Source organism: Aeromonas tecta (genome assembly GCF_000820185.1).
In the GTDB taxonomy this organism is placed as follows: Bacteria; Pseudomonadota; Gammaproteobacteria; order Enterobacterales; family Aeromonadaceae; genus Aeromonas; species Aeromonas tecta.
Genome location: NZ_CDCA01000005.1, coordinates 1 through 50,480, shown reverse-complemented (window position 1 = coordinate 50,480; position 50,480 = coordinate 1). Strand labels below are relative to the sequence as shown.

54 protein-coding genes are annotated in these 50,480 nt (G+C 56.4%); 27 read left to right on the top strand and 27 right to left on the bottom strand.

What is annotated here, in order from left to right:
- The coding region (locus BN1137_RS00380) for an insulinase family protein (RefSeq protein ID WP_198150564.1) at window positions 1-1,244 on the bottom strand (1,244 nt) is incomplete at its 3' end.
- Window positions 1,245-1,405: 161 nt separating this feature from the next.
- On the opposite strand from BN1137_RS00380, the gene sixA reads away from it, so the two are divergent.
- The 3 genes from sixA to BN1137_RS00365 all read left to right on the top strand — a co-directional run bounded on the left by sixA (window position 1,406) and on the right by BN1137_RS00365 (window position 3,323).
- Window positions 1,406-1,873, top strand: a complete 468-nt coding sequence (sixA, locus tag BN1137_RS00375; RefSeq protein ID WP_050716703.1) for a phosphohistidine phosphatase SixA — start codon at window positions 1,406-1,408, stop codon at window positions 1,871-1,873.
- A gap of 133 nt (window positions 1,874-2,006) precedes the next feature.
- Entirely contained in the window at window positions 2,007-2,213 is a 207-nt protein-coding gene (locus BN1137_RS00370; RefSeq protein ID WP_042653763.1) for a DUF1107 domain-containing protein, read from the top strand.
- Between the two features lie 189 nt (window positions 2,214-2,402).
- Entirely contained in the window at window positions 2,403-3,323 is a 921-nt protein-coding gene (locus tag BN1137_RS00365) for a DMT family transporter (RefSeq protein WP_050716702.1), read from the top strand.
- Window positions 3,324-3,411: 88 nt separating this feature from the next.
- Here the strand turns inward: BN1137_RS00365 and BN1137_RS00360 are convergent, their stop codons facing one another.
- The gene (locus tag BN1137_RS00360) at window positions 3,412-5,028 is read right to left on the bottom strand and encodes a peptide ABC transporter substrate-binding protein (protein ID WP_050716701.1); all 1,617 of its coding nucleotides are present in this window, start codon (window positions 5,026-5,028) and stop codon (window positions 3,412-3,414) included.
- 370 nt (window positions 5,029-5,398) lie between these two features.
- Here BN1137_RS00360 and fbp point away from each other — a divergent pair, with 370 nt between their 5' ends.
- The gene (fbp, locus tag BN1137_RS00355; protein WP_050716700.1) at window positions 5,399-6,433 is read left to right on the top strand and encodes a class 1 fructose-bisphosphatase; all 1,035 of its coding nucleotides are present in this window, start codon (window positions 5,399-5,401) and stop codon (window positions 6,431-6,433) included.
- Between the two features lie 132 nt (window positions 6,434-6,565).
- On the opposite strand, the gene mfd is transcribed toward fbp, so the two are convergent.
- Both mfd and BN1137_RS00345 read right to left on the bottom strand, forming a co-directional pair.
- Entirely contained in the window at window positions 6,566-10,018 is a 3,453-nt protein-coding gene (gene mfd, locus BN1137_RS00350) for a transcription-repair coupling factor (protein WP_050716699.1), read from the bottom strand.
- Window positions 10,019-10,052: 34 nt separating this feature from the next.
- Window positions 10,053-10,628, bottom strand: coding sequence for a hypothetical protein (locus BN1137_RS00345; RefSeq protein ID WP_050716698.1), 576 nt, complete (start codon window positions 10,626-10,628; stop codon window positions 10,053-10,055).
- Between the two features lie 76 nt (window positions 10,629-10,704).
- Between BN1137_RS00345 and BN1137_RS00340 the strand changes: the two genes are divergently transcribed.
- The 3 genes from BN1137_RS00340 to lolE are packed head-to-tail and all read left to right on the top strand — an operon-like array spanning window position 10,705 to window position 13,938.
- On the top strand, window positions 10,705-11,940 hold the full coding sequence (locus BN1137_RS00340) for a lipoprotein-releasing ABC transporter permease subunit (RefSeq protein WP_050716697.1): 1,236 nt from the start codon (window positions 10,705-10,707) through the stop codon (window positions 11,938-11,940).
- A 43-nt stretch (window positions 11,941-11,983) separates the two neighbouring features.
- A complete protein-coding gene (lolD, locus tag BN1137_RS00335) occupies window positions 11,984-12,697 on the top strand; it encodes a lipoprotein-releasing ABC transporter ATP-binding protein LolD (RefSeq protein WP_050716696.1) in 714 nt (237 codons plus the stop codon).
- Window positions 12,697-13,938 (top strand): lipoprotein-releasing ABC transporter permease subunit LolE, encoded by a 1,242-nt coding sequence (gene lolE / locus BN1137_RS00330; RefSeq protein WP_050716695.1) that lies wholly within the window; start codon window positions 12,697-12,699, stop codon window positions 13,936-13,938. Before lolD ends, lolE begins: the two co-directional genes overlap by 1 nt.
- Window positions 13,939-14,077: 139 nt before the next feature.
- Here the strand turns inward: lolE and yfbR are convergent, their stop codons facing one another.
- Window positions 14,078-14,668 carry a 5'-deoxynucleotidase gene (gene yfbR, locus BN1137_RS00325; protein WP_050716694.1) on the bottom strand — a complete coding sequence of 197 codons (591 nt, stop codon included), beginning with the start codon at window positions 14,666-14,668 and terminating at the stop codon, window positions 14,078-14,080.
- Window positions 14,669-14,757: 89 nt separating this feature from the next.
- Entirely contained in the window at window positions 14,758-15,192 is a 435-nt protein-coding gene (locus tag BN1137_RS00320; protein ID WP_050716693.1) for a YccF domain-containing protein, read from the bottom strand.
- Between the two features lie 430 nt (window positions 15,193-15,622).
- On the opposite strand from BN1137_RS00320, the gene tig reads away from it, so the two are divergent.
- The 6 genes from tig to ppiD all read left to right on the top strand — a co-directional run bounded on the left by tig (window position 15,623) and on the right by ppiD (window position 24,061).
- Window positions 15,623-16,933, top strand: a complete 1,311-nt coding sequence (tig, locus tag BN1137_RS00315; RefSeq protein WP_050716692.1) for a trigger factor — start codon at window positions 15,623-15,625, stop codon at window positions 16,931-16,933.
- Between the two features lie 86 nt (window positions 16,934-17,019).
- Window positions 17,020-17,643, top strand: coding sequence for an ATP-dependent Clp endopeptidase proteolytic subunit ClpP (gene clpP / locus BN1137_RS00310; RefSeq protein WP_005324106.1), 624 nt, complete (start codon window positions 17,020-17,022; stop codon window positions 17,641-17,643).
- Between the two features lie 70 nt (window positions 17,644-17,713).
- Window positions 17,714-18,988, top strand: coding sequence for an ATP-dependent protease ATP-binding subunit ClpX (gene clpX, locus BN1137_RS00305; RefSeq protein WP_042653669.1), 1,275 nt, complete (start codon window positions 17,714-17,716; stop codon window positions 18,986-18,988).
- Between the two features lie 140 nt (window positions 18,989-19,128).
- Entirely contained in the window at window positions 19,129-21,483 is a 2,355-nt protein-coding gene (lon, locus tag BN1137_RS00300) for an endopeptidase La (RefSeq protein ID WP_050716691.1), read from the top strand.
- A 240-nt stretch (window positions 21,484-21,723) separates the two neighbouring features.
- Window positions 21,724-21,996, top strand: coding sequence for a nucleoid-associated protein HU-beta (gene hupB, locus BN1137_RS00295; protein WP_005315375.1), 273 nt, complete (start codon window positions 21,724-21,726; stop codon window positions 21,994-21,996).
- 151 nt (window positions 21,997-22,147) lie between these two features.
- Window positions 22,148-24,061 (top strand): peptidylprolyl isomerase, encoded by a 1,914-nt coding sequence (gene ppiD / locus BN1137_RS00290; protein ID WP_050716690.1) that lies wholly within the window; start codon window positions 22,148-22,150, stop codon window positions 24,059-24,061.
- Between the two features lie 522 nt (window positions 24,062-24,583).
- Here the strand turns inward: ppiD and BN1137_RS00285 are convergent.
- From BN1137_RS00285 to BN1137_RS00205, 17 genes are all read right to left on the bottom strand, one after another.
- The gene (locus BN1137_RS00285) at window positions 24,584-26,176 is read right to left on the bottom strand and encodes an ABC-F family ATPase (protein ID WP_050716689.1); all 1,593 of its coding nucleotides are present in this window, start codon (window positions 26,174-26,176) and stop codon (window positions 24,584-24,586) included.
- Window positions 26,177-26,238: 62 nt separating this feature from the next.
- Window positions 26,239-27,492: a site-specific integrase gene (locus BN1137_RS00280; RefSeq protein ID WP_050716688.1), complete on the bottom strand. Its 1,254-nt coding sequence runs from the start codon at window positions 27,490-27,492 to the stop codon at window positions 26,239-26,241.
- Window positions 27,493-27,634: 142 nt separating this feature from the next.
- Complete coding sequence (locus tag BN1137_RS00275; RefSeq protein ID WP_050716687.1) at window positions 27,635-28,045, bottom strand: hypothetical protein; 411 nt, start codon at window positions 28,043-28,045, stop codon at window positions 27,635-27,637.
- Window positions 28,046-28,616: 571 nt separating this feature from the next.
- Complete coding sequence (locus tag BN1137_RS00270; RefSeq protein WP_050716686.1) at window positions 28,617-29,195, bottom strand: phage N-6-adenine-methyltransferase; 579 nt, start codon at window positions 29,193-29,195, stop codon at window positions 28,617-28,619.
- Window positions 29,195-29,800 carry a hypothetical protein gene (locus BN1137_RS00265; protein ID WP_050716685.1) on the bottom strand — a complete coding sequence of 202 codons (606 nt, stop codon included), beginning with the start codon at window positions 29,798-29,800 and terminating at the stop codon, window positions 29,195-29,197. The genes BN1137_RS00270 and BN1137_RS00265 overlap by 1 nt, the downstream gene beginning before the upstream one ends.
- 46 nt (window positions 29,801-29,846) lie before the next feature.
- Entirely contained in the window at window positions 29,847-30,935 is a 1,089-nt protein-coding gene (locus tag BN1137_RS00260; RefSeq protein ID WP_050716684.1) for a coiled-coil domain-containing protein, read from the bottom strand.
- 48 nt (window positions 30,936-30,983) lie between these two features.
- Complete coding sequence (bet, locus tag BN1137_RS22660) at window positions 30,984-31,964, bottom strand: phage recombination protein Bet (protein WP_050716683.1); 981 nt, start codon at window positions 31,962-31,964, stop codon at window positions 30,984-30,986.
- Window positions 31,961-32,806, bottom strand: coding sequence for a PD-(D/E)XK nuclease-like domain-containing protein (locus BN1137_RS00250; protein ID WP_050716682.1), 846 nt, complete (start codon window positions 32,804-32,806; stop codon window positions 31,961-31,963). The genes bet and BN1137_RS00250 overlap by 4 nt, the downstream gene beginning before the upstream one ends.
- Complete coding sequence (locus tag BN1137_RS00245; RefSeq protein WP_050716681.1) at window positions 32,803-33,729, bottom strand: hypothetical protein; 927 nt, start codon at window positions 33,727-33,729, stop codon at window positions 32,803-32,805. The genes BN1137_RS00250 and BN1137_RS00245 overlap by 4 nt, the downstream gene beginning before the upstream one ends.
- Window positions 33,726-34,091: a hypothetical protein gene (locus BN1137_RS00240; RefSeq protein WP_050716680.1), complete on the bottom strand. Its 366-nt coding sequence runs from the start codon at window positions 34,089-34,091 to the stop codon at window positions 33,726-33,728. Before BN1137_RS00240 ends, BN1137_RS00245 begins: the two co-directional genes overlap by 4 nt.
- A 2-nt stretch (window positions 34,092-34,093) precedes the next feature.
- Window positions 34,094-34,285, bottom strand: coding sequence for a PA3496 family putative envelope integrity protein (locus BN1137_RS00235; RefSeq protein WP_050716679.1), 192 nt, complete (start codon window positions 34,283-34,285; stop codon window positions 34,094-34,096).
- Between the two features lie 300 nt (window positions 34,286-34,585).
- Window positions 34,586-35,083: a hypothetical protein gene (locus BN1137_RS00230; RefSeq protein ID WP_050716678.1), complete on the bottom strand. Its 498-nt coding sequence runs from the start codon at window positions 35,081-35,083 to the stop codon at window positions 34,586-34,588.
- A complete protein-coding gene (locus tag BN1137_RS00225; RefSeq protein ID WP_050716677.1) occupies window positions 35,080-35,364 on the bottom strand; it encodes a helix-turn-helix domain-containing protein in 285 nt (94 codons plus the stop codon). Before BN1137_RS00225 ends, BN1137_RS00230 begins: the two co-directional genes overlap by 4 nt.
- Before the next feature lie 465 nt (window positions 35,365-35,829).
- Complete coding sequence (locus BN1137_RS00220; protein ID WP_050716676.1) at window positions 35,830-36,030, bottom strand: hypothetical protein; 201 nt, start codon at window positions 36,028-36,030, stop codon at window positions 35,830-35,832.
- A gap of 376 nt (window positions 36,031-36,406) precedes the next feature.
- The gene (locus tag BN1137_RS00215) at window positions 36,407-36,652 is read right to left on the bottom strand and encodes a hypothetical protein (protein ID WP_050716675.1); all 246 of its coding nucleotides are present in this window, start codon (window positions 36,650-36,652) and stop codon (window positions 36,407-36,409) included.
- Between the two features lie 300 nt (window positions 36,653-36,952).
- Window positions 36,953-37,132 (bottom strand): hypothetical protein, encoded by a 180-nt coding sequence (locus BN1137_RS00210; RefSeq protein WP_050716674.1) that lies wholly within the window; start codon window positions 37,130-37,132, stop codon window positions 36,953-36,955.
- A 237-nt stretch (window positions 37,133-37,369) separates the two neighbouring features.
- Window positions 37,370-37,981, bottom strand: coding sequence for a helix-turn-helix domain-containing protein (locus BN1137_RS00205; protein WP_075384243.1), 612 nt, complete (start codon window positions 37,979-37,981; stop codon window positions 37,370-37,372).
- A 132-nt stretch (window positions 37,982-38,113) separates the two neighbouring features.
- Between BN1137_RS00205 and BN1137_RS00200 the strand changes: the two genes are divergently transcribed.
- The 7 genes from BN1137_RS00200 (at window position 38,114) to BN1137_RS21655 (ending at window position 42,581) form a co-directional block, all read left to right on the top strand.
- Window positions 38,114-38,329 carry a Cro/CI family transcriptional regulator gene (locus BN1137_RS00200; RefSeq protein WP_050716673.1) on the top strand — a complete coding sequence of 72 codons (216 nt, stop codon included), beginning with the start codon at window positions 38,114-38,116 and terminating at the stop codon, window positions 38,327-38,329.
- A gap of 38 nt (window positions 38,330-38,367) precedes the next feature.
- Complete coding sequence (locus BN1137_RS00195) at window positions 38,368-38,757, top strand: hypothetical protein (RefSeq protein WP_050716672.1); 390 nt, start codon at window positions 38,368-38,370, stop codon at window positions 38,755-38,757.
- A gap of 4 nt (window positions 38,758-38,761) precedes the next feature.
- A complete protein-coding gene (locus BN1137_RS00190) occupies window positions 38,762-38,980 on the top strand; it encodes a hypothetical protein (RefSeq protein ID WP_050716671.1) in 219 nt (72 codons plus the stop codon).
- Between the two features lie 130 nt (window positions 38,981-39,110).
- Window positions 39,111-39,482, top strand: coding sequence for an HNH endonuclease (locus BN1137_RS00185; protein ID WP_050716670.1), 372 nt, complete (start codon window positions 39,111-39,113; stop codon window positions 39,480-39,482).
- A complete protein-coding gene (locus tag BN1137_RS22655; protein ID WP_198150560.1) occupies window positions 39,479-40,294 on the top strand; it encodes a helix-turn-helix domain-containing protein in 816 nt (271 codons plus the stop codon). The genes BN1137_RS00185 and BN1137_RS22655 overlap by 4 nt, the downstream gene beginning before the upstream one ends.
- Window positions 40,295-40,824: 530 nt before the next feature.
- Complete coding sequence (locus tag BN1137_RS22180) at window positions 40,825-41,478, top strand: hypothetical protein (RefSeq protein ID WP_157433554.1); 654 nt, start codon at window positions 40,825-40,827, stop codon at window positions 41,476-41,478.
- A gap of 2 nt (window positions 41,479-41,480) precedes the next feature.
- The gene (locus BN1137_RS21655; protein WP_083443317.1) at window positions 41,481-42,581 is read left to right on the top strand and encodes an XRE family transcriptional regulator; all 1,101 of its coding nucleotides are present in this window, start codon (window positions 41,481-41,483) and stop codon (window positions 42,579-42,581) included.
- Window positions 42,582-42,660: 79 nt separating this feature from the next.
- Here the strand turns inward: BN1137_RS21655 and BN1137_RS00170 are convergent, their stop codons facing one another.
- The 4 genes from BN1137_RS00170 to BN1137_RS00160 form a co-directional block, all read right to left on the bottom strand.
- Complete coding sequence (locus BN1137_RS00170; RefSeq protein ID WP_050716669.1) at window positions 42,661-43,524, bottom strand: bacteriophage abortive infection AbiH family protein; 864 nt, start codon at window positions 43,522-43,524, stop codon at window positions 42,661-42,663.
- 94 nt (window positions 43,525-43,618) lie between these two features.
- Window positions 43,619-44,284 carry a hypothetical protein gene (locus BN1137_RS22175; protein ID WP_157433553.1) on the bottom strand — a complete coding sequence of 222 codons (666 nt, stop codon included), beginning with the start codon at window positions 44,282-44,284 and terminating at the stop codon, window positions 43,619-43,621.
- Window positions 44,285-44,753: 469 nt separating this feature from the next.
- Window positions 44,754-45,536 (bottom strand): HNH endonuclease, encoded by a 783-nt coding sequence (locus tag BN1137_RS00165; RefSeq protein ID WP_050716668.1) that lies wholly within the window; start codon window positions 45,534-45,536, stop codon window positions 44,754-44,756.
- Between the two features lie 191 nt (window positions 45,537-45,727).
- Window positions 45,728-46,348 (bottom strand): hypothetical protein, encoded by a 621-nt coding sequence (locus tag BN1137_RS00160; protein ID WP_050716667.1) that lies wholly within the window; start codon window positions 46,346-46,348, stop codon window positions 45,728-45,730.
- 166 nt (window positions 46,349-46,514) lie between these two features.
- Between BN1137_RS00160 and BN1137_RS00155 the strand changes: the two genes are divergently transcribed.
- The 7 genes from BN1137_RS00155 to BN1137_RS00125 all read left to right on the top strand — a co-directional run bounded on the left by BN1137_RS00155 (window position 46,515) and on the right by BN1137_RS00125 (window position 50,262).
- A complete protein-coding gene (locus tag BN1137_RS00155; RefSeq protein WP_050716666.1) occupies window positions 46,515-47,123 on the top strand; it encodes a Rha family transcriptional regulator in 609 nt (202 codons plus the stop codon).
- Window positions 47,120-47,563, top strand: a complete 444-nt coding sequence (locus BN1137_RS00150; protein WP_050716665.1) for a recombination protein NinB — start codon at window positions 47,120-47,122, stop codon at window positions 47,561-47,563. Before BN1137_RS00155 ends, BN1137_RS00150 begins: the two co-directional genes overlap by 4 nt.
- Window positions 47,560-47,877: a Ref family recombination enhancement nuclease gene (locus BN1137_RS00145; RefSeq protein ID WP_050716664.1), complete on the top strand. Its 318-nt coding sequence runs from the start codon at window positions 47,560-47,562 to the stop codon at window positions 47,875-47,877. The genes BN1137_RS00150 and BN1137_RS00145 overlap by 4 nt, the downstream gene beginning before the upstream one ends.
- Window positions 47,874-48,299, top strand: a complete 426-nt coding sequence (locus tag BN1137_RS00140; protein ID WP_050716663.1) for a hypothetical protein — start codon at window positions 47,874-47,876, stop codon at window positions 48,297-48,299. Before BN1137_RS00145 ends, BN1137_RS00140 begins: the two co-directional genes overlap by 4 nt.
- On the top strand, window positions 48,296-49,063 hold the full coding sequence (locus BN1137_RS00135; RefSeq protein ID WP_050716662.1) for a phage antirepressor KilAC domain-containing protein: 768 nt from the start codon (window positions 48,296-48,298) through the stop codon (window positions 49,061-49,063). Before BN1137_RS00140 ends, BN1137_RS00135 begins: the two co-directional genes overlap by 4 nt.
- 21 nt (window positions 49,064-49,084) lie before the next feature.
- The gene (locus BN1137_RS00130; protein ID WP_050716661.1) at window positions 49,085-49,783 is read left to right on the top strand and encodes a TIGR02642 family protein; all 699 of its coding nucleotides are present in this window, start codon (window positions 49,085-49,087) and stop codon (window positions 49,781-49,783) included.
- A gap of 77 nt (window positions 49,784-49,860) precedes the next feature.
- A complete protein-coding gene (locus BN1137_RS00125) occupies window positions 49,861-50,262 on the top strand; it encodes a hypothetical protein (protein WP_050716660.1) in 402 nt (133 codons plus the stop codon).
- Window positions 50,263-50,480 lie beyond the last annotated feature (218 nt).

The following is a 50,480-nucleotide window of genomic DNA, read 5'->3' as shown; positions in this document are numbered from 1 at the left end:
GCGAGGAAGCGGCGGATCAGCGGCTCATCGTATTCCCGCATCATATAGTCGCCGTGGAGCAGATCGTCCGGGGCATAGCTGAACAGGTTCAGCACCAGGCCGGAGACGGTGTCGAGTGCCCGGCCTCGCTCCTGGAAGCGGAAGGCGGATTCGAGCACGCTGCGCTTCTCGTCATAGCGCCAGGCCTGCAAGCCGTCGCGCTCGATGAGTTTCAGATAGCCAAACAGCGCTGCCACTATCTCGCTCACATGCTCAAGCCCGAGCGGGGTGAGGCCGAAGCTCACGCCAAAATCCTTGAAGTTGGCGCCGCTGATGCCGCCCCCGGCGGCGAGCTGATTGACCCAGCCCTTGCCCTTGAGCAGGGAGAGCAGGCTGCCATCCCCTTCATAGCCGATGAGGTGGCTCAAGAAGGTGAGCGGCTTCTTGTCGTAGTAGGCATCTACGCTTGGCAGCGGGAAGGTCAGCCCCAGCTTGCGGGTCTCCTTGACCGGTTTTATCTGAATACGAATACCGAGATCGTCGAGCCGGTAGAGCGGGACCGACAGGGTCGGGGCGCCCAGATTGCGATCCGGGATGGCACTAAAGAAGCGATCGCACCAGGCCAGCTGGGTTTCAATGGATTCAGGGGAGAGCATCACCAGCGCCATGCGATCCGCGCTGTAGTGTTGTTCGTAGAATGCAATGAGATCGGAGCGCAGATCCCGGCCCGGCAGATCGGCCAGGGTATCGAGGTTGCCGACCGAGAACTTGGAGAAGGGATGGGCCGGGTTGACCGTCTCTTTATGCACCTGATAGCTGCGCCTTACGTCATCTTGCAGCTTGAGGCGATATTCGGAGTCGACCGCGTTGCGCTCCTTGTCGACCCATTTCGAGGCGAAGGTGGGGCAGATGAAGAACTGGGAGAAGCGATCGAGCCCGGCCTCGAAGAAGCCGTTGTCGATATCGAAGAAGAAATTGGTGAATTCGGTGCCGGTCCAGGCGTTGTTGCTGCCACCGTGGCGGCTCATAAACTGCTGATACTCGCCGGGTTTGGGATAGGTACGGGTGCCGAGGAACAGCATATGCTCAAGGAAATGGGCCATGCCCTGGCGGTCGGCAGGATCGTCGAAATGGCCGGTGTTGACCGCCAGGGAGGCGGCAGATTTATCGGTCTCGGGATCGCAGACAAGCAAAACCTTGAGCCGGTTTGCCAGCTCCAGATAGTGATACCGCCGATGGTCATTGGGACTGGCATGTGGGCTCATTTGGGCTGACTCGCGGTGAATTTATTTGAATTTAAACATGATTATCGACCCCGCTATCTCACGAGGCAAACCCTTTTCTGAGAGGTAGCGCAATTGTTTCCCCCTGCATGGCGGGGTAAGATCCCCCCGCTATCTACACAGGCCCGTTGGGCGAGGTTGTAATGAAAATCTACATCATGCGTCATGGCCAGGCTGGCATGAATGCGAAAACTGATGAACAGCGTCCATTGACCGAGCAGGGTATCGAAGAGTCCACCCAGATGGCGCGTTGGCTGGCCCCCCAGCTGGCGGGTTCCTTGAGTCTGGTGATCCACAGCAACTACCTGCGTGCCAGACAGACCTGGCAGGCCATCGCCCCCGAACTGCCCAAGGCGGGCAAGGTCGAGGAGAGCGGTGACATCACCCCCTATGGGGATCCGGCCTTTGTCGCGAGTTATCTCACGGCGCTGGCGAGCCAGCATCAAAACATCCTGATGGTCAGCCACCTGCCGCTGGTGGGGTATCTGGTGCAGAGCCTCTGCCCGGCGGCGGGTGCGCCCATGTTTGCCACCTCGGGCATGGCCTGTATTGAGTGGCAAGATGGTAAAGGGGTATTGCTCTGGCTTGAAGGACCACATACAATACGTTAAAAGTTAATAAAAAGTTAAAGAATGGTTTTTTGGGGATGAAAGAAGCGATTTTTCCGGTTTTTTATACAAATTTAACGGAATTATTTCGCAGAAGCTGCTGTCATACGGATACAACTGCAAGAGGTTGCAAACGATGAGAGTGTTTAAGAAGTACCTGCCACTGATGGTGGCAAAACATGTCAAAACCTTCTTCAAGGGGCGGATTTATATTCACGGCAGGGGGCGCTTTGATTTCCAGTCAGGCTTGTTGATGATGCCCTCGCCAGCGGACATTCCCCACCGCCAGACGGTGCTCGAGGTCAACGAGCTGATCTCGAGACTGCACATGGATGCGGCCTGATCGTTGTGTCAGGACTGCCTCCCATGCCCGCCGCCGTGCGGGCATGATTGTTTTTAATCCTCAGTAATAGACCCTGCTTGAGCCCCATTTCGAGTGAACTTGCGAGCGACCCGTCGCCGTGCTTGCTAATCCTGTTTGCCTCCCTATACTCCCGCCTAAAATACCAGCTGACTTTTTCTGGATATAGCGATGCCGTTTGCTTTTCTGTTCCCCTTCTCCTGCATGGCCATCTGGGCCGGTAACGGCATCGTCAGCAAGCTGGCTGTGGGGGTGCTGTCACCCGCGGCGCTGGCCTGGTCACGCTGGATGGTGGCGGCCATCGTACTGACGCCTTTCCTTGCACGGCGGGCCTGGCGGGTGCGCGCCCAACTGTGGGCCGGCTTCGGTCGGCTGGCCATGCTGGCGCTGCTCGGCATGGTGCTCAACCAGACCTTTGGTTACTACGCGGCCCAGACCCTGGGCGCGACCGAGATTGGTCTGATGATGGGACTGACGCCGCTGATGACAGTGCTGCTCAGTATCTGGCTGCTGCGCGAGCGCCCGACCTGGGGCGCCCTGCTCGGGGGCATCATCTCCATCCTCGGGCTGACGATTTTGCTGGGGCAGGGGGATCCGACCCGGTTATTTACTCAAGGCATCCACATCGGCTCTGTTTTCATGCTGCTGTCGGCGGCGACTTATGCGCTCTACAGCGTGCTGCTCAAGCGCTGGGATCTGGGGCTCGACAACTGGTCCATGCTCTACGGCCAGGTGCTGTGCAGCCTGCTGTTTCTCACCCCCTTCTTCTTGCTGGTGGACGGCCACTGGCCCGATCGCAGCGCGCTCTGGCTCATTCTCTATGCGGGGATCCCAACCTCGGCCCTCTCTCCCTGGCTGTGGATGCAGGGCATTGCGCTGCTCGGGGCCAGTCGCACCGCCATCTACATGAACCTGTTGCCGCTGATGACGGCGGCCCTGGCCATTGGCTTGCTGGGGGAGAAGTTGACCAGTTATCACCTGATCGGTGGCGGCATGACCTTGCTGGGGGTGTTGCTGGCACAGCTGCTGGTCAAGCCCGTGGTGGTACGGCGGCGGGCCAGGCTCGCCATGGCCGGCTGCCAAGAGGATTGAGCTCAGAAGGACGAGACAAAGGAGTGAGATAGACGATTGAGATAAAAAAGACCGCCTCGAAGGCGGTCTTTTTCGATGGTGTCGTGGCCTACTGCGTCGTCAGATAGAGGTCTTTCGAATAGACCAGATCTTGCGGGTTATGGTAGGGATAGCCTTTGACGAAGGGCTTGAGCAGCCGTGACTTGACGTAGAAATAGACAGGTGCGATGGGGGCCTCCTCGTCGATCAGCACCTCGGCTTGCTGATAGAGCTGGTTGCGCTCGGCCGGATCCTTGGAGTCATGGGCCTTGGCCAGCAGCGCATCGTATTGCTTGTTGACCCATTTGCCGCTGTTGGCGCTGCTGCTGGAGGTCAGGATGTCGAGGAAGGTCGAGGCATCGTTGTAATCCCCGTTCCACGAATAGCGACTGACCCCGAAATCCCCCTCGTTGAGCACCGACACCATGGTCTTCCACTCCATGTTGTTGAGCTCCGCCTTGATCCCCAGGTTGTGTTTCCACATGGAGGAGATGGCCAACGCTATCTTCTTGTGCCCCTCGTTGGTGTTGTAGAGGATGTCCACGTCCAGCGGATTTTTCGGTCCGTAACCCGCCTCGGCCAGCAGGGTCTTGGCCTTGGCTATCCGTTCTTCCTTGCTCATCAGCTCGCTGGCGGGCTGCTTGAGCACGAAACCATCGACGCTGGGAGGGGTCAGGCTGAAGGCCGGCAATTGCCCCTGTCCCAGGATTTTGTCGGTGATGGTGCCTCTGTCGATGGCCAAGGAGAGCGCCTTGCGCACCTTGGGATTGTTGAAGGGTTTGCGCTGGGTGTTGAACACGTAGTAATAGGTGGCGAGCATGGGGGCGCTGACCAGCTCATCCGGGCTCTGGCTCTTGAGCTGCTTGTACTGCTCCAGCGGATAGGTGGTGTAGTGCAGTTCGCTCGAGCGGTAGCGGTTGTAGGCGGCGGTGTCGGAGACGATCTCCAGGTAGACCACCTTGTTGATCACCGTGTGGGCATTATCCCAGTAATGGGGATTGCGCTCGGCGATCAGGCGCTCATTGGGGGTCCACTCCTTGAGCGCGAAGGCGCCGTTGGAGACGATATTGCCCGGCTTGACCCACTCATGACCGAACTTCTCGATGGTCGCCCTCGGCGCCGGGAAAGTGGTGTAGTGGGAGAGGGTTTTGAGGAAGAAGGGAACCGGGTTTTTCAGGGTGATCTGCAGGGTGTAGGGGTCGAGCGCCTTGATGCCGAGGGCGTCCGGGCTCTGTTTACCGGAGATAACGTCTCCGGCATTGAGCACCCCGGTCAGCTCGATGAACCAAGCGTAGTTTGACGCATTCTTGGGGTTGGCCGCCCGCTGCCAACCATAGACATAATCCGCCGCCGTCACCGGCTCGCCATTCGACCACTTGGCATCGGATCTCAGCTTGAAGGTGTAGACGGTGCCCGTGGGGTCGAGCTCGTAGCCGAGTGCGCCCGCGGCTTGCAGCTTGCCATTGCCGTCCAGGGTGTAGAGCCCCTCGAACAGATCGTTGACGATGTCGCTGCCCGAACTCTCTTCCACCATCTGGGGATCGATGGAGCCGGGTTCGGTACCGATGTTGCGCACGAAGGTTTGCTGCGCGGCGGGGAGCAGTTTGGTGCCGGCAGGCACCTGGGCCGCCAGGGTGGGGAGGGAGATCAGGGCGGCAACCGTGCCGGCAATGAGAGTCCTTTTCATTGAATATCCTTATGTTTTTTTGCTTCCAAAGCGCAGCCAGTGTGCGGGATTGACGTCGAGATCTCAAGAGGGTGCGCGGCCGGGATGCGGAGGGATAACCGGATGGGGGGCCGCTGGCATGACGGGCCCGGAACGTGAATTATTGTCACGAATTAACATGGCAAAAGACGCCGATTGAAGCCGATTTTTCGGTGAAATATATCGTTTCTATCGCGTGAATTGGCGATTAATACGCCGGCTTAATTCGCTGCAAAAACAAAAAACAGGCGTTACATTAGGTTACAAAATAACGCGCCGAGGATCGGCCCTTTTTTTGCCGGTGCTTGCAAACGTTTTCACAGCCAACGGAAACGATCCTAAAGGAACAAGAATGCGAAACATGATCACCATGGGCGAGTTCATCGTCAAAAAGCAGGCGGACTACCCGACCGCAACCGGCGAGCTGACCTCCTTGCTCAGCTCCATCCGTCTGGCTGCCAAGGTGGTGAACCGGGAGATCAACAAGGCGGGGCTGGCGGACATCATCGGCTCCATGGGCGCCGAGAACGTGCAGGGCGAGGTGCAGCAGAAGCTGGACGTCTACGCCAACGAGCGCTTCAAGGCGGCGCTCGAGGCCCGCGGCGAGGTGTGCGGCATGGCCTCTGAGGAGGAAGAAGACTTCGTATCCTTCGACTCCGAGCTCTCCCGTCACTCCAAATACATCGTGTTGATCGACCCCCTTGATGGCTCCTCCAACATCGACGTCAACGTCTCGGTTGGCACCATCTTCTCCATCTACCGTCGGGTCAGCACCCCGGGCGCCGGCGTCACCCTGGAAGATTTCCTGCAGCCGGGTAACCGCCAGGTCGCCGCCGGTTACGTGGTGTATGGCTCCTCCACCATGCTGGTCTACACCACCGGCTTTGGGGTCAACGGTTTCACCTACGATCCCTCCATCGGCTGCTTCTGCCTCTCCCACGAGAACATCCGCATCCCGGAGGAGGGCAAGATCTACTCCATCAATGAGGGCAACTACATCAAGTTCCCGGACGGGGTGAAGAAGTACCTGAAATATTGCCAGGAGCGGGACGAGGCGACCCACAGACCCTACACCTCTCGCTACATCGGCTCCCTGGTGTCGGATTTTCACCGCAACCTGCTCAAGGGCGGCATCTACATCTATCCGTCCGGCACCAACTCCCCGAATGGCAAGCTGCGCCTGCTGTATGAGTGCAACCCCATGGCCTTCCTGGTAGAGCAGGCCGGTGGCAAGGCGTCAGACGGTTTCGGCCGCATCATGAACGTGCAACCCAAGGCGCTGCACCAGCGCACCCCCTACTTCGTCGGGTCGACCAAGATGGTGGAGCGGGCCGAGGCCTTTATGCGGGAATTCTCCGCCCACGAGGATCCGGCCAATCAGGGCTGATCCCAGGCGAGGTGCAGGGAGCCGCGCATAGCCGCAGCTCCTAAGCCAAACTAAGGCAACCTAAGCCAAGGCAATGCGCAGATAAAAAACGGGAGCCATTACGGCTCCCGTTTTGTTTCGTCCTCGGCGCCACTAGAGGCTGTGGTTGGCGAGATCCGTCAGCAGGGAATCCACCAATTTCAACCGCATGGCCCTGTCCTGATTCGGTACCTGGAAGCGCAATCGGGTTGGTCCATCCATTTTATAGATACGTGGCTGCTCGGAGAGCAGCTTGACCAGATAGGTCGGATTGACCTTGGTGTCCTGATTGAAATCGAGGTAACCGCCACGCTCGCTCATCTCCACCCGACGGATGCCAAGGGCCGTGGCCCGCTGGCGGAAGGCCGCTATTTCCATGAGAGTCTTGGTTGGCTCCGGCAACAGACCGAAGCGGTCTATGAGCTCCACCTTCAATTCCCGCAGCTCCTGCTCGTCCGCCGCGCTGGCGATGCGTTTGTACATGGACAGCCGCATGTTGACATCCGGGATGTAGTCGTCCGGCAACAGGGCGGGCAGGCGCAGCTCCACCTCGGTGTGCTGGCTCATTAGCTGTTCAAGTGACGGCTCCTTGCCATTTTTCAGCGCCTCGACCGCCTGCTCCAGCAGCTCCATGTAGAGGGTGAAGCCGATGGATTCGATCTGGCCGCTCTGATCGTCCCCGAGCAGCTCGCCGGCGCCGCGGATCTCCAGATCGTGGGTGGCGAGCGCGAAGCCCGCGCCGAGATCCTCCAGCGAGGCGATGGCCTCCAGCCGCTTGACCGCATCCTTGCTCATCAGTTTGGGATGGGGGGTGAGCAGGTAGGCGTAAGCCTGGTGGTGGGAGCGACCGACCCGGCCTCGCAACTGGTGCAGCTGGGCCAATCCCAGGTGATCCGCGCGGTCCATGATGATGGTGTTGGCGCTTGGCACGTCGATGCCGGTCTCGATGATGGTGGTACACACCAGCAGGTTGAAGCGCTGGTGGTAGAAGTCTGACATCACCCGCTCGAGCTCCCGCTCGCGCATCTGGCCGTGGGCGACGCCGATGCGCGCCTCCGGCACCAGCGTGGCCAGGTCCGCGGCGCACTGCTCTATGCTCTCCACGTCGTTGTGCAGGTAGTAAACCTGACCGCCGCGTTTCAATTCCCGCAGTACCGCCTCGCGGGTGACCGCCGGATCCTGTTGGCGCACGAAGGTCTTGATGGCGAGGCGCTTGGCGGGCGGGGTGGCGATGATGGAGAGATCCCGCATGCCGGACATCGCCATGTTGAGGGTGCGCGGAATGGGCGTTGCGGTGAGCGTGAGGATGTCCACGTCGGCGCGCAGTGCCTTGATCTTCTCCTTCTGGCGCACCCCGAATCTGTGCTCCTCATCGACGATGAGCAGGCCGAGATCCTTGAAGGTGAGCTCGTTGCCGAGCAGTTTGTGGGTGCCGATGATGATGTCCACCTTGCCCTCTGCCAGCTCCTTGAGCACGGCGGTCTGCTCCTTGGCTGAGCGGAAGCGGCTCAGCACCTCGACCCGCACTGGCCAGTTGGCGAAGCGATCGCGGAAGTTGTCGTAATGCTGCTGGGCCAAGAGGGTTGTGGGCACCAGCACCGCCACCTGCTTGCCGCCGTGCACCGCCACGAAGGCCGCCCGCATCGCCACTTCCGTCTTGCCAAAGCCGACGTCGCCACACACCAGCCGATCCATGCTCTTGGCCTGGCACATGTCGCCCAGCACCGCATTGATGGCGTTGAGCTGATCTTCGGTCTCCTCGAACGGGAAGCCGGCGGCAAACTGGCGATAGGCTTCCTTGTCATGCTTGAAGGCAAAGCCATGGCGGGCCGCCCGCAGCGCGTAGACATCGAGCAGCTCTGCCGCCACGTCGCGAATTTTCTCCGCCGCCTTGCGCCGCGCCTTGGTCCAGGCCTCGCCGCCGAGCTTGTGGCTCGGCGGGTTGTCAGAGCCGGTGTAGCGGCTAATGAGGTGCAAGTTGGTGACCGGCACGAACAGCTTGTCGCCGCCGGCGTATTCCAGGGTCAGGAACTCGGTGGGCAGGCCGCCGGCGTCCAGGGTCTCGAGGCCAAGGTAGCGGCCGACCCCGTGATCCAGATGCACCACAGGCTGACCTTGGGTCAGCTCGCCGAGGTTGCGAATGACCGCATCGGAGCTGAGGTTCTTGCTCTTCTCCCGGGCACGTCGGCTGCGGATCTTGCCGCCGAGCAGCTCGGTCTCGGTGATGAGGGCGAGCTCCTCCTGCCCGGCTTCTTGTAGCAAAAAGCCGCGCTCAAGCGGGGTGACCAGCAGGCCGTGGCGGGCCTTGCTCCCGACGAACGCTTCGAGGGAGGGAAACTCCTTGGGTTGCACGCTGATGCGTGCGAGCAGATCGCCGAGCACCTCGCGCCGCCCCTCGGACTCCACCGCAAACAGGGTGCGGCCGCCAAAGCCTTGCAGGAACTGGTTGAGCGCCAGCAGGGGCTGCTCCTTGCTGTGATCGAGCTGCAAGTCGGGCAGGGGGGCCGTGGCCAGGTTGTGCTGACCGGCGCCACCGTCGGTGGGCTCGGCCTGCAGCCGCACGGCGCCATATTGGCCAAGCGCCGCAAACAGCTGCTCGACCGGCAGATAGATCTGCTGGGGTGGCAGCAGAGGGCGGGTGTTATCCCAACGTCTGTCCTCGTAACGCTGACCGATGTCGTTCCAGAAGCGCTGCGCGGCAGGATAAATCTCTCCCACCGTGATGAGCAGGGTGTTGTCCGGCAGGTAGTCAAACAGGCTGGCGGTCTGCTGGAAGAACAACGGCAGATAGTATTCGATGCCGGCGGGCCAGCGCCCCTTGCTCACCTCCTGATAGACGGAGCCCTCGGCGCGCGACAGCTCAAACTGCTCGCGGAACTGACCACGAAACAGCTCGATGGCCGCTTCGTCGGTGGGAAACTCCCGGGCGGGCAGCAGGCTCACCGACTTGACCGGCTCGCTTGAGCGCTGGGTCTCGGGGTCGAAGGGGCGGATGGAGTCCACCTCGTCATCGAAAAAGTCGATGCGATAGGGGCTGTTGCTGCCCATGGGGAAGAGATCCAGCAAGCCACCACGGGCGGCGAATTCGCCGTGCTCCAGTACCTGCTCCACCGCCACATAACCCGCCTCGGCCAAGCGTCCACGCAGCTGATGCAAGCTGAGGCGCTGGCCGGTTTTGACCATCAGGCTGTATTTGTCGAGATAAACCTGGGGCGCGGTGCGCAGCATCAGGGTGGAGATGGGCACGATCAGCACGCCGCTGCTCATCTGCGGCAGCTTGTAGAGGGTCTCGAGCCGCTGGGAGATGATGTCCTGATGGGGCGAGAAGGTGTCGTAGGGCAGGGTTTCCCAGTCCGGGAACATCAGCACCGGGCAGCCTTTGTCGGCCAGCAGGAACTGTAGCTCCTGTTCGAGGCGCAGGGCACTCGGGGTATCGGCGGTCACCAGCAGGACGGGGCGATCAGCCTCGGCAGTGAGGCGGGCGGCAACCAGTGCCAGGCTGCTGCCGACCAGCTGACCGAGAGTTAACTTGTGGCCCGCTTTGGCGGGCAAGGCGGGGAGTGTCATTGGCATCGTTCGATTCTTTTAACGTTGACTGTTATTAGCGCTGACGCTCTTGGGCACGCAGCTTGAGCTGCTTCGATTGCACATGCAGGCTGGCGCGCACCAGCAGTTCCCTGTCATCCTCGCGGATGCGCACATAGTCGAGCAACACCTGAGTGCCGTGCTCGCTCGGCTCCAGATGTTTGACCTCGGCATAGCAGTAGACGGCGGAGGCCTCTTCCCGCAGGAAGATCTTGAGGCGCACCAGCCGGTGCAGCTGTGGCGTTGCGCCATGGCCCTGGCGTGGATGCAGGTAAGTGAGCTGACCCGCGCCAAAGCGCAGGGTGTGGAAGCGATGTTCCGGGTGATCCTGCACCGCCAGCACGTAGCCCATGATCATGTCGATCTTGCGCGACTGCTGGTTGATGATCTCCACCAGATCGTGCATCGACTCGTTCTGACTGCGCAGCAGGCGACCGCTGGTCAGGTCGATGGAGGTGATGGCGGAGGCGATGCGAAAGGGCTCGGGCAGTTCGGCGTCCAGCGCCTCCAGGGTCGGCAGGTGAAAATCGGCCGGCATGGGGATCACATTGACCGGCGTGGCATGGGTGACGCTGAAGAACTGTTCCTGCATGGAGGCTATCCCTTGTTGTCATAGACTATTTACCATTATTATCCGGTATCTTATTTTGTTGGCAACGTAGATATCCTTGAAGACTGGACTTTTTCAGCCACTGTCGCTGGCTATTGGCCTCCGATATGCAGGCTCACGACGCAGTAACCGCTTCGTTTCATTTATCTCTCTCTTCTCCACCTTCGGCATCGCCATCGGGGTTGCGGCCCTGATGGTGGTCATCTCCGTGATGAACGGCTTCGAGGGGCAGCTCAAGGGCCGCATCCTCGGGGTGATCCCCCATGTGGTGGTGACCAATGCCGCCGGCCGTATGGAGGTGGCGCCGCCGGGCCTGCCCGACTTGGCCAAGCTGCCTCACGTGGTCGCCCATGCCCCCATGCTCGACAGCGAAGGCATGCTGCAGAGTCCGGGTCAGCTCACCGGCGTCAGCGTGCAAGGGATCGATCCCGCGCTCTGGCCCAAGGATGACATCCTGCATGCCCAGATGCTGGGGGGACGCCTCAGTAGTTTGCAGCGCGGCGAGTATCACATCGTGCTGGGGCAGGGGGTGGCCAGTCGCCTCAAGGTGTCAATTGGCGATCAGGTGCGTCTCATCCTGACCGAGGGCACTCGCTTCACGCCCTTTGGCCGAGTGCCGGCCCAGCGGCTGTTCACCGTCTCCGGCATCTTCGGGGTCGGCGCCGACGTGGACAGCCAGGTGGCGCTGATCGCCCTTGGCGATGCCCAGCGCATGCTGCGCCTGCCGGAAGGTACGGTCGGTGGCATTCGCCTCTGGCTGGATGATCCCTTCGCCGCCGATCAAGTGATCAAGACCGCCTTGCCGGACGGACTGGAGTGGCAAGATTGGCGCCGCGAGCGTGGCGAGCTGTTCCAGGCGGTGGCCATGGAGAAACGGATGATGGGGCTGATGCTGGTGCTGATCATCGCGGTCGCCACCTTCAACATCCTCTCTGCCCTGGTGATGGTGGTCAGCGACAAGGAAGGGGAGGTCGCCATCTTGCGCACCATGGGCATGAGCGAGGCAGGCATCGTCAAGATCTTCATGGTGCTGGGGGCGTCAAGCGGCGTCATCGGCGCCCTGTTTGGCGCGCTGGCGGGGCTGGCGCTCTCTTTCGGTCTCAATCCGCTGCTTGATGCGGTCGGCCTCAACCTCTATATGGCCGCCGGCGGCTCGGGCCTGCCGGTCATCGTCGAGCCCGCCCAGGTCACCACCATCTTGCTTGGCGCCGTGTTGCTCAGCTTCAGTGCCACCCTCTATCCGGCGGCCCGTGCGGCCCGGGTGAAACCGGCCGAGGCGCTGCGTTATGAATAATTCATCTTCTATCGTTACATCCAGTGTGAGTGGAACCCCTTTTATGAATGAGCCCTTGTTGCATGACGCCCCGCTGCGTGAACCCCTGCTGCGTTGCGAGGCCCTGAATCATGTCTATAAAGAGGGCAACCTTGAGACCCAAGTGCTCAAGGGGATCGACCTGTCCGTGGCCCCCGGCGAGATGCTGGCGGTGGTGGGCAGCTCGGGCTCGGGCAAGACTACCCTGCTGCACCTGATGGGGGCGCTCGACAACCCCTCCAGCGGCTCCGTGCTGTTCAAGGGCCAGGATATCCACCACTGGGACAGCCGTACCCAGGCGAAGTTTCGCAATCAGGAGCTGGGCTTCGTCTATCAGTTCCACCATCTGCTGTCCGAGTTCACCGCGCTCGAGAACACCGCCATGCCGCTGCTGATCGCCGGGGAATCGGTGGCCAGCGCCACCGACAAGGCGACCAAGATGCTGAGCCGGGTCGGGCTCTCCCATCGCCTGCACCACAGGCCGTCCGAACTCTCCGGTGGCGAACGCCAGCGGGTGGCCATCGCCCGCGCCCTGGTCAACGAGCCGAGCCTGGTGTTGGCGGACGAACCTACCGGTAACCTGGATCACGCCAGTGCCACCGCCGTCTATGAGCTGCTCTGTGAACTGAACAGAGAGCTGGGTACCGCCTTCGTGGTGGTGACCCACGATCTCAGCCTCGCCGCCAAGCTGCATCGAAGGGTCACCCTGGTGAGCGGCATCATGGCGGAGGTCGCCTGATGTTCAAGCCGCTGCCCCTGTTCCTGGGCCTGCGTTACAGCCGCTCCCGCCGTCGCAACGGCTTTATCGCCTTTATTTCGGCGTCCTCTCTCATCGGTATCGCGCTCGGAGTGATGGCGTTGATCCTCGGCCTTTCGGCCATGAACGGCTTCGAGCGAGAGCTCAAAAACCGGGTGCTGTCGGTGGTGCCCCACGGCGAGCTTATTGGCATGGAGGCGCCGCTGCCGAACTGGCCCAAACTGCGGGATTACCTGTTGGCCCAGCCCGGCATCGAAGCCGCGGCGCCGGTGATCCGGCTCGACGGTCTGCTGGAGCATGGCTCCGCCCTCAAGGGGGTGCAGCTGCGCGCCGTGTTACCGGAATTGGAAGCCAATCTGTCGGATGCGGGCAAGTACATGACCGGTCGTGGTCTGCGCGAGCTGCAGCCGGGGGAGAAAGAGGTGATCCTCGGCAAGACCATCGCCGACAAGCTGGGAGTCACCATTGGTGACACCGTCGCCCTGTTGTTGCCGCAAGGGGGCGATGCCAGCGGCATCAAGAACCCCAAGCGCGAGGCGCTCAAGGTGGTGGGGCTGATGGAGATCGGCGGCCAGTTGGATGGGCTATTGGGCTTTATGCACCTGACCGATGCCCAGGCCATCACCGGCATGGGCAAGGACGTGGAGGGCTTCAGCCTCAAGGTCAATGATGTGCTCAAGGCGCAGTCCATCACGGTGGCTGCTGCCCAGAAATTTCCGCACTACGTCTACATCAGCAGCTGGATGAGCCGCCAGGGCTATCTCTATCAGGACATCCAGATGGTGCGCACCGTCATGTACGTGGTGATGCTGATGGTGGTGGCGGTGGCCTGCTTCAACATCGTCTCCACCCTGGTGATGGCGGTGAACGAGAAGCGCAGCGAGATTGCGATCTTGAAGACCATGGGGGCAAGCCCGGGCCAGATCCGGCTCACCTTCGTCATTCAGGGCATGGTGAACGGGGTGCTTGGCGCCTTGCTCGGGGCGCTGCTCGGCGGTCTGCTGTCGAGCAAGTTGACCCAGATCTTGAGCTTCATCGAAGGGGTGATCGGCCACCGGTTCCTCAATCCGGACATCTACTTCATCGACTTCCTGCCAACCGAACTGCACATGCAGGACCTGGTGATAGTGACCAGCGCCGCTATCCTGATGAGCTTCGCGGCGACCCTCTATCCCGCCTGGCGGGCGAGCGGTCTGGTGCCGTCCCGGGAGCTGGGGCACTGATCCCCATGGTGCCATAAGCACAGATGAGATCACCAAAAGGGCCCGTCGGGGCCCTTTGTTTTTGCGCTTAAACAGTGATTTTATTGGTATGGTGATGCATTTCTAGTTCAATTAAATACATGAGTGACATAATGCAGTGTTAATGGGCATTCAATTCATCGAGAGGCAGTGAAAAACTCGCCACGAACACCTCGATAAAGTAGCGCATGGCCGGGTTCATCCGGGCGTCCAGCATCTGCTCGAGCCGTTTGCGGGCGGGTTCAAACTCCCGGTTGCCGGCGTTAATCTCCTCCAGACACTTGGTATAGGCGCAGAGGGTATCGGCATCCTTCACCAGCCGGGTGAGCGTGCTGTCCTGGGCCGCCGAATCGAGCAGGGGGCGAAAGTCCTCGACCAGTTCCGGTGGCAGCATGCTCAGTAGGCGTTGCTCGGCCGCCAGCTCTATCTTCTTGTATTCACGGGCTATCTCGGGATTGAAGTACTTGACCGGGGTGGGCAGATCGCCGGTCAGCACCTCGCTGCTGTCGTGGTAGAGCGCCATCACAGCGGCCTGGTTGGCATCGACCTTGCCCTCAAACAGGCGATTGCTGATGACGCCGAGGGCGTGGGCCACCATGGCGACCTGCAGGCTGTGCTCGGCGATGTTCTCGGGCTGGATGTTGCGCATCAGCGGCCAGCGGTAGATGAGTCGCATGCGGGCGAGATTGGCGAAGAAATGGCTGGGAAGCATGGAGGACCTCGAGTCACGGCAATAAAAAAGGCAGACCTTAGTCTGCCCTTTTTTTACCGCGCAGGCATCGCCTGCTTGGTGATTGTTCATCAACGAATGTAGCGACCGGATTCGGCCTCGTGATTGGTGACGATCATCTGGCCGATGGGGGCCAGCGCTATCAAGGCGAGCTTGAGGTGCTGGATGCCAAACGGAATGCCGATGATGGTCACGAAGCAGGCCAGCGCCGAGGCGATGTGGCCGATGGCGAGCCAGACCCCGATCACCAGGAACCAGAGGATGTTGCCAATCATCCCCAGCGCCCCGGTACCGATGTCACTCTGCCCGGTCATGCTCTTGCGGCTCACCGCCTGCTTGCCGAACGGGAAGAAGGTGAAGGTGCCGATGACGAAGCAGGCGCGTCCCCAGGGGATGCCTATCAGCGACACGAAGCAGAGCAGCCCGGCCAGCCACCAGGCCAGCCCCATGAAGACGCCCCCCAGCACAAACCAGATCAGGTTAAACAAGAAGCGAAAAAAGGACATGTGGGTCACTCCAGACTCATAAATTGGCTGCCACCATAGCGAGCGGCGCTCGGGGACGCAATGGCTGATGCGAGAAGGTCGACAATTTGGGTCGCAACAGCATCAGAACGGGTGCTTTAGGCGACCATTGGGGCGAAAAAAGCGGGTCTTGCCGGGTAAAAAGGTGAGCGAGTGCAAATTATTGTGGATCCGGTGCTTGAACTGGGGCCAGGGTTTCCCCATATAGGGGGCAGTCATGCGCAAATTGTGCCGTCTGTGCCCCGGTTGGGGGATGTGCGGCTCGACGCGACCAATGTGCGCCGTTATAATGTCGCGTCATATTTTCTCATCACAAAGACAGTCGTTGTCTTTATAAACAGGAAGACTCCGGGGATTTACCCAGGGGCAATAAAGGGTCAGCACGCAGTGCTGAGTTGAACGAGGTAAAAGAATGCAAGTTTCTGTAGAGACAACCCAGGGTCTGGAACGCCGTCTTACCATCACCGTACCGGCTGCTACCGTTGACGCCGCCGTGCGTAAAGAATTGAATGGCCTGGCCAAGACTCGTCGTATCGACGGTTTCCGTCCTGGCAAGGCTCCGGTTGCCATCATCAAGAAGATGTTCGGCGCCATGGCCCATGCCCGCGTTGCCGATGAAATGATGCAGAACAACTTCATCAAGGCCATCATCGAAAACAAACTGAGCCCGGCTGGCGCGCCGACCATGGATCCGAAAGAGATCAAGGAAGGCCAGGATTTCGAGTTCACCGCCACTTTCGAAGTGTACCCGGAGTTTGAAGTTGCAGGCCTCGAGACCATCAAGGTCGAGAAGCCGGTTGCGACCGTCAAGGATGAAGATCTGGCTAACATGATCGACACCCTGCGCAAGCAGCACGCGACCTGGACCGATGTTGACGCAGCTGCCGCCAATGGCATGCGTGTCACCCTGGACTTCGTCGGTTCCATCGACGGTGAAGAGTTCGACGGTGGCAAGGCCGAAGGTTTCACTCTGGAACTGGGCGCTGGCCGCATGATCCCTGGCTTCGAAGATGCCATCCTGGGCAAGAAAGCGGGCGACGAGTTCACCATCGAGGTGACTTTCCCGGCTGACTACCACGCCGAAAACCTGAAAGGTAAGGCGGCCAAGTTTGCCTCCAAGCTGACCAAGGTTGAAGAGCAGGTACTGCCTGAGCTGACCGAAGAGTTCGTCAAGCGTTTCGGCATCGAAAGCGGCAACGTGGAAGAGCTGAAAGCCGAAGTGCGCAAGAACATGGAGCGCGAACTGGCCCAAGCCCTGAAAAACAGCGTGAAAGAGCAAGTGCTGAACGGCCTGGTTGAAGCCAACCAGATCGATCTGCCGAAGGCTGCCGTTGCCCAGGAAATCGACACCCTGCGTCAGCAAGCGCTGCAGCGCTTCGGTGGCTTCCAGGGCGGCAACGCTCCTGAGCTGCCGGCCGAGCTGTTCCAGGCTCAGGCTGAGCGTCGTGTACGCGTCGGTCTGCTGCTGGGTGACGTCATCCGCACCAACGAGATCAAGGCTGACGATGCCCGTGTGACCAGCATCATCGAGTCCATGGCCACCGCCTACGAAGATCCGAAGGAAGTGATCGAGTACTACCAGAAGAACGAGCAGATGCTGAATGGCGTCCGCAATCTGGCGGTTGAAGATCAAGCCATCGACCTGATCCTGTCCAAGGCTCAAGTGACCGAGAAAGAAGTGGCCTTTGACGAAGTGATCAACAAGTCCGGTGCCGCTGCCTAAGAACATTTGACTTAAGGTCAAAACTGTTAAGTATAATGGCTCGTGTGATCTCCACTCGGGCCATTTTATTTTAGGGACAATGCCTTATGTACAAGAACTATAACGATGTGACTGAATCCCCACGCAATGCGCTCATCCCTATGGTGGTCGAGCAAACGGCTAAGGGTGAGCGTTCTTACGACATCTATTCCCGTCTGCTCAAGGAGCGGGTGATCTTCCTGACCGGTCAGGTTGAAGATCACATGGCGAATCTGGTGGTGGCTCAGCTGTTGTTCCTCGAATCCGAGAACCCGGATCAGGACATCAGCATCTACATCAATTCACCGGGTGGCGCGGTCACTGCGGGTATGTCCATTTATGACACCATGCAGTTCATCAAGCCGGACGTCAGCACCGTCTGCATGGGGCAGGCCTGCTCCATGGGCGCCTTCCTGCTGGCCGGTGGCGCCAAGGGCAAGCGTTTCTGCCTGCCCAATGCCCGTGTGATGATCCACCAACCCCTTGGTGGTTTCCAGGGCCAGGCATCTGACATCCAGATCCATGCCCAGGAGATCCTGAAGATCAAGAATACCCTGAACGACCGTTTGGCCTTCCATACCGGCCAGGACATGGCGACTATCGAGCGTGACACCGACCGTGACAACTTCATGTCGGCAGAGCAGGCCGTGGCCTATGGTCTGGTGGACGGTATCCTGAGCCAGCGCGGCTGAGCAGGGTATTCCGGACTGTTGTAAACTCAACAGAACGATCCATCCTCTATTGATAAAACGAGGTTGCTGAATGACAGAGAAACGCAAGGGTGAGGGCGACAAGCTGCTTTATTGCTCTTTTTGCGGCAAGAGCCAGCATGAAGTGCGTAAGCTGATCGCTGGCCCTTCCGTCTACGTTTGTGATGAGTGTGTCGAGCTGTGCAACGACATCATCCGCGAGGAGATCCGCGAGATCTCTCCCAAGCGCGATGGTAGCGAGCTGCCGACCCCTCATGAAATTCGTGCTCATCTGGATGACTATGTGATCGGGCAGGAGTACGCCAAGAAGGTGTTGGCCGTCGCCGTCTACAACCACTACAAGCGTCTGCGCAGCGGCAGCGAAGCTGGTGGTGTGGAGCTCGGCAAGTCCAATATCCTGCTGATTGGCCCGACCGGTAGCGGCAAGACCCTGCTGGCCGAAACCCTGGCTCGTTTGCTGGATGTCCCCTTCACCATGGCCGATGCCACCACCTTGACCGAAGCCGGTTACGTGGGCGAGGACGTGGAGAACATCATCCAGAAACTGCTGCAAAAGTGCGACTACGACGTAGAGAAGGCCCAGCGTGGCATCGTCTATATCGACGAGATCGACAAGATCTCCCGCAAGTCGGACAACCCCTCCATCACCCGCGACGTGTCCGGGGAAGGGGTACAGCAGGCGCTGCTCAAGCTGATCGAGGGCACCATAGCGTCGGTCCCGCCGCAAGGCGGCCGCAAGCATCCGCAGCAGGAGTTCTTGCAGGTTGATACCTCCAAGATCCTGTTCATCTGCGGTGGCGCCTTCGCCGGTCTGGACAAGGTCATCGAGCAACGTTCCGTCAAGGGCACCGGCATCGGTTTTGGCGCTGACGTCAAATCCAAGAATGCCAAGGCGACCTTGAGCGAGAACTTTGCCAAGGTGGAGCCGGAAGATCTGATCAAATACGGTCTGATCCCCGAGTTCATCGGCCGTCTGCCGGTGGTGGCGACGCTGACCGAGCTCGATGAAGCGGCCCTCATCCAGATCCTGAAAGAGCCGAAGAATGCGCTGACCAAGCAGTATGCTGCCCTGTTCGCGCTGGAAGAGGTGGAACTGGAGTTCCGTGACGACGCCTTGAACGCCATTGCGCGCAAGGCGATGGAGCGTAAAACCGGTGCCCGTGGTCTGAGATCCATTGTCGAAGCCGTGCTGCTCGACACCATGTATGATTTGCCGTCCCTGGAAGGGGTCAGCAAGGTGGTGATCGACGAGACGGTGATCAAAGGGGACTCCGCGCCCTTGATGATCTACGACAATCCCGAAACTCAGGCCGCCGCCTCAGAGTAACTGGCTGATTTTTAATCACATAAAGGGGCATTTTGCCCCTTTCATGCTTTTTACGGCCAAGGCGATTGAATCTCATCTTCGCGCCCCCATATACTCTGCCAAGCGCTTTGCCAACGGTATAACAAGCCGAGAGGACATATATGAACCTAGAGCGTTCAGAACGCATCGAGATTCCCGTCCTGCCTCTTCGTGACGTGGTGGTTTACCCCCACATGGTCATTCCACTCTTTGTGGGGCGGGAAAAATCCATTCGCTGTCTGGAAGCGGCCATGGAGCAGGACAAAAAAGTCCTGCTGGTGGCCCAGAAGGATGCGTCGACTGACGAGCCTACGGTGGAGGAGATCTTCACCGTCGGGACAGTGGCCAATATTTTACAGATGCTCAAGCTGCCCGATGGCACCGTTAAGGTGCTGGTGGAAGGGGGTCAGCGTGCCCGTCTTGAGCGGATGATCGATGACAAGGACTTCTTCGTCGGTGAGGCGCAGTACATCGCGTCTGCTGCCATCGAGGAGAAGGATCAGGATGTGCTGGTGCGCTCCGCCATCGGTCAGTTTGAAGGCTATATCAAGCTCAACAAGAAGATCCCGCCCGAGGTACTGACCTCGATCTCGGCGATCGACGATGCGGCGCGCCTGGCCGATACCATGGCCGCGCACATGCCGCTCAAGCTCGAAGACAAGCAGAAGGTGCTGGAAATCGCCTCTGTGTCCGAGCGCATCGAGTTTCTGATGGCCATGATGGAGTCGGAGATTGACCTGCTGCAGGTCGAGAAACGCATCCGCTCCCGGGTCAAGAAACAGATGGAGAAGAGCCAGCGCGAGTACTATCTCAACGAGCAGATGAAGGCCATCCAGAAAGAACTGGGTGAGCTGGAAGACAGCCCGGACGAATTCGAAGCCCTCAATCGCAAGATTGAAGAGGCGGGGATGCCGGAAGATGCCCGTGAGAAAGCCCAGGCTGAACTCGCCAAGCTGAAGATGATGTCCCCCATGTCCGCCGAAGCCACCGTGGTGCGCAGCTACGTGGACTGGATGGTGCAGGTGCCGTGGAAGGCCCGCTCCAAGGTCAAGAAGGATCTGGGCAAGGCACAAGAGGTGCTGGACGCGGATCACTATGGCCTGGAGAAGGTCAAGGATCGCATCCTCGAGTACCTGGCGGTGCAGGCGCGGGTCAACAAGCTCAAAGGACCCATCTTGTGTCTGGTTGGGCCTCCCGGTGTGGGCAAGACCTCGCTCGGTCAGTCCATCGCCAGGGCGACCGGTCGCAAATATGTGCGCATGGCGCTCGGCGGCGTGCGTGACGAGGCGGAGATCCGTGGTCACCGTCGGACCTATATCGGCTCCATGCCCGGCAAGCTCATCCAGAAGATGGCGAAAGTCGGCGTGAAGAACCCGCTGTTCCTGCTCGATGAAATCGACAAGATGAGCTCGGACATGCGTGGCGATCCCGCGTCCGCCTTGCTGGAAGTGCTGGATCCGGAGCAGAACAACAGCTTTAACGATCACTATCTGGAAGTGGATTATGACCTGTCGGACGTGATGTTCGTGGCCACTTCCAACTCCATGAACATCCCGGGTCCGTTGCTGGATCGGATGGAAGTGATCCGTCTGTCGGGTTACACCGAGGACGAGAAGCTCAACATTGCCAAGCAGCACCTGGTAGCCAAGCAGATCCAACGTAACGGTCTGAAAGAGTCCGAGATCACCATCGAAGACTCGGCCCTGGTCGGGGTGATCCGCTACTACACCCGCGAGGCGGGGGTGCGTAGCCTGGAGCGTGAGATCTCCAAGATCTGTCGCAAAGCCGTCAAGCGCATTCTGCTGGACAAGAGCATCAAGCATGTTCTGGTCAATCAGGACAACCTCAAGGAGTTCCTCGGGGTGCAGCGTTTCGACTACGGCAAGGCGACCGATCAGAACCAGATTGGTCAGGTCTGTGGTCTGGCGTGGACCGAGGTGGGCGGCGATCTGCTCACCATCGAGACCACCAACATGCCAGGCAAGGGCAAGCTCACCTACACCGGGTCACTCGGTGACGTGATGCAAGAATCCATCCAGGCCGCCATGACGGTGGTACGGGCCCGTGCCGAGAAGCTGCGCATCAACGCGGACTTCTACGAGAAACGTGACATTCACGTGCACGTGCCGGAAGGGGCAACCCCGAAGGATGGTCCGAGCGCCGGTATCGCCATGTGCACCGCGCTGGTCTCCAGCCTGACCGGCAACCCGGTGCGTGCCGACGTGGCCATGACGGGGGAGATTACCCTGCGTGGTGAGGTCTTGCCAATTGGCGGTCTCAAAGAGAAACTGCTGGCTGCACATCGTGGTGGTATCAAGCGGGTGCTTATCCCGAAAGAGAACGAACGTGACCTGGAAGAGATCCCGGCCAACGTCAAACAAGACCTTGAAATTTATCCGGTTCGCTGGATTGATGAGGTGCTTGCACTGGCGTTGCAGGACAATCCACAGGGTTTCGAACGCGTTTCTGTCGTGTAAATGTTGATGTGCCGCAAATTTGGCGCATTCGGGAGGTGGTTAAGGCTTGCATGCGCCGGATAACGGAAGTAGCCTTGACCACCGATCGGGTACTCATGATGAGTCGCAATGCGTGATGTGGCGCGGGTTTGCGCCAGATTGTCACTTGCAACTGATCAGGAGGCTTGCTATAAAACCTCCACTTGTTGTGGCCAGGGAAATCAGCGCCGCAGCGATGTTCGATAAAAGGGGAATATAAGAGTGAATAAATCTCAACTGATTGACAAGATTGCAGACGGTGCTGATATCTCCAAAGCCGCTGCTGGCCGTGCGCTGGATGCCTTCATCGATGCAGTAGGTGAAGCTCTGAAAGAGGGTGACCAGGTTGCTCTGGTTGGTTTCGGTACTTTCGCAGTACGCGAGCGTGCTGCTCGTTCTGGCCGTAACCCGCAAACTGGTGCGACCATCGAAATCGCCGCCGGTAAAGTTCCTGCCTTCAAAGCCGGCAAGGCCCTGAAAGACGCGGTCAACTAAGCCGGGCGCTGATTTCACATCGGCCACCGTCCTTGGTCGCAGACCAGACAAGTGAGAGGGCTCTCCCTCATACTGATTGACCAAGGCGCATCGCAATCGGTGCGCCTTTTCATTATTTACGCCCATCGAGTTCGGGAGCATAAGTACAAACATGATGTTGGATAAACTACGCGAAGGGGCGCAGGGCAAGGTAGCCAAGGTTATCTTGGGCTTGATCATTCTCTCCTTTGCCTTGGCCGGTGTAGGTAGCTACCTCAACGGCCCGGCACGTACCGCCCCCGCTACCGTCAATGGCAATGACATCAGTGCCCCCGCACTGGAGAATGCCTATCGCAACGAGCGGGCCCGCATGGAATCTCAAATGGGTGAGGCCTTCAACCAGATGGCTGCCAACCCGGATTACATGAAACAGTTCCGCCGTGGTGTGCTGGACCGACTCATCGATCAGGCACTGATCGATGGCAAGGCCCGCGAGCTCGGCCTGCGCGTCAGCGACGAGCAGATCAAGCAGGCCATCGTCGCCATGCCGGAGTTTGCCGAAGAGGGCAAATTCAACAACGACCGTTACTTGCAGCTCATCCGCCGCGCGGGCATGACACCGGAAATGTTCCGTGACTCCCTGCGCCAGGACATGGTGCGTCAGCAAATGATGGGCGCCCTGCTGGGCTCCGAATTCGCCCTCAAGGGTGAAGCCGCGCAGCTCGACCAGCTGTATAACCAGACCCGCGATCTGCGCCTGGTGCGCCTGAGCGCAGCTGCCTATCTGGGCGATGTCGAGGTGACCGACGCCGAGGTGGATCAGTTCTACAAGGCCAACAGCGGTCGTTTCATGAACGACGAGAAGGTCAAGGTCGACTATCTGCTGCTGGACGCCGCCACCCTGAGCAAAAACATCAAGGTGACCGAGCAGGATGCCCAGGATTACTACGATCAGCACCAGGACCTGTTCCAGCGTGCCGAGCGTCGCCAGGTGGCACACATCCTGATCCCGTTTGGCAAGGACGAGAAGGCCGCCGAGCAGAAGGCGAGCGAGCTGCTGGCCAAAGCCAAGGGTGGTGAAGACTTCGCCGCGCTGGCCAAAGCCAACTCCTCCGATACCTTCTCCGCCAAGAAAGGCGGCGAGCTGGACTGGTTCGAGAAAGGGGTGATGGATCCTGCCTTCGAGAAGGCCGCCTTTGGCCTGAATAAGGCTGGCGATCTCTCCGCGGTGGTGAAGAGCCCGTTCGGCTTCCACGTCATCAAGCTGCTGGCCATCGAGCCTGCCAAGACCAAGCCGTTTGTGGACGTGATGAGCGAAACCATCACCCGTCTGCAAGCTGACAAGGCCAAGGAGCTATTCTTCGCCGAGCAGCAGAAGATGGCTGACAGCAGCTTCGAAAACCCGGACTCACTGGACTTGACCGCCGAGACCATGGGCCTGAAGGTGATCTCTACCGATTTCTTCAGCCAGGCCGATGCGGCTGCCCCGCTCAATGATCCCAAGGTGCTGTCGGTGGCGTTCTCCGAACAGCTGCGCGATGACAACACCAACTCGGATGTGATCGAGTTGGCGGATGGCAAGGCGCTGGTGCTGCACATCATGGGTCATCAGCCCAAGGCGGCCAAGCCGCTGGCTGACGTCAAGGAGCAGGTGGTTGCGGCCATCAAGCATGACAAGGCGAGCGAAGTGGCTCGTGGCAAGGCCCAGGCCCTGCTGGACAAGCTGCATGCCGGTGAAGACATCCAGGCCGATCTGACCGCGCTGGGTGCCAAGGTGGAGACCCACAATGGCGTTTCCCGCTTCGCTCAGGACATGGATCAGAACCTGCTGGCCCAGGCATTCCGCATGCCGCATCCGAAGGATGGCAAGCCGAGTGTCGAGCTGGTTGCCGAGGCCAATGGTGATCGCGTCGTGGTGGCACTGGACAAGGTCAATGTGACCAAGGAGCCGTCCCAGATGGTCAGCCTGCTGCAAGGTCAGCTTGGCCAGGGCAAGGCCCAGGCCGCCTACAAGTCACTGATCGACGAGCTGCGCAAGTCTGCCAAGATTGAGTACTTTACCGATGTGGAAGCGACCGTCGAATAAACCGACCTCGCACTCCATCGAAAACGGCCCCTCTATGGGGCCGTTTTTTTATCTATAAAATAGCGATTTCATGGCGTTATCTATCGTAAAAATGCTCACCATGCAGATGATCTATGCCACGCAGGGAGGCGTTGGGCAGATGTCGGCGCCGTGGGGATGACGCCTGGCGGCCGAGAGCATGTCGATGGGAGCTTGAATGCCAATCTAGGCGCACTGGCACTTATGAGCGTCGTGAGAGCATCCGTACCGGTCTGGGGCACGGGAGACTGTGGGCACCGCGAGGTATATCCATGCGGACCTGTGGCGCGCAGGAGCCTGTGGGCGTCGCGAGGTATATCCATACCGATCTGAGGCGCGTGGGAGCCTCGGGGCGTCGTGAGAAGTGGGACGTGCGGGAATCCATGCCGGTCTAGGGCAGATCTACAGGCTGTGATATGGGCTTGGAGACAGCAGTTCGGGGGCAATAAAAAACCGGCGCTATCAGGCGCCGGTTTTTATGCATGCACTGCGAGGGAAGGGGTGTTACACCACGCCTTGAGTGCGCAGGTAATCCTCGTAGGTACCGCCGAAGTCACGGATGCCGTTCTCGGTCAGTTCCATGATGCGGGTCGCCAGGGAGGAGACGAACTCGCGGTCGTGGGAGACGAAGATCAGGGTGCCCTGATACATCTCCAGCGCCATGTTCAAGGATTCGATAGATTCCATGTCCAGGTGGTTGGTCGGCTCATCCATGATCAGGATGTTGGGGCGCTGCATCATCAGCTTGCCAAACAGCATGCGACCCTGTTCGCCACCCGACAGTACCTTGACCGGCTTCTTGATGTCGTCCTGGGTGAACAGCAGGCGACCCAGAATGGAGCGCACTGCCTGCTCGTCTTCGTTGGCCTGTTTCCACTGGGCCATCCAGTCGAACACGTTGAGATCGGTGTCGAAGTCTTCGGCGTGATCCTGAGCGTAGTAGCCGATCTGGGCGTTTTCGGACCACTTGATGGTGCCGCTGTCCGGCGCCAGTTCGCCCATCAGGGTCTTGATCAGGGTGGATTTACCGATGCCGTTGGTACCCAGAATGGCGACCTTCTCGCCCACTTCCAGCATCATGCTGAGACCCTTGAACAGCGGGGTATCACCGTAGCCTTTGGACACCCCTTCCACTTCCAGGATGTTGCGGTACAGCTTCTTCTCCTGCTCGAAGCGGATGAAGGGGTTCTGACGGCTGGAGACCTTCACTTCCTCAATCTTGATCTTGTCGATCTGCTTGAGGCGGGAAGTGGCCTGGCTGGACTTGGAGGCGTTGGCACTGAAACGCGACACGAAGGATTGCAGATCAGCGATCTGGGCCTTCTTCTTGGCGTTGTCGGAGAGCAGACGCTCGCGAGCCTGGGTGGCCGCGGTCATGTACTCGTCGTAGTTGCCCGGGTAGACGCGCAGCTCGCCGTAATCCAGATCCGCCATGTGAGTACAGACGGAGTTCAGGAAGTGACGGTCGTGAGAGATGATGATCATGGTACTTTCACGATCGTTGAGCACCTGCTCCAGCCAGCGAATGGTGTTGATGTCCAGGTTGTTGGTCGGTTCGTCCAGCAGCAGGATATCGGGGTTGGAGAACAGTGCCTGTGCCAGCAGCACTCGCAGTTTCCAGCCCGGCGCCACGGCGCTCATGGGGCCGTTGTGCTGTTCGATGGGGATACCGGCACCCAGCAGCAGCTCGCCCGCGCGCGCTTCGGCGGTGTAGCCGTCGTATTCGGCGACGGTGCCTTCCAGCTCGGCGGCACGCATATAGTCGTCGTCGGTGGCTTCCAGGTTTGCGTAGATGGCATCACGCTCGGCGATGGCGGCCCACAGCTCGGCGTGGCCCATCATGACCACGTCCAGCACGCGCATCTCTTCGTAGGCGAACTGATCCTGGCGCAGCTTACCGATGCGCTCGTTGACGTCCAGGCTCACATTACCGCCAGTGGGCTCAAGGTCGCCGCCGAGGATCTTCATAAAGGTGGACTTGCCACAGCCGTTGGCGCCGATGAGGCCGTAGCGGTTGCCGCCGCCAAACTTGACGCTGATGTTCTCAAACAACGGCTTGGCGCCGAACTGCATGGTGATGTTATTGCTGCTTAACATATGATTGTAAAAAAATCCTTAATTATCAGTGCTCTATGTCACTGGTTGAAAATTCTGGGGCGCTATTGGGGCAAATGCCCATTCTTTTGCATTGCACTCCAGATCAAGTCGGCCTCACTGCGGCTGGCGGATTCGATCCATTTTCCATAGACCTCTTGCAACATCCTTGCGGAGTTGTGGCCCATCTGTTCAGCTATGAACGCAAGATTTCCGTGAGCAGTAATGTTCCAACTGGCAAAAGTATGCCTAAGTTGGTAGGCACGACGATATCGAACCCCAGACTTTTTGATTGCTGCTTGCCATGGTGCCACCAGGAAAACTGCGGAGTAAAACGGTGGTCTACCTGGCACAAGCCTGGTTGGACGAAAAACTGGACGCAATGTTTGGCGCACGATCATGCCACCTGGTAAGTGCATGTCAATCTTTGCGTCCGAAAGTGCCCCAGTTATCTTAAATTGTTCCTGTAATGCGGCCAGAGCTGGGGGCATCAGCTGCACAATCCGAGTACGATTTGTCTTTGGCAGTTTGAACTGCATCTTCTGTTGAGTGATGTTGCGCCGGATATGGATCACCCGCTGCTCCATATCGACATCCTCCCAACTTAGGGCCCGTAGCTCACCGGGGCGGATTCCGGTATAGGCCAGTACCAACAATATGTTCTTGAATTGCTTGTTAGAGGTTACCTCCAGCAACTTTTGAAACTCCCAATGCTCAAAAGGGTCAGCGCTCTTTCCTGTACTTAACTTTGCTGCATGGACGCGTACATCAAACTCTCTCTCGATAAGTTCATTCCTGGCTGCCCAGCGCAGTAAATTCCCCACGTGCCCCAGGTAGGTCTTGACTGATCTTGGTTGGCAATCGCCGAGCAAATCGTTGCGTAGCCTCTCGATATGCATGGGGAGCAGATCGGCAATCGGCATGTCTTGGCCAAGGAACAAGGTCATTCTGCGAAAGGCGCTAAGGTATGAGCGCTTGGTTGAGATGCCGACGGTTGGACCTACGCTCTCCATAAATGCTGTGACGGCCTCAGCCAGGGTCATTCTGGTGGCATTGCTCATGCCTAGGCGCACGAGAGCCTTGGAGTTTGGGAAGTGTTTGGCATAGTCGAAATTGCCTAGTGCGATCTCGTGCTTAATCGCCGCCAGTTTGTTTGCTGCGAATTTAATATTCGCTTTGCTCAGGGGAATGTCGAGGACTTCGCGGCAGCGGTTACCTTTGTAGCTGAAGCAGAGTCGCAATTTGTTGCCGTGTACCTCTATCCCGGTCAGTCCTGCAACCAGGGTGGAAAGGTTGTCTATTGCGTTGACTCTACCCACTTGTCGTACTCCTCGATGCTGTAACGAACCTGTCCATCAGGACCATATTTCCAGATCACTCCTTCCGGCCATTCGCCTTTAAGGCGCCGTCCCTCGGCTGCTTTCTCAGTCATGCCAGTTAGTGCTTCAAAGAGGCGTGGTCTCACCCATCTTGCACAGGGGTAGATGTAGTTGCGTTGCATGTGGTCCTCGATTTAAGAATCTCTGCAAGCCGGTGGTGCCCGCAGGTGTTGTAGTAGAAGGTTTGAACTTGCTTGCGAGAGTGCGATGCCTGGTCAAGGCGGTACTCCCCAAGCTCTGGGGTTTTAAGGTTATGCAGGTTGGCGAGCCTGCCAATGGCTTGAGCGCTTACCCCCAACTCTTTGCCTAATTCGGTGGCACTCCAGAGCTGGCCGGCAACCCTGGGTGCATCGATAGGCAGATCGAAGTGAGCCAGGATGCGGCCGATCTCGGCGAGCTTGGCCGATCGGGAAAGGGTGGGGGAGCGCACGGTGCTGACCAGGTCGTTGAGTAGCTGGCTATCCTGGTCGATGGTCAGTTGAAGTTGTTGCATGGCGTGGCCCTCCTGTTATTGAGGATGGGGCGCCAATGGGATTGAAGGAAGGGCCGTTATTTCTTGCACCCCAAATCCGGGGAGCAAGACTGGCTCGCCGGCTATGACCGCCAGCCGCGGTATCCGGAAAAGCCAGGATCCCGTACCCGCTGAAATGGCAGGACAGGGAGATGGGCTATCAGGGTCTTGAGCTGGGGGTTATCTGGCTGGCTGTCGATGGTGACTTTGGCGCCGGGGTTGATGCGCAGATATCGATCCCGCGCATCAGTAGCCTCTTCTCGGGTTAACCCTGACTGGATGATGGGTTCTCGGTAGCGCATGGCTCACCTCCGAAGCCTGTGGTGATTTTGTGTCTGCAAGTAATGAATCTTGCGGGCTGCTGCTTCGGCGGTTTGCCGATTGCAGGTCGTGCCTCCAGGCAGGACGAACATTTCGGGCTGCTTTGGATGAGGCATGACGACGCCGAGCCCAACGACTACTGCACCGCAGTAGGGGCTTTCGGTCTTTTGCATGGGAGTCCTATGAGTTATCCACCGTTTCTGTGTGACCAGCGGTGGATGAATTGGGGGTATCAGGCTGCAGCGCTGATGGGCTCTGCTCCGGCGAGTAGTAAGGTCAGTTTGCTAACGTCCCGGATCCGGTACTCGCCGCGCCAGCCTGGAGCGAAGATTAGGAGCATGGAGCCCTTTGGGTTTCCCTTCATTTCTTCACCGGTAGCCTTGTTGATGAAGCTCACCCGGCCGTTGCGCCACCTGCCGTTGTCGTCGTGGTAGCCGGTGATGTGGCGCACCTCGCTGGCGCGTTCACCGGGATACCATTCGGTGCTGGTGTCTTGCGGTACCAGCATGACGGTGCCAATTCCCTTGCCCTGCTGCTCGATAGCCTTTGCAACCCATGGCCCGATATCGGAGTAGGGTGGATTGAGCCAGGCCCAGGGCGCTCGCGCCGAGGGGCTGATAAAGTCGCCCCAGTCTACGCTCAGGGAGTCGATATCTGGCGTCAGGTATTTCTGGCACAGGGCTGTCTCCGGCAGGGCTGCAGCATCGAGGATGAATTGAAATTCCCGATCGAGTGCCCTGAAAAGATAGAGCGGGGTCATCGTGCAATCACGATGCTCAACCGATGTAGTTGAGCCAAGATAATCGGTCATCAGCTTTGCTCCTTTGTTTTGTGAGATAGCGCCTTATCAAGGCTCCACCCGAATGAAAACAGCCTTGCCCATAACTTTTTGGCTGTAAGACCATGTTTTTCTGCAAGCACAGGAAGCGCGACTTTCTCTCCATCTACATCGAGATAAACGGTGTTTTTTCTGTTCCTGTTTTGCTCAGTTCTGGTTGCCCAGCGACAATTGCCAGGTTCGTAGTTGCCTGATGAATCAATTCTGTCGATGGTGTGATTCTCAGATGGGCATTTACCTAAGTGCGATATGAATGCCTCGAAAGAGTCTTTCCACTCGTCACAAATGGTCACGCCCTTTGCGCCGTAGTCCTTGTAGCTTTTGATCTTTGGGTTAAGGCATCGCTGTTTTATTCCAACCCACACGCTGTACTCTTTTGACTTCCTCATCCCGTGCGTAGGGTTGCCGTTTACCAGACAACCACATGATCTTGTTGCCCCTGATTTCAAGTTTGATGACTTCACCTCTGCCGTATTGCCGCAATCGCACTTGCACAGCCAGAGACGATAGCTGCCAACAGTGCTGGTTGGCCTAATAGCAGTCAGCTTTCCAAATTTCTTGCCTTCCAGTTTCAACATCAGTGCACTTCCTTGGGGTCGATAGGGATCTGGCTGGTGAGGGTGTTCAGTAGTTGATGGTCAGGTGGTCGATCTTGTGACTTGCGACGTGCTTGATGAGGTTTATGGCCTTGTCCTCATCGATACCAAGGCCCATTAGATCCATCAAGATGGCGCTGTTGATCCGGCCGCGGTGATCACGGTCAGCAAGGCGGCGGGCATCCTCTTCATCCTTGAGGCGCTGCTCGTTGGCAATGCGCTGGCGTTCCTGCTCGGCGGCGCGGGTGGCGGCCTCTTCTGCCTGGCTAGCGGCGTTCTCTTCGGCCTGCTGGCGTGCCAGCTCGGCGGCTTCGGCATCACGCCGGGCTTGCTCCTCACGCGCGCGCGCGGCCTGGGCTTGGCGCTGGGCCTCCTGTTCGCGGTGCTGGGCGGCTTCACGCTCCAGGCGCTGGCGATTCTCTTCTTGAAGACGGGCTTGTTCTGCGGCCTGCTCGGCTATCAGGCGCTCGCGGTCGATTCGGTCCTGTTCGGCCTGCTTCTTGCGCAGCGCTTCCAATTCGGCTTGCTCTGCTTCGTACTTCTGGCGAGCCGCCAGAGTCTCGCCAAGACGCTTGGCTGCGAGTTCCTTGGCGACGGTCGCCTGGGGCAGCAGTTCTTGCCAGGTGTCGTCCAGCGCGGTCTGCTCTACCTCCAGCAGCATGGCCTGCAGTTCGGATGTGGGGATCTCGCTGCTGGCAGAGGAGCCTAGTTCATTGAGGTGGACCAGTCGAGATTGCAGGGCTTCAACCCGGGCAGCCTCGGCCTCTTCAAACCGGGTCAGCGGTTCACGCACTTCCTCTTTCAGGGCGTCAAGGGTGTCACGGATGGTCTTACGATGCTCATCAATCTTCCTGGGGATGGCCTTGTACTGGTCGGTCAGCTCTTTACCGAGCCCGTCCAGGTAGGTTTTTGTCTTGGCCACGGCATAGGCAATGCTGGCGATCTCCTTGCGTCCCTTGGTGGTAGTGGTGTCTGGCACCAGGCTGGTTGCCTTCTGGCGAATGTCGGCCAGTAGTTCATTCACCCCAGTGCCCTCGGTAAACAAGGTGACAGCGGTGGTGGGCTCGATGACAACCAGTTGGGCTTGGGCGTTGTCGGTTTTGGCTTGTTCGGTCATGGTGGGTCCTCTGGTTTGAATAGGCCCGCTTAGTGCGGGCCTGGGTGGTTATTGATGGTTACCGCGCTCGGCATCGAGTTGGCGTTTGCGCTCACCGGCGATCTGCTTGATGCCGTTGATGATGGCTTGATCGCCGGTTTCGTTTGCCCAGGTCCAGGCGGCGGTGTAGGCCTGTTGCCACTCAGTGGTTTCGCTGGAGCCTTCGATAGCTGCGCAGTGGTCGGCGTAGGCGCTGGCGTGAGCCACCTGTTCGGTAGTCTCTGCTGCTTGCTCATGATCCAGGGTGACCGTTGCAGTGCCTTGATTGCGCATTGCGTCCAAGGCTCGGCTTGCCGGCTTGGTTGACTGAGTCGGCTGGCTGCCGGGGATCTCGTTGATGACGATCTCCTTGCCCTCCATCTCCTCTGCAGTGGGCTCGCTGCCGATCTCCGGCCAGGCTTTGCGCAGTGCTTGCGCTTCCGTACATTTGGCCAGCTGGGCATAGGGGCGCTTGCGCCACATAGCGTTGGGACACTCAGTCTTACCGCTCTGGGTGGCGTAGTTCTCCTTCCAGCGTTCCAAGGCATGGAATGCCACCCGCTGCCCATTCACCACCTTGTAGACGGTGTATTTGCACCACTGCGGGTAGGTGACCTTGATCTTGTTTTGCTGGTTGTAGGGGTCTTGGAACTCTTCGGTCACATCCGGACCAAATACCGGTTCGTCAGCACCGGCGTAGTTGCCTGAGCGGTCAGCCTGGATCCGGTACATCCCGATCCCGGGCATAGGCACATCCCGCCAGACCTTATCCTTGGTGCGGGCGTCGGTTACCTGCATTGGAACCAGATGGACTGGCTTGAGCAAGATGTCTAGGCCGCGAGCCTTGCAGTAGTCGATGGCCATGACCACCGAATCGGGGTTGGCGCCTGGGTAGATGGTGTTGCACAGGGCGTTCCAGGTTGGTTCATCAATTCCGCGCTGTGCGAGCATAGGGAACTGGGCGGCGAAGTTTTCTGCCGCCTGTTGCTTGATGCTGGTGATGTTGCTCATGCTGCTTTCCTTGTCGCCCAGGCTGGGCGCTGGAGGGGTTTGAAGTCGTGCCAGTCATCGTTGACCCGGCATTCGTGGAAGCGGTGGAGGTCGCGGTGAAACAGGTCCTTACCGGCGTCCTTCCAGTCGTCCGGCAGGGGGCGCACTCGCACCGGGTAGCGGCCACAGTTCACGCTGGTGCTGACCGCCAGAAAGATGAAATCCGGCTGCTCGCCCATCACCCGGTGGAACCCTTCGGAGTACATGGCGTCCTGTACGTGGTAGCGGAAATCCTCGACGTGGCGCTCGAAGCGCCCCATGTCGTCCACCGATTTCACGTCCAGGATGATGGGGTGCTCGCTAAGGTGACGATCGGGACGGATCCGGCACAGCTCCTCGGTCTGGGGGTCAATCCAGTAGAACGAGGCTTCACTGTGACCCTCTTGCTCCAATAGCCAGCGGGCATCGGGGTGGGCCAGCACGCTGTCGCGCATCAGCTGCAGCTTGCGGCCTTCCTCGGCATCCATCACCGTTTTCCCCAAGGTGGCGCAGCCGGCCAGAAACTCAGCTTCGGCTTCCTTGCCGGCGTTGGTGCGGCGGTTGAACGGCGGGGCAATGATGAAGCGCTGCTCGAATTCCTCCGGCTCCAGCAGCAGACAGTGAATGGCGCTGCCCATATCGAAGGCCTTGAGCTTCTCCTGATCGAGCGGCGCATTCTTGGCCCAGATATAGGTGGCTGGGCTTTCGGCTATCTGGTCGAGCTGGCTTTTGCTGACCCCGGGGCCAGCGTGGTACTCCTCGTTGGAGAGGCCGAACACCCGACCAAGCGGGTGCGCGGCGGATGTGTCGGCTATGGCGCTCATGCTGCACCGCCTTGCGTGTGTTCGTTCACCCTGTCTCTGCTCGGTTTTGACAGCAAGGGGAGCACTACAGACGGCGGCCTTACCGTAAATAACGTGCCACCTATCTCCACCGTTTGAATTCCGCGCAGGCTGGACTGAACATTGACCTCCGTGCCATTACGCATGCGGCGCTTGTGGGCCTCAACCAGGTGTAGAATTGGTCGTCTGCGTCCAGTCTCACTCAGTGGTAGCGTGCGGGCGTATAGCAGCGACTTGATTTCTTCCTCTTGGCAGCCCAGCCTCACGAAAGCACGCTGCTCTTTCGCCTCGATGGTCCAACAGAATCGCTGATCAGCCAGGTACTGAAGAGCCATGGCTGCACAGACCTCTACCTCCTGCAATTGATGTGGATCAGTGCACACCTCTTCATGTCGGCCACTGCGCCCCCCAGTGCTACCCCTCACAAAAGCTTCGCAGGCCACTATCCTCCCATCCTTGGTCACACTAAAGTAGCTGCGCTCCCCCTCTGCGAATTCATTCCCTGTCGCCATGTAGACGAGCTCGTATAGCTTTCCGCCATCTCTACGGCGCCACCCATGGTTAAGCTTGTCGCTCTGTCTGATGTAGATGCTCCTAAACCATCCGTTATACTGCCCTTGGATATACTGGGCGGTAGGTACGCATTGAGCAAAGCAGCCTGAAATCGGTAGTCGGTCGTTATCCATATCAAAAAACTGCGGGCCATTGTCGCTGAACAGGACCTCGCGATCGCTGCCTGGAACATAAGGCCCTGCGTTACGAATCAGTTCAGCACGCTCTTCGTTCAGCGAGTTTGGGCCAGCGCCACGGTTCTTCCTTATCCCATATTCAAAGCAAGTGATGAGTGCCGCCGCAACGGTGTCCTCGAATTCTTCCTTTGACCATGCGTTTTTTAGTGTGCTCATGCTGCACTCCTGTGTTGGTACTGCTCCCACTGCTCCTCGCTCATGGCGTCGTGCAGGGCGGCGAGGTGACTGCGCCAGGCGGCCTGGGCGAGCTCTGCCAGCCCGGCATCCACCACCTGCTGGATGAACTGCATCAGCGGCGCTTGCCGGCCTTCGTGCATCATCAGCCAGATGGCCTGGTTGTAGTGGCGGTGCTGGTCTGCGTTGAGCTCGCCCAGCAGGGTGGCCGGGTCGGTCTCGAGCTGGCCGGCCAGCAACAGCGGGAGGTTCTCTTCGCTCCATTCGGCGATCCACTGGGTCCTGGCGTTGGCCTCGGCCTCCTGGCTCTCGAGCAAGGCGAGCAGGGCGGTTTCGTTGGTCATGGCTAGATCTCCATTTCACGACGCAGGGCGCGGGCTTCGTGATGCTCCTCGATGGCGCGGCGAGCGGCGGTGCGTTGGCGGGCAATCCGGCGCTCTGCGGCGCTGGGTTCGACGGTCACGCTGTATCGATGCTGGGCACGGGGCGGCATTGAGCCGCGAAAGCCCATCAATTGGGCCTCGGTCAGTAGCTTCATGGTTTTGGTCCTTGGTCTGGGTCCTGGTGGTAATCAGCAGCAAGAAACGTTAATTTGGAATCATTTGACGCTTCATTTGCTGGAGGAGTTATGGCGTGGTTTAAGGTGGTTACGGACAGCACTAGCAGTGCCGAATATATGCAGATTGCACAGTGGGACCGCGTGCTACTTGGTCAGGGCATCGTAGGTCACACCGTGTTGTCTGCGCTCAACGATGACGTGGGTCAGCTGACTTACTTTCTTTCTGCTGAGTTTGAACCGATAGCACAGGCAATTAAGGCAAGCCCGTGTGAGGAACCGTCAAAAGCCAGCGAAAATTCGCTTAAGCTCGTCATCGGGGATCCCTCGGTCCTTCACCCGAGCGAGTAACCCCCTGATCGCATCGAATCGAGGGGTGAAGTAGTTCCTGACGAAGCCAAATTCGGCAGTCCCATCGCCATCGATAAAGCCATCGCTGTAGATGTTGATGGCTCTCCCGTCACGGCTCCTCACCTGAAATACCAAGAGCGGTGGGTTTTCTTCGGATTGGGCTTTCTGTTCAACCACGCTGGCAGCCATGAAGAGGCTATATCCATGCATGGTGATTTCCGTTCCTCCGGAGCTCTTTAGAAAGTCCGCGGCTTCGTTACCAATGAGGCCATCGTCCAGGGCTTGTGCAATCTCGCGAAGGGCTTGTGCAACTTCAGGGGCAAATCGACGATCGCCAATCCCATCGTTCTGCATGTGGATGGACACCACTCTGCGCTGGACAGCGATGCTCTCGACACTGCGAGGGTTAGTGAGGCCAAGAATCTTCATTCTGATGCCTCCAACTTAGCGGGCTCTTTATCCTGACCGGTCGTCAGCCAGGTGAAGTGGGCCGAGAGCTCGGGGTGATGTGCAATCAGTAGCAGGGTACCGCCGCTGATTTCCCGGTAGTTCAGCTCGTAGTTCTTGAGCGTGGTGGGCGGGATGCCCAGCATGTCGGCGAACTTTGGACGGCTCAGACCAAGGCGCTCACGCAGCTGGCGCAGGCGCTTGCGGCATTCGTCATTGAGCGGGGGGATGGTCTGGTTACTCTGTTCTGTACGTTTTTTCATGGTCAGGTCCTGTTGGTGGTTAAAACAAAAACCCCGGCGCGAGGGCCGGGGTTAGGTGGTTATATCGGGTGGTGGCATTAGGCCAACAAAAAGCCCAGCGGGTGCTGGGCTTTGGAAGAGACAATTTGTTACGGTTGGCGTTTGATAAACGCAACAGCCAGAGTGCCGAGTGCTGCAGTGGCTATTGTGCCACCCAGCCAAGGCTGGCCATGAAGGCCGACATAGCCACCGCCAACGACACCAATCATACACACAGCAACGGCGCATAGCATGCCGAACAGCCGTTCGCTCAATATGTATCGGTCAACTCGTCTACTTCTAGCGCGACGGTGCTCAGCTTCGAGCTTGGTCTGTTCCACAACAAAATCTACAAGATCTGGGCGGAAAGTATGCAGTTGCTCAAGTTGAGCCACTGGTAAGATGGGGGAGTCTGAATCGTGCGAGCTAACAGCCACTTCGCTGCCGTTAGCGCTCTTTGCTCGCATCTGATGTTGCTTTGCCATAGACGGTGTTGGCACTCTTGGTGAAGTCCCGACCAAGAATCTTCACGTCTTTACCTAGGTTCTCCGCATCTTCCTTAAACCCATTTGAATGGGCATAAGAACGAGGCTGGAAACCAGTAAAAAGGTTAGAAAACCCAGACAGGATGTTGCGTATATTGTTCATATATTCTCCGGTCAACGGGTAACTTGAGGTTACATTGACGCTACCAGTATCTTTTTTTAATAGTAAAAAAGCAACTTTATGTGTGCTTGCTCGGTGCGTGCATTCGGTCAATCCCAGCCTGTAACCCCCTGTTGCAAGGGGTTATAGGCTGGCCACTGCTATCAGTGGCCATCATTCACGTTCACACACCGCTTTCCGGTTTTAACGGGTTATCGGCGCATCCCTACCGGCATCGGGATTCGTGGTTGTGAGCCGGTTCCAGACTGTTAAAGAGCGGCGCAACGCTGAATTCAGGTTGCAGCTAACCAAAGCATCCTTGCGGTGCTTGAGAAAGAGGATTTGGCTACGGCGCTATCAGGGAAGCGCCAGGCCCGGGTCAGACGGCGTTGCGGTGGAACTCGGCGCGCCAGTGGAGGAGGACGCTGTGCTTGGTAAATCCAGTGGTGCGCCTCTGGGCTGCTCGGGCCGCAACGATGTGGTGTTGCTCAGCGGCCAGCATGGCGATGACAACTTTTTGCTTAATCGCACGGCGGCGGGCGGTATTACCGTTCAACTTATCGGCGATCGACATCAGGATGTGGTCGGCGCGTTGTGCGGCTCTGGAAAAAATGCGCTTGGTCATGGTACATTTGCTCCTGTTGACGGGTTGGTCCTCGTTAACTCCTTCCTCGCTTTGGCTTGGATGGGTCCTGATTGTTGGGGTTGGTCCCCTGGCAATCTATCTTGGCCGGGGTGGTTCCCGGTCCTTCAAAGCCCGCCTTGTGCGGGCTTTGTCGTTCTTACGCGCTGGTCAGGCGCCTTCTACTTTTCCCTGGTTAGGGGCGGGTCCTGTTGCTGGTGGTCGATGATTCGTCTCAACCGGTTGAGCACTGACTCAATGCTCATGCGGTTGAGTGCTCCCGCGCTCGGCGGGAGCATCTGGTTACGCTGCAGCTTGCAGGCTGGCTGCACGGGCCTTGTGTTCTTTACCGGCCTCGGTCTTGACGGTGTAGAACAGGCCACCACCGCGGCGTTTGCCGAGGTCAGTGATGTCGGTGATCACGGCCGGAACGCTGACGCGGGTCCGGGGGTTGGTGTACTGCACTGGATCGTTCACTTTCATGGTTGGTCCTCTGGTCTGGTTGAAACTGGCTTTAGGCTGTTTTGTATCGCGTCTATCGAGTTGCCATCAGATCGTTCTCGATAGTTGACGAAAATGATTGTTATCGATCGGGAACGATTGGTCAATACACGATCGTGAATTTTTCAAATAAAAAAAGCCCCGCTTAGTGGCGGGGCTTCTTGAGCAGGGTTAGCAGGTGGCTATTGGCCGTGGGTTAGCTGGTCATAGGGCGATGGATTAGCCTCTACGCTCTACCATCCTCCCAAGGATGATCACATCTTTAGCGGAGATGACCGGAAGGCGTTCATCATCAACTCCAAAGGCCCATCCCTCTATGGCAGGTATAGCCCTCAGAAGCTTGGCTTGGTTAGCCCGACTTAATTGCACTAGCAGCACTGCATCGGCTTCAATCGTATTGACCCCGAGATCGATCACACAAACATCACCTTGCACTATCCCTTGCTTGGATAGCTGGTCGTTTGGCGCTTCAACCCCAATAAGCGCACCAGGCATATCGGTGAGAAGCATACGGTCTGAGCTGACAAGAGGAAGTGAGTCAGTCGGATGTTGCAGCACTTCATCAATGGTGAACACTGGAATCCGATAAACGCTATTCACCAAGTCACTAACCACCTCAATAGACGGGCGGCCGGTGTACAGCTCAATAGGATCTACGGACAGAGCCTTTGCAAGACCGAATAAGGTGGAAACCCGAACGTCTTTCAGAGGGTTGCTTAGAAGGTTCGATACCAGGGATTTGGATATACCTGCCCTCCTGGCTATCTCAGAGACGCCAAGACCTTGCTCTTCCATTCTCGCTCTGACTCGTTCGTTAAATGAAGGTTTCATGTCGCCTGCTGCAAGTTATCGATTATGAACAAATTTTATGACGCATGTCGTTCTCATTGGTTGTTGAATGTTGGATTGTTAGTGGTTACGATAGTGAACGATTGCCAATGACCTATACCAAGGACCCGACCAATGAAGAAACGCGAAGTGATTGAGTATTTCGGCAACATGGCCCGCGCAATGAAGGCCATCGGCATCTCCCGCAGCCTCGCCGTGAAGTGGGGCGATGTGATCCCGGCCCAGCACGCAGTCAGCTTTGTCATCGCCAGCAATGGCGAGCTACGGCTCGGGCTGGAGGATTACCCACTGAACAAAGAGCAAGACCATCTCACCCAACAGGCCGCCTAACCACCGGCCTGAGTCATTACCAATAGAGGACCAACCCAATGGGACGACCAGCACTGTCTGATCACGAAAAAATGGATGCCATTTCTCCACTGCGAGTACGCGGCAACCCGGCACAGCGCCGAGTCTGGCAAGAAGTCGGCGCAGAGCTGCAGATGACTGAAACCGCATTTGCTCGCACCTCGCTACTGATCCTGCTCAAAGCAATATCTCAGCACGAACCCCAGATCCTGACGAGAGCCGTCAAACGGGCCAATCGGAGCCTCATCGAGCAGGGTTACCCACCCGTCACCGTGGAAGAGATCCTGGATGGCTCTGGCCTGCCTGAGCGCGGCCTGCTGCTGTTCACTCCAGAGGATGAAGCGGTATATGACGAGGAAAGACCAAAGCGTCCCCTGCAAAAACTCATCAACTTCGTTCTCGGGAGGTAACCCTATGACTACGCAACCCAGGCCGCCGCGCCCTGCCTCACAACATGTCTGCTATCGGGACAACATCATCTTGAAAGCGGTTATGCACGAGCTGGCGCTTGAGCTGGATACCGCGCTTATCCCGACTGCGCACGCCGCCGGTACCGATCGGCAGGCATTGCGCCTGGCCCGTGAGCTTCAAGCACGCACCGTTGAGCGTGCCGAGGCCCAAGTTAGCGCTTAATCATCTCTCACACCCGACTTACCACCGGGTGTTATCAGGACCCAACGATGACCATCACAACCCAGGCCCTTGGGGCCGAACTATTGTGCGATTGCCACTATTCCTCACTGCTCGAGCAGGAGGTGGCAGCATGAGCAACGTCTACAGCAAAACCAAAAGAGCCAAGATCTTCTCCATGTTTGGAGGGAACTGTGCGTATTGCGGCGACCAGGTCATGATAGAGACATTTCACGTAGAGCATGTGGTACCTAAGTCGAGTGGCGGCACGAATGAATACTTGAATCTGAAGCCGTCTTGCGAGGGGTGTAACCGCACAAAACGGACATGGTCTATCGAAGATTTCAGGATCCGCCTTGCAGTCAAGCAAGCGACCAACGGGATCAGCTTTAACGCTGCACAGATCGAATTGCTGAAAGCTACGGGATGCTTTGACTTGCTGGGGGTCAATCAAAACCTGCAGTTCTATTTTGAGACAATGAAGAAAGTTGAGGGGCAAGAATGAACATCAACTTTCTTGACCGCCCAATTGCATTCCATCGCCCGTTTGTGACCATCACTGGCTCAGTCACTGCAGCTCTGTTTCTGTCCCAGGCAATCTATTGGGCAAAGCGCTGTAAAGCACATGAAGATGGTTGCTTCTGGTTCTACAAGACACAGGCTGACTGGGAAGAAGAGACCGGTTTAACCCGCTATGAGCAGGAAGGTGCGCGCAAGGCTTTACGCAATTTAGGGGTTCTTAAAGAAAAGCGGATTGGGTTACCTGCGAAGCTATATTTTTGCATCGATTTGGCCTCACTTGAAGCCGCCTTGAACACCACTGATTTCTTGCAACCTAGTATGCGGAAAACCAGCAAACAGGCTAGTGGAAAACCAGCGGACACTGCTGCTGGAAACCAGCAATCTATTACAGAGATTACTACAGAGACTACAGCAGAGATCCAAGATCCCCCTTTGGTCCCCCAGGGGGAAAAACGTCCTGCAGGTGAAGCCCCACGACGAGGTACCCGCTTGCCGAATGACTGGGTGCTCCCTGGCGAGTGGGGGAGGTGGGCTATCCAGGAGACAGGGCTCCCCAGGGAGCGGATCTTGTTGGAGGCAGCTACGTTCGCTGATTACTGGCAGGCGCTGCCCGGGGCCAAAGCCGTCAAGCTGGACTGGGAGAAGACTTGGCGCAACTGGATCCGCCGGGCGGCCAGCTCGTTCCGGACCACTGCACAGCGCAAGCCACTGGAAAACCTACAGGCGGCCCAGCAAGCCGCTAAGGCACTCAGGGAGTCGGGGAGGGGGGACTATGACGATAGCACTCCGCTCTAACGAGACGACGGCCCTCAGCGCACCAGGGGACGCGCTGCAGGTGAGCGCTCGTATGTCGGTATTCTTGGCTGAGGAGCTGCTGCCGCTGATGGCCGGACTTTGGCCAGCGAGTGCTAACCAGCTGGACGGTAATGCCCGCGGCGTAGCGCTGGCTTGGGGGAGCCTACTCAGGGGGTTCAATGCGCAGCAGATTCGGGAGGCGGTACTGCAGCTTGGGGAAGATGCCGATCGGCAGTATGCACCGCGGCCGGCGGAGGTGAGGGCCGCCATTCTGCGGAATAATCCCGTCCCCCGTGCCGCGCCAGTTGGCCGACAGGTGTCGATGAGATCGTGTGAGATGGAAGCAGTGGTGCGGGTTTATCTAAGGAATCGAAATGTACCTGTGGGGGAAGTAGCTGCAGAGTTGCGATTGGTGTTGTCAGAGAAGAAGGGGAAGGGGGCGCTGGTTAGTTAGGGGGAGAAACCCATTTCTTGTTTTTTCCCTCAAAATGATGTAAAAAAAGGGAAATCAACCTGAAAGGCATACCGCTATGACACAAAAGGCAGCACTGTTACATTTGCAAGAAGATTCAGAGACATTCCTAGCACGTCTAGGTATTGACCAAGGTACTCTTCGTCGTGCTGTTGAGAGTGGTGCCCGGGTCTATCTAAAAGCCACATCATTTCATCCTCGTACGCATGGTGGGGTAACCGCATGGGGTGAAACAGTTGGAATATTAAGGCAAGAGCTAAGCCCATTTGGCTGGAAACAGTCTGATAAAAATGGGCTGCCAGTTACTGCGAATGGTGGACTAGGCATTTCTATAGTTGTTACATCTGGCGATAAGGAGACAGGTATTGAGACTGGTACTCCTTCATCAAATAATGATAAAGGAAGTGCTACTAAGAGGTTTGTTAATTCAAATTATGACATGTTTGAAGATGACAAGCTCTCTGTATTCAGTTCAGAGCCAATTGATTTACATGAAACTTGGGTTTTGCTTTATCATTATGATAAGTCGAAGAAAGAGGTGAGATATGAGTTATCATTACCTATGAACTTATCTGCATCTGGATATTTTGATAGCTGGAAAAAGCGTTATATATTTTCAGCTATATCACTTGATGAAGATACTATTATTGATCCTGATAATAAAACAGAGTTTAACGATGATATCGACTTTGATATCTCTAAGAAAGCTTAAAAATGAATAAGCAGTATAATCCCAATAGACTTAAAGTCGCTCGCTTACGTCGGAAGATGACACTAAAGACATTGTCTGAATGTATAGGTATGTCGTCGAAAATGGTTTCGGCATATGAGAATGAGACAAGTAAATATATACCTACCTTTGAAACACTAATGGATATGGCCTCTGCACTCGGCTATCCTATAGAGTTTTTTTATGGTGATGATATCGAAAGTCTGGATGCATCAACAGTGTCTTTTCGTTCATTAAAGTCGATGAAAGCGGCAGATCAGCATGCAGCTATTGCGGCAGGGCAATTAGGTTTTCTGCTATCTGAGTTTTTCTCGGATAAGTTTTCTTTACCAAAGCAAGATATCCCTGACTTTCGGGGGTTCGAGCCTGAAGTTGCTGCAGAGGCAATTAGAGAGCACTGGGGATTAGGAAACAAAAGCATTAAAAATGTTGTTCACCTACTGGAAGCAAAAGGCGTGCGAGTGTTCTCTTTATCGGAGAATACTGCAGATGTAGATGCTTTTTCTTTTTGGAAAGATAGTATCCCATTTGTCTTTTTGAACACTAAAAAATCAGGTGAAAGAAGCCGTTTCGATGCCGCGCATGAGTTGGGGCATTTACTGCTTCATCGTCATGGTTCCGTCGTTGGAAGAGATGCTGAATCTGAGGCTGATAATTTTGCATCAGCATTTCTTATGCCTCGAACTAGTGTCTTTGAAATGGCTCCTGGTTTTGCTACTATCAAGAGCTTAATTAAGATTAAAGGGTGCTGGTTGGTGTCTCTTATGGCGCTTATCGTCAGAATGAAAAACCTTAGCCTCCTTACTGAATGGCAATATCGTAGCTTACTCGTTGAGGCTACTGGTTTAGGATATAGAACTGGTGAGCCTAACGGAATTGATAGAGAGCGTTCGTTACTCTTTGATAAATTATTACCTGCCTTGAAAGCCAACGGGGTAGATATTCCAGAAATATCTAGGTTGCTAAACTTGCCCACAGAGGAGGTATCTGCTCTCTTATTCAGGCCTACTACGGTTTCTATAAGGAATGATATCAAATTCCCATCACATAGAGAAAACAAACCAAAACTTACCTTGGTAAAGTAAAGGTGTTTTTTCATTCGAGAGAGGGGAGGCACCGGCTTGATGGCGGTGCCTGATAATAATTGTGGCTACACAACTAACACTATAACTCAGCATATGGATACAATACTATTTGTTCTTTGCTTACACCACATTCCATAAGAGCTCTAATATATCTTTCTTTCTCATCAATGCTATAATAGCTAACTTCCCATCGAGCTCCTTCGGTGCTATCAGCAATGCGGCGAAAATATGGCAAATCTATTTTATTTAGTGAATGGCCAATCACTACAACTGTCGCTATACCATTAAGTGCGTTAAAATAATCATTTCCTTTCTTTAAAATTTCATCCACAGGTTTTTTAAATGCATGGAGAGGGTACTCTGCAGCACCTTCGGCATCTGAGAACATAGTGCGATTACTATCCCCGTTTTCATCAATTTCTGGTACTACAGATATATTTTCATTGTGTCCAAAAATTAAATCGTCATGTGTTGCATAGCGGCCGTGAATATGGAATATTTTATTGTCTGCAATGCCATAGACTATCTGGAGGGTTGATGTGTAATTGAAGTTAATAAAAATAGATTCATCATTAAATTTCATTAATGGGACTGCTTGTTGTTCATCAATTTGATGAACCCATTCGATGAATGCTTCTTTTATAGTGGTAACATGCCTTTCTGTTTCCTGCGCAAGCTCATCCTCTAATCCAAAAACGAAGCTAGGCCTGAAGTCTTCAGCTTGCACATCAATTTCATTATAATAATCATAGAACCCATTCGAGTTGAATGTACCTAGAGCATTTTCAAAATCATACCAAGGAACATCAACGTCAGGATCAAATAAATAGTGTTCCTCAAGCTCATCCAGAGTGTCTTTTGCGAACTCATAAAACTGGCGGTAACTTGTTGGCAAACCATGCCAAAGATCAAATCCATTTCCAATTACATACAGTGTCGTCATATATATAATACGTCATATTGGTATAATTAAAGCCACGTTTATATATCACTATTGGCCTTAGATTTTTCGCTATAAATGATTTTTGGTAGTGAAGTTATGGACTTGGAGACCTGGAGGTAGGTGATGGCTGTGGATTATTTCTAATTAACCAGGTGTTTAACAGTTCTAGGCTGCTAAACTCTAATATTTCCAGCTCATTGCTATCAGGATTGTCAAGCATAACCTCTATATTCGTGCCTCCTTTGTCACAAAGCTTTAGGAGCCACTTTATGTAGTTGTTGAAGTTATCAAAAGATGTTCCAATTTTGCCGTCGAAGAAATCATTTATTAATTTGTTGGCACTAACCCTTGTTGATTTATCCGGGGTTGTTCGTTTTAGTATTGACTGGGGGAAAATCTCTTTGTTGCAGATCTCAGAACGATATTTATTGAAGATAACTTTTCTAATTTCTTGCTCTTTATTACTCCAAGCAACAAAATGGCATTGTAAGCTTTGCTCTAATCTTGGGCCATTTTGGTCTAGCATTTTACAAAGCTTAAATCTTAGCCCCTTGGTTCTTTCTGATTTCAAATCATTCTCTTCATATTTAAACTCTACTAGAGCAAAATTGGTTGTTGCTGTGAATATGTAATCTGCGCCCAGCAGTGAGTCTTGGCCATCCACAGAGAGCTTATTAACTTGCTTACCAAGTAACTTCCCCTTAGACAAGAAATGTTCTGCAAATGAATCTATAACGGATTGTTCGTGTTTTTTTCTCATTTAACCGCCCCTGAAAGAATAGAAAGTATGTGTTTTTATCTTTTTGTGTATAAAAAGACTCACTTTTTAGAATTATTACATTATATAAATATTGAATTTTTATTGTGATCGGCACTTATGAAGTATTGTACTTAAAAAGGCTACCGCCACTAAGTTACAGCTCCTAGATTGCTGCTTTTGACCTGTGATCAAATGACAGTTCCTTGTCATGGGTAGGCCTTGCATGGAGCTTGGGTACCGTGCGGAAATCGTATCTCAAACGGTGCTGGTTGTTGAGCGAAAAGAAGGGGGATTTGAGAGGGGATCACAGATTTTGTGGGGGAGGGCTGCTGAGGATGTTTGCAGAGCAGGGATGAAGCCCTGCTCCTGGGTGGGTAGTCTTAAGCAGAAGGGACTGGTTCAGCCCTGAAAATCTCGTCACGGTGATAGGCGAGGTATCGGGCTTGCTTGGGTTCAAAGGGGGCGACGTTCAGGGGGAGTGCAACTCCCCACTGCAGCAGCGCCTGCTCGATGCTGGTCTCGGCAGCAGGTCACCAGAGTCAGTGAAGGTAATCCAGCCACGGTCGAACAGCTTGTCGATGTGAGGGGAGAGCAGAAGGTCGTTGTGGCCATCGAGGCGTTCAGCGTTGTTCTCGCACTTAGACCAGGGCTTGATGTGGCTGGCGATGAGCAGGGCCTTGTTGGTAACGCCGGTGACTCGGCAAGCAGGCTCAATTTTCTCCAGGTCCCTACGGAAGTTGCCCTGGCCGATGCGAGCTTTGGAGAGCTGCAGTTTCTCAGTGACTTCCAGGGTAGAGGCTTTGATGTCCGCCTCGATGGCGTCGCCTTCCAGTTCGGCCTGGTGCTGCTCGATGTTATCGACAAAGTCGGGGTTCAGGCGGTCGGCCAGTGAGAGCAGCAGGCTGCCCATCTCGATGCTGATGCCGGCCAGGTAGCAGCTCTGGTTCCCATTACCGTTGGGCTGCAAAGGTGAGTTCTTCGAGGGGAGGAGGGGGGCAATCAACTCCAGGTGCTCCTTCGGGCGAATTGGCCTCTCCAGCAACTCCCAGTCGATGCGGACTTCCCAGCCAATATCGGACCAGGAATCGCCGGCGCTGCCGAATTCAGAGGGTTTGGACTTCTCGCTGCAAGGTGCTGCAACCAGGCCAATGGCCTTGATAAGCCCGCCGGCGTAGGAGATAACAACGTCCCCCGGCCGGGTCAGCGTGAGGTTGATATAGGTCTGATTCTTCGAGCCATTGCGGTTGGTCATGGGCGACCAGATGTAGCCGCCCCCAACTTCTGCACCGTACGTTTGCTTATGGTTTACCCACCAGAATGCCACTGTAATCCCCTCGAGACTGCTGACCACGGATAGAGGCCGTTATGGTAACTCGAATGGTTCCGTTTGTTGAGGGGCGTCAGCCCACTCTGAGGGGGCGTTAGGCCAGCAGCAGATGGTAACTAGGATCTAGTTTTAAGTGCCCGGTTTATGGCTCTCAAGGAAAATACTGGAGTGCCCATATAGAACAGGTATATGCCTCCAATAATCATGATGGCTATTAGAATTAATGGTCGTCCATTCAGAGCAAACAACCCCAGGTCGATTTGGATATATAATACGAGCAACCCTAGCGCCAAGAAAATAAAACCAAAAAAGAGATGGTATAATCCAAAGAAAAAATCTATGAATCTAACTTCAAGCTTGTACTTCCCATCACTGCCCCGGATTACCTTTGGGTAGAGTTTCAGCGCATTGGAAAACTGATGAAGTGTCCTTTCCCCTCCTAGTTTATTGTGTAGCATGAATACCTGGTCTATCAGGGATTTCTTGGCCCTGACGCCATATACAATTTTAAAATGTTCACTCTCAATCTCTTCTTTGAGGTTCTTCTTGAAAGATGAGCTGATGTTATCACTCTTAATCGTGTTTTCCAGGTCGGTTACTCGACGCTTCCTGTGTGCATGATAAGCATCGAGTAAAGGGAATGACTTATATATCAGGCTTGCGATGATGACTGCGATCAGGATTGCATAATTGCCTGACTGCAAATGAGCCATTGCTTTCTCTATTAACTCGAACATGAACAATCTCTTAGTCGATAAGGTGATGAGTGGAAGTAAATCATACAAGGGACTCAGATTGTTCTGAATGGTTTTGTTGTGCGTGACAGAAATTCTCAACAGTGGGTACCATTGCCAATGCCGGAACTAGACCACCCGGCTGTGTATGACCAAAAGGACCCAGACCATGACCAAATCACATACCCGAGATCTATCCGCAGCACGCCCGCGTGGCTGCGGCAGCATCCACCGCATCAAGCCTATCGTCCCTCAGTACACTCCCGAGCAGGTTGAGCTGTTCAAGAAGCTAGTGAGCGTCAAGGAAGGAGAGGTGTTCACGACTTCCCGCCAAGTTGCCGAGCTGTTTGAGAAGGAGCATCGCAACGTACTACGAGCTATCCGCTTGCTCGAATGTGACGAGGAATTCACTGCGCTCAATTATGAGCTGACTGATTTCATTGATAAAAATGGCGATCCAAGACCCGAGTACCTGATTACGAAAGACGGTATGGTGTTCTTGGTCATGGGATTTACTGGCAAAAAGGCTGCCCAGTTCAAACTGCTCTACATCCGAGCGTTCAACTGGATGATGGAACAACTCCACGAGAATCGAGATCTGCAGCATCTCCTGCACGACTTTGCTAGGCGGGAGGCTCTCTCTGTCTCCAAAGGTTCTTTCCATGGACAAGGGCTGGCCCTGCGGCGTATCGAGAAGCGGGCGCTGTGTCTTGAACAAGCCCAGCTTGAAGCCAGATCCCAGCTTTCCCTCGAACTGACAGGGGCAGATGCGGCATGAACTCCTACCCCAGGTATTTCCTCCGCAGCCCTGAAATCCGGTCCCGCGCTTGCCAGTTGGTCGCTGGCCTGCCGGTTGACCAGGACAAGCCCCTGGTCATCGAAATCAAGGAGATGACCCGCTCCCTGGCCCAGAACTCAATGCTCTGGGCGTGTCTCACTGACATCGCCGAGCAGGTTAACTGGCACGGACGCAAACTCGCCAAGGAGGACTGGAAGCATGTGCTCAGCGCAGCTTTGTATCAGCAGGACGTGGTGCCGAACATAAACGGTACCGGCTTCGTGGTACTGGGTAAGTCCACATCCAAGATGACTGTGCGGGAGATGCGCGACCTCATCGAATTGGCCCAGGCCTTCGGCGCCCAACAGGGCGTGCAGTTCGGGGATGAATCCCGCCGCGGCTTCGACTGGGTGGCCGCATACGGAAGGGCCGCCGCATGAGCAAGACCAAGGCTGATAAGCAGTGGTTGGACGATGTGAGCTCTCTGTGCTGTATTGCCTGCCGGAATGCTGGCCTGGGGCCGAGCCTCGCGGAAATCCATCATGTGCGCTCTGGGTCTGGCATGGCGCAGCGCGCTGCTCACACCCGGGTGATTCCCCTCTGCCCGCGACATCATCGCGCCTGCTACCCCACAGGATTCCACGCCACCCCTAAGAGCTGGCAGCAGGAGCACGGTAGCGAGGAGGCTCTGCTGGAGCAGGTGGCCAGAGAAGTCACCGAACTGCGCAAGAACACCATCGGGAGGGCGGCATGATCCACCTCTCCGCCCTCGATGCGGCCCGGCTGCTGGGTAGCAGCCCGAAGGTCAGGAGCGCAGCCAACCAGGTGCGCAAGGCCCAGCAAGTCACCACCCTGCACGACAAGGTGCTGGCCCAGCTTGTTGGTTTCCCTGACCCCGTCACCGAGCTGCTGTTTCACCCCAAGCGCAAATGGCGCTTCGACTACGCCTGGCCCACCCGCATGATCGCCCTTGAGGTCCACGGCGGGATCCACTCCGGCGGCCGGCATACCCGGGGGAGGGGGTTCGTAGAGGACCGCGCCAAGATGAACGAGGCCACCCTGCTCGGGTGGACCGTGCTGGAAGTTACCCCAGAACACATCAAATCCGGCCAGTTGCGCGCCTGGCTGCTGAAAGCATTTGAACAGACCAATAACCAACCAAGGACCCGACCATGACCAACCTGATTAGCAAAGCCTTTGAAGGACACAACATCCGTTTCGTCACCGATGAGCAGGGAGAGCCCTGGTTCGTTGCGAGCGACATTGCGATGGTATTGGGATATGCCCAAACCAACAGCATGAACAAGCTGATTGATGAAGACGACAAGGAGAAAAGGGTACTCCAAATTGGAGGAAACTATGTAAATCAATCTCTTATAAATGAGTCTGGTCTTTATCAAGCCATATTCAGCAGCACCAAGCCTGAGGCTAGAGTGTTTAAGCGCTGGGTTACAGTTGAGGTTATCCCGAGCATTCGCAAGAACGGTGGCTATATCGTTGGGCAGGAGCAAGACACGCCTGAGCTGATCATAGCCAAGGCGCTGATGGTGGCGCAGTCAGTGATAGACAGAAAAACCATGGAGCTGCAGAGAGCTCAAGAACAAATCGCCATCCAGGCTCCGAAGGCTGACTTTGCCGATCGAGTCGCTGGTGCCGACAAGGGTGTCCTTCTCGGTAATTTCGCCAAAACCGTAGGGATTGGGCCCAAGAAAATTTTCGCCATCCTGCGTGAGATGCGGATCTTTATGAAGGGCGGCAACCGTCACAATCTGCCTTTCCAGCAGTATCTCGAGCAGGGTTACTTCGAAGTCATCGAGACGCCATACGATGCACATGGTGAAACTCGTCTCGCTTTCTCGCCCACGATCACCGGCAAAGGGCAGCAATGGTTGATCCATAAGCTTCTTGCTGCCGGCCACCTGCAAGCTCACGCTGCCTAGCCATCCTGAGGAGGACTGATTATGAGTAAGTCATTGGAAATGGCCCTGCGCCTGTTTTCACCGAAAGGAGCGCTCCACGAGCCATCCTCAGGTAATGCCAGCAGCCTGGGCCGCGATGAGTTTCTTGGTGCCCTGCAGGTCGCAGCCAAGAGTAACCCCCAGGGGTACCAGTATCTGATGGCCGATCACCTGTTGGACACAGAGGCCATTCAGGGGTTGCTGACTCACTTCTGCGCAACCTTGGGTGATGATGAGGTCGGCTGCATGGCGCTGGCTATCCTGCTGCGCCGCCCGCTGCCAGAGCAGTTGGACCGGTTGGTGCCGTCGCACCCGCACTTCGACAAAGAGCGCCGCCGGGCCGCCGTAGTGATGGAGAGGGCCAAGCGCGCGCACCGCTCCGGTAATGGCCACGAGTACCAGCGCCTGCTGGCCGAGCGGAACGGGATCCTGCAGTTGGCTCGCGACCACTGTGTGGCTGAGATGATGCAGTCAGGCCGCTGCCCCCACTGCAATGGGACAGGGCTACGCCCGCGCAAGGGTGACGACTGCCCTAAGTGCCACAGCAGCGGGAGAGTGGTGCCAGATGCCGAGCTGGTCTCGCGCCGGTTCGGCGTGCAGATGCGGCAGGCAGTGGATCGTGCGGTGGATGAGGCGATTCATCAGGCGTCAGACCTGGCCCGTACTATGGACCGACAGGTGAATGAAATGCGGGTCATTTAAGAGCTCATGCCCATTGCCGGATTCATTAGAGGATACTAGATTTTAGTGCTACAGCGGCTCGCTTAAAGGTGGACAGGATGAATACCTTGCTAGCATTTATCCCATTACTTGCAGCCCTGGGTTCCCAGGGCCATAACGATGATGCATACCCGATCTGCGACTCCTTTATCGAAGATGCTAAAGCTTACTCGGAGAGAGACAAGGATGAGCTGATGGCATTGCGGACAGAAGTCCGGAATGCAACGGATCTGGCCTACTTCGAGAAGATCTATTCAACCTCCTCCGATAAGCTGCTTGCTGCATATGCCCAAGAAGATGGGCTGACCCAGGATCAAGCCAAGGCAAAGGCCTTTCACGATGCCCAGGCATGGGAGGGGGCATTGTTAGATGCCGGGATCTCTATGCAAGGGGTCACGGATGAAAATCGGTGGACTCTTATATTCAAAAATTGTCTCGACACTGTGAGTGTCGCTCAGTGAATGTTATATCTCTGGATAGCATAGACTTATCATCAGCTGGATAAGCTAAAGGCCAGCTAATAAGCTGACCTTTTATTATCATATACCTATGATTGCTACGATATCTGCTGAATCCATAACTACTCTATTTGAGTCGTAAGTTATGGACTAATCATGGCAGCAAAGGAACGGGGATTGCTATAGATCGCTTTGACGTTTGTGAGTTGTGCTTGTACCGC

Coding starts and splice junctions, on each gene's coding strand:
- sixA (WP_050716703.1), top strand. CDS start 1,406: ATGAAAATCTACATCATGCGTCATGGCCAGGCTGGCATGAATGCGAAA.
- BN1137_RS00370 (WP_042653763.1), top strand. CDS start 2,007: ATGAGAGTGTTTAAGAAGTACCTGCCACTGATGGTGGCAAAACATGTC.
- BN1137_RS00365 (WP_050716702.1), top strand. CDS start 2,403: ATGCCGTTTGCTTTTCTGTTCCCCTTCTCCTGCATGGCCATCTGGGCC.
- BN1137_RS00360 (WP_050716701.1), bottom strand. CDS start 5,028: ATGAAAAGGACTCTCATTGCCGGCACGGTTGCCGCCCTGATCTCCCTC.
- fbp (WP_050716700.1), top strand. CDS start 5,399: ATGCGAAACATGATCACCATGGGCGAGTTCATCGTCAAAAAGCAGGCG.
- mfd (WP_050716699.1), bottom strand. CDS start 10,018: ATGACACTCCCCGCCTTGCCCGCCAAAGCGGGCCACAAGTTAACTCTC.
- BN1137_RS00345 (WP_050716698.1), bottom strand. CDS start 10,628: ATGCAGGAACAGTTCTTCAGCGTCACCCATGCCACGCCGGTCAATGTG.
- lolD (WP_050716696.1), top strand. CDS start 11,984: ATGAATGAGCCCTTGTTGCATGACGCCCCGCTGCGTGAACCCCTGCTG.
- lolE (WP_050716695.1), top strand. CDS start 12,697: ATGTTCAAGCCGCTGCCCCTGTTCCTGGGCCTGCGTTACAGCCGCTCC.
- yfbR (WP_050716694.1), bottom strand. CDS start 14,668: ATGCTTCCCAGCCATTTCTTCGCCAATCTCGCCCGCATGCGACTCATC.
- BN1137_RS00320 (WP_050716693.1), bottom strand. CDS start 15,192: ATGTCCTTTTTTCGCTTCTTGTTTAACCTGATCTGGTTTGTGCTGGGG.
- tig (WP_050716692.1), top strand. CDS start 15,623: ATGCAAGTTTCTGTAGAGACAACCCAGGGTCTGGAACGCCGTCTTACC.
- clpP (WP_005324106.1), top strand. CDS start 17,020: ATGTACAAGAACTATAACGATGTGACTGAATCCCCACGCAATGCGCTC.
- clpX (WP_042653669.1), top strand. CDS start 17,714: ATGACAGAGAAACGCAAGGGTGAGGGCGACAAGCTGCTTTATTGCTCT.
- lon (WP_050716691.1), top strand. CDS start 19,129: ATGAACCTAGAGCGTTCAGAACGCATCGAGATTCCCGTCCTGCCTCTT.
- ppiD (WP_050716690.1), top strand. CDS start 22,148: ATGATGTTGGATAAACTACGCGAAGGGGCGCAGGGCAAGGTAGCCAAG.
- BN1137_RS00285 (WP_050716689.1), bottom strand. CDS start 26,176: ATGTTAAGCAGCAATAACATCACCATGCAGTTCGGCGCCAAGCCGTTG.
- BN1137_RS00275 (WP_050716687.1), bottom strand. CDS start 28,045: ATGCAACAACTTCAACTGACCATCGACCAGGATAGCCAGCTACTCAAC.
- BN1137_RS00270 (WP_050716686.1), bottom strand. CDS start 29,195: ATGACCGATTATCTTGGCTCAACTACATCGGTTGAGCATCGTGATTGC.
- BN1137_RS00265 (WP_050716685.1), bottom strand. CDS start 29,800: ATGTTGAAACTGGAAGGCAAGAAATTTGGAAAGCTGACTGCTATTAGG.
- BN1137_RS00260 (WP_050716684.1), bottom strand. CDS start 30,935: ATGACCGAACAAGCCAAAACCGACAACGCCCAAGCCCAACTGGTTGTC.
- bet (WP_050716683.1), bottom strand. CDS start 31,964: ATGAGCAACATCACCAGCATCAAGCAACAGGCGGCAGAAAACTTCGCC.
- BN1137_RS00250 (WP_050716682.1), bottom strand. CDS start 32,806: ATGAGCGCCATAGCCGACACATCCGCCGCGCACCCGCTTGGTCGGGTG.
- BN1137_RS00245 (WP_050716681.1), bottom strand. CDS start 33,729: ATGAGCACACTAAAAAACGCATGGTCAAAGGAAGAATTCGAGGACACC.
- BN1137_RS00240 (WP_050716680.1), bottom strand. CDS start 34,091: ATGACCAACGAAACCGCCCTGCTCGCCTTGCTCGAGAGCCAGGAGGCC.
- BN1137_RS00235 (WP_050716679.1), bottom strand. CDS start 34,285: ATGAAGCTACTGACCGAGGCCCAATTGATGGGCTTTCGCGGCTCAATG.
- BN1137_RS00230 (WP_050716678.1), bottom strand. CDS start 35,083: ATGAAGATTCTTGGCCTCACTAACCCTCGCAGTGTCGAGAGCATCGCT.
- BN1137_RS00225 (WP_050716677.1), bottom strand. CDS start 35,364: ATGAAAAAACGTACAGAACAGAGTAACCAGACCATCCCCCCGCTCAAT.
- BN1137_RS00220 (WP_050716676.1), bottom strand. CDS start 36,030: ATGAACAATATACGCAACATCCTGTCTGGGTTTTCTAACCTTTTTACT.
- BN1137_RS00215 (WP_050716675.1), bottom strand. CDS start 36,652: ATGACCAAGCGCATTTTTTCCAGAGCCGCACAACGCGCCGACCACATC.
- BN1137_RS00210 (WP_050716674.1), bottom strand. CDS start 37,132: ATGAAAGTGAACGATCCAGTGCAGTACACCAACCCCCGGACCCGCGTC.
- BN1137_RS00205 (WP_075384243.1), bottom strand. CDS start 37,981: ATGAAACCTTCATTTAACGAACGAGTCAGAGCGAGAATGGAAGAGCAA.
- BN1137_RS00200 (WP_050716673.1), top strand. CDS start 38,114: ATGAAGAAACGCGAAGTGATTGAGTATTTCGGCAACATGGCCCGCGCA.
- BN1137_RS00195 (WP_050716672.1), top strand. CDS start 38,368: ATGGGACGACCAGCACTGTCTGATCACGAAAAAATGGATGCCATTTCT.
- BN1137_RS00190 (WP_050716671.1), top strand. CDS start 38,762: ATGACTACGCAACCCAGGCCGCCGCGCCCTGCCTCACAACATGTCTGC.
- BN1137_RS00185 (WP_050716670.1), top strand. CDS start 39,111: ATGAGCAACGTCTACAGCAAAACCAAAAGAGCCAAGATCTTCTCCATG.
- BN1137_RS22655 (WP_198150560.1), top strand. CDS start 39,479: ATGAACATCAACTTTCTTGACCGCCCAATTGCATTCCATCGCCCGTTT.
- BN1137_RS22180 (WP_157433554.1), top strand. CDS start 40,825: ATGACACAAAAGGCAGCACTGTTACATTTGCAAGAAGATTCAGAGACA.
- BN1137_RS21655 (WP_083443317.1), top strand. CDS start 41,481: ATGAATAAGCAGTATAATCCCAATAGACTTAAAGTCGCTCGCTTACGT.
- BN1137_RS00170 (WP_050716669.1), bottom strand. CDS start 43,524: ATGACGACACTGTATGTAATTGGAAATGGATTTGATCTTTGGCATGGT.
- BN1137_RS22175 (WP_157433553.1), bottom strand. CDS start 44,284: ATGAGAAAAAAACACGAACAATCCGTTATAGATTCATTTGCAGAACAT.
- BN1137_RS00165 (WP_050716668.1), bottom strand. CDS start 45,536: ATGACCAACCGCAATGGCTCGAAGAATCAGACCTATATCAACCTCACG.
- BN1137_RS00160 (WP_050716667.1), bottom strand. CDS start 46,348: ATGTTCGAGTTAATAGAGAAAGCAATGGCTCATTTGCAGTCAGGCAAT.
- BN1137_RS00155 (WP_050716666.1), top strand. CDS start 46,515: ATGACCAAATCACATACCCGAGATCTATCCGCAGCACGCCCGCGTGGC.
- BN1137_RS00150 (WP_050716665.1), top strand. CDS start 47,120: ATGAACTCCTACCCCAGGTATTTCCTCCGCAGCCCTGAAATCCGGTCC.
- BN1137_RS00145 (WP_050716664.1), top strand. CDS start 47,560: ATGAGCAAGACCAAGGCTGATAAGCAGTGGTTGGACGATGTGAGCTCT.
- BN1137_RS00140 (WP_050716663.1), top strand. CDS start 47,874: ATGATCCACCTCTCCGCCCTCGATGCGGCCCGGCTGCTGGGTAGCAGC.
- BN1137_RS00135 (WP_050716662.1), top strand. CDS start 48,296: ATGACCAACCTGATTAGCAAAGCCTTTGAAGGACACAACATCCGTTTC.
- BN1137_RS00130 (WP_050716661.1), top strand. CDS start 49,085: ATGAGTAAGTCATTGGAAATGGCCCTGCGCCTGTTTTCACCGAAAGGA.
- BN1137_RS00125 (WP_050716660.1), top strand. CDS start 49,861: ATGAATACCTTGCTAGCATTTATCCCATTACTTGCAGCCCTGGGTTCC.